Here is a 57,671-nt window from a genome sequence, read left to right on the forward strand (position 1 = left end):
CGGTAGCCACTATTATTTCATTGCTTCAGTACCCGAATATGACCGACTGGAGATACGCCGGGCCGACTCGCTGGAAGGGCTACGCACCGCCGCCCCGGTTGTCGTCTGGCACAAACCAGAAAGCGGCCCCATGAGCCAACTCATCTGGGCACCCGAAATCCATCATCTGGCAGGCAAGTGGTACATCTATTTTGCTGCCACTCACACACAGTCGCTCGACAAGCTGGGGATGTTCCAGCATCGCATGTTTGCGCTCGAATGTGCCGACGCCGATCCGCTGACCGGGCAGTGGACGGAGAAAGGTCAGATTAAAACGCAGTTTGATACCTTTGCGCTTGATGCCACCACCTTTAACCATCAGGGAAAACAGTGGTACCTCTGGGCGCAGAAGTCGCCCGATATCGCCGGAAACTCCAATATCTATCTCGCTGAGCTGGAAAATCCATGGACGATTAAAGGCGAGCCGGTCATGCTAAGTCATCCTGAGTATGACTGGGAATGCCGGGGTTTTTGGGTCAATGAAGGTCCTGCCGTCATAGTTCATGGCGATAAGCTGTTTATCAGCTATTCCGCCAGCGCCACCGATGAGAACTACTGTATGGGATTATTGTGGATTGACCTCAACGCCGATCCGCTCAACCCGCAGAACTGGCACAAATCACCGCGCCCGGTCTTTACCACCAGTTATGAAAACCGCCAGTTTGGGCCAGGACACAACAGCTTTACACAAACGCCGGAAGGTGAAGATGTACTGGTGTATCACGCGAGAAACTACACCGAAATCGAGGGCGATCCGCTGTACGACCCAAACCGCCACACTCGTCTGAAGCTCGTGCGTTGGGACGAAAACGGCATGCCAGATTTTGGCGTGCCGCCTGCTGATACGAACTAAACCGTTGCACTGCCCGGTGGCGCTAGCGCTTACCGGGCCTACACGTTTTTTCATTGTAGGCCGGATAAGCATTAGCGCCATCCGGCACAACGCTATACTAATGCCCCATAAATGGTGAGCACCGCAATAACCACCACCACCACAAACGAGGTTTTCTTCGCCAGCGAAACGGCGGCTTTTGGCGTTTCGACTTTATCGGTGTGCGGTTCACGCGCCAGCGAGAACTGCGCCAGACGCGTAAGCACCTGATATTGCGACGTGTGCAGATCCGCAAGCGAGGCAAGCCAGGCCGGCAGCGCCTTCTCGCCATGTCCCAACAGCGCATAGACCACGCCCGCCAGACGCACCGGGATCCAATCCAGCACATGCAGGATCGCATCAATACCTGATTGCAGACGCTGGTGCGGTGTCTGATAGCGCGCCAGCCAGGACTGCCAGGCACGTAAAAAAGCATAACCAACCAGCGTCACAGGTCCCCACGGACCACCGACAATCAGCCAAAATAACGGCGCCAGATAAAAACGGAAGTTGTTCCATAACAGCGCGTTCTGCAGTTCGCGCAAGAATTCACGCTCATCGCAGTCCGGCGGAACCCCATGGATAAGCGTCAGCTCGCTGGCCATCGCATCACGGGCGTGAGCATCATCGCGAGCAGCCGCGTTCAGGTAAGCGTGATAGTGAAGGCGCGCCTTGCCAGCACCGATGCACAGCAAGCCAATTAAGATCCACGCCACCAGCAACGGAACATTAAACAACAGCCCATGAAGTGCGCGCAGTAGCAGAAATGTCACTCCCATCGCAATCAGAGTCATGCCTACCGTACGCATCATCGAAAAATGCTTAATCCGGCGGAAAAAAGCTTCAATCCGGTGATCAAGCTGCCAGTGCTCACCCAGCTTAAACAGGCGTTCAACAATCAACACCAATAATGTTGTAAACAGCGTCATGTCATCTCCTTGTGCGACGAGGGGGTGACCAGGGCGCGGAACCTTGCCCAGTCAAAGGACGACCCGGGATCGGTCTTACGCTCGGGCGCAATATTGCAATGTCCTGTCATGTTGTTAGCAATGGCCGGATAACGCGTAATCAGAGTATTCGTCACGGCAGCCAGTTGCTGATACTGCGCATCGGTATAGGCCAGCGTATCCGTCCCTTCCAACTCAATACCAATTGAAAAATCATTACAGCGTTCTCGCCCTTGATAGCTCGACACACCCGCATGCCAGGCGCGTTTATCAAAAGGCACATATTGCACGATTTCACCGTCACGGCGAATCAAACAATGGGCTGAAACACGCAGATGGGCGATCCCAGCAAAATAAGGATGGGCGTTGGGATCAATCGTGCCTGTAAACAGCGCGTCTATCCACGGGCCGCCAAACTCGCCGGGCGGCAGGCTGATATTATGCACCACCAGCAGAGAAGGGTTTTCGTCATCCGGGCGGCAATCGTAATGCGGAGAGGGGACGCGTCGCGCCTCTGCCAGCCAGCCCTCGTCTAACAACATGCAGAATCTCCTTATTGGTGGTGCTCATATCAGGTTCAGGGTAGCATGTTTCCACCTTATGATTCGTTAGCAATTTGGAGTTTTATCATGCCGCCTCGCCGCTATAACCCTGACTACCGACGTGACGCGCTGTTGGAACGCATAAATCTGGATATCCCTGCCGCTGTAGCTCAGGCGCTGCGTGAAGATTTAGGCGGAGAAGTTGATGCCAATAACGATATCACCGCACAGCTTTTACCCGAAGACATGCGCTCCCATGCCACCGTAATCACCCGCGAAGATGGCGTTTTTTGTGGAAAACGTTGGGTGGAAGAGGTCTTTATTCAGCTGGCTGGCGATGATGTCAACATCACTTGGCATGTCGAAGATGGCGACAGCATAAAGGCCAATCAGCCGCTGTTTGAACTGGACGGCCCTTCCCGCGTTTTACTGACCGGTGAACGTACTGCGCTGAATTTTGTGCAGACGCTTTCAGGTGTAGCGAGCGAAGTGCGTAAATACGTCGACCTGTTAGCAGGAACCAAGACCCAACTGCTGGATACGCGTAAAACCCTGCCGGGACTGCGTACCGCGCTAAAATACGCCGTATTGTGCGGCGGCGGCGCGAATCATCGTTTGGGGCTGTCCGACGCCTTCCTGATTAAAGAAAACCACATTATTGCTTCCGGCTCGGTACGTCAGGCCGTCGAAAAAGCCTTCTGGTTGCACCCGGATGTGCCGGTTGAAGTCGAAGTAGAAAGCCTGGATGAGCTGGACGACGCGCTGAAAGCCGGGGCCGACATCATCATGCTCGATAACTTCGAAACTGACCAAATGCGCGAAGCGGTAAAACGCACCAACGGCCAGGCGCGTCTGGAAGTGTCGGGCAACGTCACCCATGAAACGCTGCGCGAATTTGCCGAAACCGGTGTGGACTTTATCTCTGTTGGCGCGCTGACCAAACATGTTCGCGCACTCGATCTCTCCATGCGATTTCGCTAATTGCTGATTGTATTGCCCGATGACGCTTCGCGTATCGGGCCTACTACACAGGTTTATTCTGTAATCCTGATACGGCATTTACACCACCATCCGGCAGTTTCTTCGAGTCTCTTCGCAAATACATTGTCTGACTCTGTAATTTCGTAAAAATCCTCTGAACCCGCTTTCCCGTTTTGTTTTTTGTCCCTCGCCGTCCTCCCGTGGGTTTGCCAAAGTAGCGCCAGCAAACTCAAGGAGCGAACGATGAACAAGCAACGAGGATTTACGCTTATCGAACTCATGGTGGTGATTGGCATTATTGCCATCCTTAGCGCCATCGGCATTCCGGCATATCAAAACTATCTGCGCAAAGCCGCGCTGACGGACATGCTGCAAACCTTTGTCCCCTATCGCACGGCGGTTGAGCTCTGTGCACTGGAGCATGGCGGAACAAATACCTGCGATGCCGGAACGAATGGTATCCCCTCTCCAACAACTACCCGTTACGTCTCAGCCATGAGCGTTGAAAAGGGAATTGTCAGTCTTAGTGGGCAGGAAAGCCTGAACGGGCTAAGCATCACCATGACGCCAGGTTGGGACAATGCCAACGGCATTACCGGCTGGAACCGAAACTGCGTCATCCAGAACGACAGCGCATTGCAGCAGGCCTGTGAAGACGTTTTCCGCTTTGATACCCACTAAGGAACAGAGATGAATACCACCCAACTTACGGCACTATGCCAACGTTATCAGGCAATATTACTGGATGCAGACAATGAAGTGGTGCATATCGCCGTCGTAGACGCCCCATCACACGAACTGCTGGATGCACTGCATTTTGCCACCACCCGACACATCGACATTGTCTGCTGGACACGTCAGCAAATGGAAGGCCACACGCATACACCACAGAAAATGCTCCCGGCAGTAGTCACGAAAAGCAGCGCCAGCGCAGCAGACTTGCTGAATCAGACGTTTCATTCCGCTCTGACGCAACGGGCTTCTGATATTCATTTTGAACCCGAGGAAAATCACTATCGAATCAGATTACGCGTAGATGGCGTGCTTCACGCTTTACCGGAAGTCACGACCGAGATGGGCATTGCCATCACCGCAAGGTTAAAAGTATTAGGCAGCCTGGATATCGCCGAGCATCGGCTTCCACAAGACGGACAATTTACCGTTGAGATTTCAGGAGAGCCGGTCTCGTTTCGCATCGCCACCCTGCCCTGTCGCTACGGCGAAAAAGTCGTGTTACGGCTACTTCATCAGGTCGATCAGTCACTGGAGATCGCGGCGCTGGGAATGCAAGACGCGCAGATGGCCGCATTTTCGCAAGCCTTGCAGCAGCCTCAGGGGCTGATTCTGGTTACCGGACCTACCGGAAGCGGCAAAACGGTCACGCTGTACAGTGCGCTGCAAACCCGAAACACCCCGGATGTGAATCTTTGTAGCGTGGAAGATCCGGTAGAGATCCCGATCGCAGGTCTCAACCAGACGCAAATTCACCCACGCGCCGGCCTGACTTTTCAGGGAGTCTTACGTGCTCTGCTGCGCCAGGATCCCGACATTATCATGGTGGGTGAAATCCGCGATGGCGAAACGGCCGAAATAGCCCTTAAAGCAGCGCAAACCGGCCATCTGGTTCTTTCTACGCTGCATACCAATTCTACCAGTGAAACGCTGGTGCGCCTGCAACAAATGGGTGTCGCACGCTGGATGATCGCCTCCGCGCTGACGCTCGTTATTGCACAGCGGTTGGTCAGAAAGTTGTGCCCCCATTGCCGACAACGTCAGAGTACGCCTATCACGCTCCCGAAAACTGTCTGGCCTACACCACTACCGAATTGGCAGGCCCCTGGCTGCAAACATTGTTATCACGGATTTTATGGCCGTACGGCATTGTTTGAAGTCCTCCCGGTTACTCCGGCATTACGTCAGAGTATTGCCAGTGGCACATCCGTAGACGAAGTGGAATCTGATGCTCAGCAATCAGGAATGAGAACGCTTTTCGAGAATGGCTGTCAGGCCGTCGAGCAAGGGTTAACGACATTTGAAGAGCTGATTCGTGTACTGGGCATGCCTCATGTCCGCTAAACAGCTTTGGCGCTGGCAAGGCATTAACAACGAAGGTAAATCTCTGGAAGGAACGCTATGGGCCGATACCCGACCGTCATTGATGCTGACTCTTGAGGAACAACAGATTACGCCGCTGCGCATTAAACGTATGCGTGTCAAAATCTCGCACTGGAGCCGTACAAGAAGTGCCGAAACCATACACCAGTTGGCGACATTGCTAAAGGCAGGGTTAACGCTCTCAACAGGGCTAGCTCTGCTTGCTGAACAGCATCCCAGCACTCAATGGCAGGCGCTACTGCGTACGCTGGCTTACGATATGGAACAGGGCATAACCCTCTCCGCCTCGTTATCACAATGGCAACACGTTTTTCCGCCCCTTTACCAGGCAATGATCCGTACCGGAGAACTTACGGGTAAGCTGGACGACTGCTGTTTTGAACTCGCCTACCAGCAAAAGAAACAACAGCAACTTGCTGATAAAGTTAAAAAAGCCCTGCGCTATCCGATCATCATCATAACAATGGCGGTGATGGTCGTATTTGCGATGCTGCAGTTTGTACTCCCTGAGTTTGCCGCTATCTACCAGACGTTCAACACCCCGCTACCGGCGCTCACTCAGTGGATTATTACCATCGCACACTGTAGCAGCCAATGGGGATGGCTGGCGGTAGCGCTTGGCCTGGTAGCAGTTGCCACACATCATTTGATAAAGCAGAAACCGTACTGGCTCATTCTGCGCCAGAAATTGCTGCTCAGCCTCCCGGTCATAGGGCCGATGGTGAGAGGGCAAAAACTCACGCAGATATTCACTGTTCTGGCGTTAACGCAAAATGCAGGCATTCCCTTTTTGCAGGGGCTTGAGAGCGTTACCGAAACGCTGGCTAACCCTTTCTGGTCTCAACGTTTAGCACTGGTTCAGCAGGACATCAGCTCAGGAAAACCGATCTGGTTAGCGCTTAAAAATAGTGGTGAATTCAGCCCATTGTGTATACAGCTGGTCAGAACTGGTGAAGCTTCCGGCTCGCTGGATGCAATGCTGCGTAATCTTGCTCATCACCATGGCGAGAAAACCCTGGCTCAGGCTGAGAATTTGGCTGCATTACTTGAGCCTGCGTTGCTGGTCATTACGGGGCTTATCATCGGTACGCTGGTCGTCGCGATGTATTTACCGATTTTCCATTTGGGAGATGCGATGAGCGGGGTGGGATAGATTCAAATGCCGGATGGCGGCGTAACGCCATCAGGCATTTCACAGAACTAGCTGTTCTTACAGGCTATTGAAAACGCGGTTTTCTTGTTCCTGTACACGAATAAACGTTGTACGTTTGGTCAGCTCTTTCAGACGGGATGCGCCCACATAGGTACAAGCAGAACGCAAACCGCCGAGGATATCGCGAGCGGTATTATCAACCGGGCCGCGCAGTGGCAGTTTGACGGTTTTACCTTCTGCAGCGCGGTACTGTGCAACACCACCTACGTGACGCGTCATGGCAGATTCAGAGCTCATACCGTAGAACAGCATGAATTTCTCACCGTTCTCTTCAACAATTTTGCCGCCACTTTCTTCATGACCAGCCAGCATGCCGCCGAGCATCACGAAGTCTGCGCCGCCACCGAACGCTTTTGCCACATCACCCGGCATTGTGCAGCCGCCGTCGCTGACAATCATGCCACCCAGACCGTGGGCTGCATCGGCGCATTCAATAACCGCAGAAAGCTGTGGATAGCCAACGCCGGTTTTTACACGCGTGGTACATACAGAACCTGGGCCAATGCCAACTTTGACAATATCAGCACCGGAGAGCACCAGCTCTTCGCACATTTCACCGGTGACCACATTGCCCGCACAGATCGTTTTTGTCGGCCATGCTTCACGCGCTTTTGACACGAACTGAACAAAATGCTCTGAGTAGCCATTGGCCACATCAATGCAGATAAAGTTCAACGCGGGGTTAAGCGCCAGAATCTGTTTAGTTTTTTCGAAATCTGCATCAGACGTACCGGTTGAAACCATTACGTGTTTAAGCACATCGGCAGAGCTCTCTGCGATGAAGGCGGCCCAGTCTTCAACAGAATAGTGTTTGTGCACAGCGGTCAGGATGTCGAAGGATGCCAGTGCCGTTGCCATGGCAAACGTCCCGACAGTGTCCATGTTCGCGGCAATAATAGGTACGCCGGACCAGGTCTGACCTGAATGCTTAAAGGTAAATTGACGTTCCAGCTCAACATCGGAACGGCTTTTGAGAGTAGAACGCTTAGGGCGGATAAGAACGTCTTTGAAACCTAACTTCAGATCTTCTTCGATACGCATGTGCGGATTCCTGGGGTTAATGGCGAAAAATCGAAACTCACAACTCCAGTGACGCTATCATACGCACTAATCAATGCCGCGCAAGACTGCGAAATTCTCTTTTTTTACGCTACAATCCCATAAATTTACCTGGCGAATAGTAGGTTAATCCTGCAGCAGCCTCGCCTTCGCACGCATAACTTTTAACTGTTTGATAATCAAACTTAAACTCCAGGATCGGCATCTATGAGGTATACGGTAGCCTTAACCGGCGGCATTGGCAGTGGTAAAAGCACCGTTGCAAATGCGTTCGCTGACCTCGGAATAAACGTCATTGATGCAGATATTATTGCGCGCCAGGTGGTTGAACCCGGCACACCTGCTCTTAAGGCGATCGAAGAACATTTTGGTTCCGACGTTATAGCCGCAGACGGATCGTTGCAGCGACGCATTTTACGCGAACGCATTTTTTCCAATCCTGAGGAGAAAAGCTGGCTGAATGCTCTGCTTCATCCGCTTATTCAGCAGGAAACCCAGCGTCAGTTTCAGCAAGCAACCTCTCCTTATCTGCTATGGGTTGTCCCTTTGCTGGTGGAAAATTCGCTGTATAAAAAAGCCGACCGCGTACTCGTGGTGGATGTCACCCCCGAAACCCAGCTCAGACGCACCATGCAGCGTGATGACGTCACGCGTGAGCATGTCGAACAAATTCTTGCTGCCCAGGCAACGCGTGAAGCGCGGCTGGCCGTGGCAGACGATGTTATTGATAATAATGGCGCACCGGAAGCCATCGCCTCGGATGTCGCCCGCCTGCACGCGCTCTATTTGCAATGCGCGTCGCAGTTTGTCTCACAGGAAAAACCGTAATGCACACCCAGGTCCTTTTTGAACACCCTCTCAATGAGAAGATGCGTACATGGCTGCGCATTGAGTTTTTAATCCAACAGCTCTCCGTTAATTTGCCCATTGCTGACCATGCCGGCGCTCTGCATTTTTTCCGCAATATCGGAGATTTACTGGATGTATTTGAACGCGGCGAAGTCCGTACCGAACTCCTCAAAGAACTGGAGCGACAGCAGCGTAAACTCCAGGCCTGGGTCGAAGTTCCCGGCGTCGATCAAAGCAGAATAGACTCTTTGCGTCAGCAGCTAAAAAGTGCAGGCAGCATTCTGATTTCTGCCCCGCGTATTGGACAGACGCTGCGCGAAGATCGTCTGATTGGTCTCGTACGTCAGCGTTTAAGTATTCCTGGCGGGTGCTGCAGTTTCGATCTGCCGACTCTGCATATCTGGTTACACCTGGCACAGTCGCATCGTGACGCGCAGGTTGAAACCTGGCTTGCCAGCCTGAATCCGCTCAATCAGGCGCTGTCGCTGGTACTGGATTTAATTCGCAACTCAGCGCCGTTTCGTAAGCAAACCAGCCTGAATGGTTTTTATCAGGACAACGGCGAAGATGCAGATCTGCTGCGCTTACAGCTGCCGCTTGATTCGCTGCTTTATCCGCAAATTTCTGGTCATAAGAGCCGTTTTGCCATCCGCTTTATGCCGCTGGATAGCGAGAATGGTCAGGTGCCTGAGCGCCTCGATTTTGAACTGGCGTGCTGTTAAGGAGTCAACATGTCTGAACAAACCATCGTCAACTGCCCAACCTGCGGCAAGCCTGTAGTATGGGCTGAGGTCAGTCCGTTTCGCCCATTCTGCAGCAAGCGCTGCCAGTTAATCGATCTGGGAGAGTGGGCCGCAGAAGAGAAACGCATCCCAAGTTCAGGTGATCTGTCAGAAAGCGACGACTGGAGTGAAGAGCAGAAGTAATTCTGCTAAAACGGTGGGTCGGATAAGGCAATGCCGCATCCGACATTTTATGTTGTTTTGCCTGATGGCGCTGCGCTTATCAGGCCTACGAACTAAAACGTAGGGCGGGCAAGCGTAGCGCCCCCGCCATAATTTGCCGGATGCGGCGTTGCCTTATCCGGCCTACAGCACCATTAGCCAGCTATCAGCTTTTCAATGACCGGTGCATTCGCGGGCGGGAAATCCTGCGCATTCAGAGCATCTTGCGCAATCCACTGCGCCGGTTGCCCCTCTTTTCCCCACGGCTCGCCTTCCCAGCTTTCAACCAGCCAGAACCACAGAGTGATATGCCTGTCCGGAAACTGATACTCCAGCTTTTCGAACAATGAGCTTTGAGTCGGCGTGATCCCCACTTCTTCCTGTAGCTCGCGAATCAGCGCCTGCTCCGGCGTTTCGCCCGCTTCAATTTTCCCGCCGGGGAACTCCAGCTTATTGGCCATGTGGGCATCAGCCGCACGCTGGGTGATAAAAATTTCATGTTGCTGATTACGAATAATCCCGACGGCGATTTGCAGTATTTTCATCTTTATCGTCCATAAAAAAGGCGCAGAATTCTGCGCCTTTTCAGTAAGTTATTTTCTTAGCTCAGACGGCCGTGGCACTGTTTGTATTTTTTGCCAGAGCCGCAAGGACACGGATCGTTACGACCCACTTTACGATCGCCGGTTTGTGCTGCCAGCTCTTCTGCCGCAGCAGAATCGTCGCCTTTATGACTCAACTGCTGCATCTGCGCTAAGCGCTCAGCTTCTTCACGACGCTGCTGCTCCATGGCTTCGACTTCTTCAGGCATACGCACCTGAACTTTGCTCAGGGTGCTGATCACTTCATATTTCAGTGATTCCAGCATTGACGCAAACATAGAGAAGGATTCACGCTTGTATTCCTGCTTCGGATCTTTTTGCGCATATCCACGCAGGTGGATACCCTGGCGCAGATAGTCCATCGCAGCAAGGTGCTCTTTCCACAGAGAGTCGAGAGTTTGCAGCATCACACCTTTTTCGAAGTGACGCATCATCTCCGCGCCCACTACTTCTTCTTTACGCTGATAAACTTCGATGGCGTTTGCCAGGATACGTTCACGCAGCGTTTCTTCGTGCAGCTCAGGCTCTTTATCCAGCCACTCTGAAATCGGCATCTCAAGATCGAAGTCGTTTTTCAGACGTTCCTGCAGACCCGGGATATCCCACATTTCTTCCAGAGACTGCGGCGGAATATAGGCATCAATAGTTGCTTTGAAGACATCTTCACGGATGCTGTTGATGGTTTCGCTAACGTCAGTTACGTCCAGCAGTTCGTTACGCTGGGTGTAGATAGCACGACGCTGATCGTTGGCAACGTCATCATATTCCAGCAGCTGCTTACGAATATCGAAGTTGCGGCTTTCCACTTTACGCTGCGCGTTAGCAATTGCTTTGGTCACCCATGGGTGTTCAATGGCTTCGCCAGGCTTCATACCCAGTTTACGCATCATGCCTGACACGCGGTCAGAGGCAAAAATACGCATCAGCGCATCTTCCATCGACAGATAGAAACGGGAAGAGCCCGCATCACCCTGACGACCCGAACGACCACGCAGCTGGTTATCGATACGGCGAGATTCGTGACGCTCGGTACCGATAATATGCAAGCCACCGGCAGCTAATACCGCGTCATGGCGAACCTGCCAATCGGCTTTAATCTGCGCGATTTGTTCCGGAGTTGGGTTTTCCAGCTCGGCAACTTCCGCCTGCCAGCTACCGCCCAGTACGATATCGGTACCACGACCGGCCATGTTCGTCGCGATAGTCACGGCTGACGGGTAACCCGCCTGGGCGACGATTGCAGCTTCGTTGGCGTGGAACTTGGCGTTCAGAACATTGTGTTTGATACCCGCTTTGCTCAGCTCGTTAGACACTACTTCCGATTTTTCAATGGAGATAGTACCTACCAGTACCGGCTGGCCATTTGCAGTACGCTCTTTAATATCTTCAATGATCGCCTGAATTTTTTCCGCTTCGGTCATGTACACCAGATCCGGTAAATCCTTACGGATCATCGGACGGTTGGTCGGCACAACCACGGTATCCAGTTTGTAGATGGAGCTAAATTCAAACGCTTCAGTGTCGGCTGTACCGGTCATACCGGCCAGTTTTTCGTACAAACGGAAGTAGTTCTGGAAGGTAATAGATGCCAGCGTCTGGTTCTCGTTCTGGATCTCTACGCCTTCTTTAGCTTCAACAGCCTGGTGCAGACCATCGGACCAGCGACGCCCCTGCATGGTACGACCGGTGTGTTCATCGACGATGATAACTTCGCCGTCTTTCACGATGTAGTCTACGTCGCGGGTAAACAGCACGTGCGCACGCAGTGCGGCAGTCACGTGGTGCATCAGCATAATGTTGCCTGGAGAGTACAGTGACTCGCCCTCGTCCATAATGCCTTCGTTAACCAGCAGCTCTTCAATCAGCACCAGACCACGTTCGGTCAGGTTAACCTGGCGCGCTTTCTCATCAACTGAGAAGTGGCCTTCGCCCTGGAACGTGTCGGAATCTTCCTTCTCCTGACGGATCAGGTGCGGGATAATTTTATTCACTTTTTTGTACATTTCCGAGCTGTCTTCAGCCGGGCCGGAAATGATCAGTGGCGTACGCGCTTCATCGATCAGGATGGAGTCGACTTCATCGACCAGCGCATAGTGCAGTTTACGTTGAACACGCTCTTCCGGACTAAACGCCATGTTGTCACGCAGGTAGTCAAAGCCGTATTCGTTGTTGGTACCGTAAGTAATATCGGCGTTGTAGGCTTCACGCTTGGCTGGCGCAGGCAGGCCAGACATGTTGATACCAACGGTCATGCCGAGGAATTCAAACAGCGGGCGGTTATTTTCGGCATCACGCTGAGCCAGATAGTCGTTCACGGTAACCACGTGTACGCCCTTCCCGCTTAATGCGTTCAGGTAGGCTGGCAGCGTCGCGGTAAGGGTTTTACCTTCACCAGTACGCATTTCCGCGATGCAGCGATCGTTAAGTACCATACCGCCCAGCAGCTGAACGTCGAAGTGACGCATACCGAACACGCGTTTACTCGCTTCACGCACTACTGCGAACGCTTCCGGGATCAGGCTCTCAACGCTGGCACCTTTTTCCAGACGGGCGCGGAATTCAGCGGTCTTCGCTTTCAGTTCATCATCGGAGAGTTTTTCCATCTCCGGTTCCATCGCGTTGATGACATTGACCACTTTACGCATACGACGCAGCGTACGCTCGTTACGGCTACCGAATACTTTCGTTAATAATTTGATTAGCATAATAAAATCTCAAACGCCCCGCGGTGCGGAGTCAAAAATTATAAGTTGGAAGGTTCTTTTTTAGCTGAGGCGTTGAGGACCAGCGCGGATACCCTGCAGCTGGCTGATCCAGACCGGAACGCTAAACGCGGCCTGAGAGGTAAAGTGTGCGTATGTCACGCGACTTACTGTCGCGGGCGGAGTGCCTTCTTGCGTCAGCATCGCGCTGAGCGTATTCAGTAACGCAAGATGGTGCGCCTGGATTGGCAATGGTTCTTCGGCAACGGGCAACGCCTGAGGTGCCATGGCAAAAGAAAGATGGCGGATAACCGTACGAATGGCATGTTGATGCCAGTAATCGACGGTAAAATTTGGGCGGCGATTAGTCGCTTCCAGCAAAGCAAGCTGGCTAAAGTTAACTTTAGCGCCTTGATCGTGATTGCTGGCGGTCGCCTTCGCGGGGGTATTAGGTTCAGCAGCATTACCGAGCGCGGGCAGGCCAAAACTAGCCGCGACCATCCCCAACAGGAGATGCGGCCAGAAGTACCGTCTGCCTAACTGTCGCCAGCGCGTCAGTATTCCACTCACGTTATTGCCACCTGATATACCCTGCGTTTGGGGTTACAAATGCAAAACCATTTTTTGCGCACAAATCTTACCATTAATGCGTTCGCACCACAGCAGTAATGACAGCAAGTCGCGGGTAAATATGCTTAAGAAAGCAGCGATCGAACGATATTTTAATCTACCTGTGGGGAAAAAGTCGCTTCAGATAAGGTGGTTTGCACTCGGAAGATAAAAAAACGACTGGCTCACCTGGCCGGAGAGAGTGCCAGATTTACCAGTCGAATTTATGCGACAGCGTATGTCGTTATGCCAGTACGGTCGATGGTGCTTTGAACGCCAACGGCAGTTCTGCATCGTCCTGGAAGGTCACATATTCCCAAGCTTCCTGTTTTGCCAGGACCGCCTGTAACAGTTTGTTATTCAATGCATGACCGGATTTATACGCGGTAAATGCACCAATAATGTTGTGACCACACATGAACAAGTCACCGATCGCGTCGAGCATTTTGTGACGAACGAATTCATCTTCAAAACGCAGGCCGTCTTCGTTCAATACGCGATAATCGTCAACAACGATGGCACAATCGAAGCTGCCGCCCAGGCACAGGCCGCGGGACTGCAGATATTCGATATCACGCATGAAGCCGAAAGTACGCGCACGGCTGATCTGACGCATGAACGCATCCGCAGAGAAGTTCATCGCGTAGCGCTGCGTGCTGGAGTCGATCGCCGGATGGTTAAAGTCGATGGTGAAATCCAACGTAAAACCATTATACGGCTTAAACTCAGCCCACTTATCGCCATCTTCGACACGAACGGTCTCTTTGATGCGAACAAATTTTTTGGCGCTGCTCAGTTCTTCAATACCTGCATCAAGCAGCAGATAAACGAACGGAGCGGCACTGCCATCCATGATCGGGATTTCCGGTGCGTTAACTTCAATAACGATGTTATCGATACCTAAACCCGCCAGAGCAGCATTAAGGTGCTCTACGGTTGAAATCCGTACATCATGCTCATTGACCAGACACGTACAGAGCATGGTATCACGCACAGATTTGGCATCGGCCGGGAAATCTACCGGAGGATTCAAGTCGGTGCGACGATAGATGACCCCGGTGTTGGCCGGCGCAGGGCGTAATGTCAGGGTGACTTTTTTGCCGGTATGCAAACCGACGCCAGTCGCCTGAACGATACGTTTAAGAGTCCTTTGTTTGATCATCGTATAATCTCGCCAAATTACCTATCCAACCGAAGTGTACTATACATTCGGTGGGCCAGTTTAGCACAAAGAGCCACAATTCCCAAATTCCAGCTAATTCTTAATCAGCTTGCTTACGCAGGAATGCTGGGATATCCAGATAATCCGGCTCTTTGGTGGTTTGCGGCGTATTGTCGTTAACCACTTTCGCTACCGGTTTCTGCTCTTGCGTCAACGGCGCCATGCCGTGCTGCTGGTAACGATCCATTACCGGCTGCTGTACCTGCTTGTTGGTCACCAGAGTGATTTCAGGACGTTTGTCCATACCAATTCCAGTTGCAACAACGGTGACGCGCAGTTCGTCGTTCATATCCGGGTCCAGGGAGGTACCGATAACCACGGTCGCATTATCCGATGCAAAGGCACGAATCGTGTTACCGACGGTTTCGAACTCATCCAGACGCAGGTCGAAGCCCGCAGTAATGTTGACCAGCACGCCGCGCGCACCAGACAGATCGATGTCTTCCAGCAGCGGAGAAGAGATAGCCATTTCAGCCGCTTCTTCTGCACGGTCTTCACCGCTTGCCACGCCTGAACCCATCATCGCGTAGCCCATTTCGGACATCACGGTGCGCACGTCTGCAAAGTCGACGTTCATCAGGCCCGGACGAGTAATCAGTTCAGCGATACCCTGGACTGCGCCTTTCAGCACGTCGTTCGCTGCGCCAAACGCATCCAGCAGGGAGATACCGCGACCCAACACTTTCAGTAGCTTGTCATTCGGAATAGTGATCAGAGAGTCCACATGTTTGGACAGCTCGGTGATACCCTGCTCCGCGAATGCCATACGCTTCTTACCTTCAAAGTTGAAAGGCTTAGTCACGACAGCAACGGTCAGAATACCTAAATCTTTTGCTACTTCAGCAACCACTGGCGCTGCACCGGTACCGGTACCGCCGCCCATGCCAGCTGCGATAAACACCATGTCTGCGCCGTCAAGCGCTGCACGCAGAGCTTCACGATCTTCGTCTGCCGCATTACGGCCTACTTCCGGGTTTGCACCCGCGCCCAGACCTTTGGTGATGCCGCTACCAATCTGAATGGTCTGTCCAACCGCCGTTTTACGCAACGCCTGAGCGTCGGTATTCACCGCGAAGAATTCAACACCTTCGATGCGCTCGCGCACCATGTGTTCAACGGCATTACCGCCGCCGCCGCCGACGCCGATGACTTTAATCACCGCGTCATTGGTAAGTTCCATAGGTTCAAACATAGTTTCTCTCTCCGTTGTGCCTGTCGCCTGAGACCGTTAATGTGCGTTGGTCTCTTTAAAAATTAAAACTCTTTTCGCAGCCAGCTATTGAGTCGTTTGATCCACGAGCCAACTGATGCCGTAACGCGTTTTTCAACTTCAGCCTCACCACTCAAATGGGATTCTTTCCCGTAGTGAAGCAGCCCCACTGCCGTTGAATAATACGGCTCCTGGGCATAATCCGTCAGACCAGTGATATTCAGCGGTGCGCCAATACGTACTTGCGTATGGAACACGCGCTGTGCGCAGGCCGCAAGACCTTCAATTTGCGCAGCGCCACCGGTTAACACAATCCCCGCCGCCAGATGATGTTTCACACCCTGCTGGCGAAGCTGTTCTTGTAATTGCAAAATTTCTTCGTTGACCAGGTTGAGCAGCTCGGTATAACGCGGCTCAATGACCTCTGCCAGGGTCTGACGTTGCAGGCTACGCGGTGGACGACCACCTACGCTTGGCACTTCAACGCTTTCGTCTTTACCCACGATGGAGCCCAGCGCGCAACCATGGCGCACTTTGATGGCTTCAGCATCGCTTGGCGGCGTACCAAAGGCATACGCGATATCGCTGGTCACTACATTCCCTGCATAAGGGATAACTTTAGTGTGGCGCAACGCCCCGCCAGTATAAACGGCGATGTCCATTGTACCACCACCAATATCCACCACGCAGACACCCAGCTCACGTTCATCTTCCGTCAACACGGAATAACTGGCTGCCAACCCGGCAAAAATCAGTTGGTCAACTTTCAGACCACAACGTTCAACGGCTTTGACAATGTTCTTCGCCATGTCGTTGTGGCAGGTAATAAGATGGACTTTTGCCTGCATACGCACGCCGGAAAGACCAACCGGATTTTTAATGCCTTCCTGGTAGTCGATGGCGTATTCCTGCGGAATAACGTGCAGAACACGATGTTCATCGCGAACGCGTACGGATTTTGCCGTATGTACCACGTTTTCCACATCTTCCTGCGTCACTTCCTCTTCGGAAATGGGCACCATACCAATTTCATTTTGACAGCTAATATGTTTACCGGAAAGTGCCAGATACACCGAGGAAATCTGGCAATCTGCCATCAGTTCAGCCTGGTCAATGGCGCGCTGTACGCACTTCACCACTGACTCAAGGTCATTCACCCCGCCTTTATCCATACCTCGCGATGGGCAACTGCCCACGCCAATGATATTGACCATACCGTCGGGCAGAACTTCCCCTACTAAAGCGGCTACCTTCGCGGTGCCAATCTCCAGTCCAACTACCAGTTTTCTGTCCGTCGCCTTGATCATTGTTGTTCTGCCTGTGCCTGATTCTGTTGCTGATTAGATTCCTCAGGAGGCAAGGGAACCCAGCCTACTGCCGCTCCTGAGTCATAACGCAAATCAACGTAGCTAATCCGTTTGCCATCGGTTTGCGCCTGCTGCTGTAAAACCGGGTAGAGTTCCACAAAGCGAGCCAAACGTTTTATCGTATCGCCCCTGCCCAGATTCAGCTTAATATCGTTATTCAGCGTCAACTGCCAGGAACGACGAGCGGTCATCGCCGCTTCCTTCAGGGTGAATCTATCCTTAGCCAGCACCTGCCCCATATCGCGGAACCCTTGCAACACTTCACTTGCGCTGCCTTCCGGCCCATACAACATGGGTAATACCTGCTTATTGGCCCGACCGGTTGGAACACTGAACGTATTTCCTTCAGCATCCACCATATGTTGGTCATTCCAACGCGCAATGGGCACATATTCAACCAGATGAATCTTCAATTCATCGGGCCATTGCTTTCTGACGCTCGCCTGTTTAATCCAGGGGAGGCGTTCAATTTGACTCTGAATGATGTTCACATCCTGAGTCATAAAGGTTCCCGGAGCGCCCAGCGCCAAAATGGACTGACGAATATCGTCATTGCGCGTGTAATGTCGTTCGCCGGTTAACACCAGTTTCGATAAAGGCAAACGTTGCGCATCTTCCATCCATCCCAACACTACCCAGCCGCTGACAAACACGGTGCACAGCACTGTCAGCAGGAACAATATTCCTGCAAGACGCGTTCCATTATTGCGGCGTGAGGAGTTTACTTCTTCTTCATCACCGTTTCGCGTGTTCAGCGCAGCCTGCGACATATCAGTCCGCCAACTCCAGAATTCTTACCACCAACTGCGAGAAGCTCAGGCCCGCCTGACGCGCCGCCATCGGCACCAGACTGTGGCTGGTCATACCCGGAGAGGTATTCGCTTCCAGCAGATAAAACTGGCCATCGCTGTCCAGCATGACGTCAATGCGACCCCAACCTTTACAGCCCAATGTGGTCCACGCTTTCAGGACTAATTCCTGTAAACGGGCCTCTTGTTCGACTTCCAGACCGGCAGGGCAGAAATATTGTGTCTCATCAGAGAGATACTTCGCCTCATAATCATAGAAGGTTCCCGCGGGTTGGATACGTATTGACGGTAAAATTTCTTCACCAAGTATCGCAACTGTAAATTCCGGGCCACTGAGCCATTTTTCGATCAGTACTTCTTCATCATGCTGAAAAGCCAATGCTAATGCACCATGCAAAGCATTTTCTTCTTCAACTTTTGACATCCCTACGCTTGAGCCTTCACGGCTTGGCTTCACAATCAGCGGCAAACCTAGCGCAGAAATCTCCGTAACCACCTCATCACTAAGGCCTTTTTCGAACTCAGCGCGGGTCAATGCGACCCAAGGCGCGACCGGTAAACCAGCCCCCTGCCACAACAGTTTGCTGCGCAGTTTGTCCATCGAAATCGCAGAAGCCATGACGCCACTACCGGTGTACGGCAGACCAACCAGCTCCAGCATGCCCTGCAACGTGCCATCTTCACCACCACGACCGTGCAGCGCAATAAACACCTTTTGAAAACCCATCGATTTCAAAAGCGTGACATCAACCTCTTTTGGGTCAATTGGATGAGCATCCACACCACCTTCGCGTAACCCTGCCAGTACGGCCGCGCCGGAATTCAGCGAAACGTCACGCTCTGCGGAGGTTCCCCCTAACAGGACCGCGATTTTATCAGCCATGTTGTTCTTCCTCCGGGTTTTGCGGCTTCAGTTTGATTTCAGCTAAGGAACGCGCGATTTTGCCGATATTTCCAGCGCCCTGCACCAAAATCAGATCGTTGCCGGTTAATACCGGCGCCAGCATATCTGCCACCTGAGCCGGATCGGATACCAGAATCGGATCGATCTTACCGCGACCACGGATCGTACGGCACAGAGAGCGGCTGTCGGCTCCTGGAATCGCGGCTTCACCCGCGGCGTACACATCCAGCATCAACAGTGCATCGACCTGAGTCAGCACGTTGGCAAAGTCGTCATACAGATCGCGAGTACGCGTAAAGCGGTGCGGCTGGAACAGCATCACCAAATTTTTGTCCGGCCAGCCCGCGCGTGCAGCTTTAATCGTCGCATCCACTTCCGTAGGGTGATGACCATAATCATCCACCAGCATCGCCGTCCCGGCTTTACCGTTTACCGGCTCAAGCGGGAATTCGCCAAGGAAGTCAAAACGTCGTCCGGTGCCCTGGAAACTTTCCAGCGCGCGCAGAATTGCGTCGTCTTCAATGCCTTCTTCTGTTGCAACTGCTACCGCCGCCGCCGCGTTCAGCGCATTGTGACGGCCCGGTGCGTTCAACGTCACGCGTAAATCGGCCATCCCCTGACGCAGCAGCGTGAAGTGCCCTTGTGGACCAATCTGCTGGTAATCTTCGACGCGCACATCAGCATCATCGCTGAAACCATAGGTTGTGGTTTGACGACCAACTCGCGGCAACAACTCGCGGATCACCGGATCGTCAACGCACATCACCGCACGACCATAAAACGGCAAGTTATGCAGGAAATTAATAAACGTCTGCTTTAAATTTTCGAAGTCGCCATGGTAGGTATCCATATGATCGGCTTCGATATTGGTAACAATCGCCACCATCGGCTGCAAATGCAGGAACGACGCATCGCTCTCATCCGCCTCCGCAATTAAATAACGGCTATGACCCAGACGCGCATGGACGCCTGCGGCCTTCACCAGACCGCCGTTGACAAACGTCGGATCCAGCCCCGCTTCCGCGTAGATACTGGAGACCATCGCTGTGGTCGTGGTTTTACCGTGCGTCCCGGCAATGGCGATACCGTGACGAAAACGCATTAACTCCGCCAGCATTTCAGCACGACGGATCACCGGAATGCGCGCTTCATGCGCCGCAACAATTTCCGGGTTATCCGCAGAAATGGCGCTGGATACCACCACCACGCTCGCATCGCGCACGTTTTCCGGGCGATGGTTGAAGAAAATCGTGGCGCCCAGATTCGTCAATTGCTGCGTCACCGGGTTCGGCGCTAAGTCAGAACCGCTGATCTGATAACCTTCGTTGGCCAAAACTTCGGCAATACCGCCCATACCAGCACCACCGATGCCGACAAAGTGAATGTGCCGAACGCGACGCATTTCGGGCACGATGGAACGCAGTTTTGCCAGTTGTTGTGTATTCATTCTTTAGCCATTAACTTCTTAGTTCATGCGATGCAAAAGGCATCACCACAATTACGCCCGGGCAGCCCGGCTCACTTCATTAGCAACACGCTCTGTAGCATCCGGAATGGAAGCGGCGCGCGCACGTTCTGCCATGGTTAATAAAGTTTCTCGCGACCACCCGGAAAGGGTGTTAGCGACGGCATCCACAGTAAACTGCGGCTGCTCAAGAATTTTGGCGGCGCCCGCTTTCTCCAGCGGCAGCGCATTCCAGTACTGCTGTCGGTCTTTATGCTGAAAAGGCACAAACAGCGCAGGCAAACCTGCGGCGGCAATTTCGCTTACCGTCAGCGCACCGGAGCGACAAACTACGACATCTGCCCACGCGTAGGCGGCTGCCATATCATCAATAAACTCAGTGACCTTGTGCTGCGGTTGTCCCGCGTCGGCATACGCCTGTTCAACGGTTTGCTGCGCGCCTTTGCCACTCTGATGCCAGATAGTCACCGCGTCACCAAGCTTTGCGGCAACCTGCGGCATCGTCTGGTTCAATACGCGTGCGCCCTGAGATCCCCCGACGACCAGCACGCGAACCGGGCCTTCACGCCCCGTCAGACGCGCTTCTGGCAACGGCAGCGCCAGAACGTCGGTGCGTACCGGGTTCCCCACCACTTCCGCATTCGGGAAAGCGCCAGGAAAAGCCTGCATCACCTTCGTTGCAATCTTCGCCAGCCACTTGTTGGTTAATCCCGCAATGCCGTTCTGCTCATGCAGGACAACCGGGATGCCTAATGACCAGGCAGCCAGACCGCCAGGGCCGGACACATAGCCGCCCATCCCCAGCACCACATCAGGCTTAAACTGCTTCATAATGGCGCGCGCCTGACGCCAGGCATTAAAAATACGCACGGGGGCGGCAAGCAGCGCGTTGACACCTTTGCCACGCAAACCGGAGATGCGAATAAAGTCAATTTCGATGCCATGCTTCGGCACTAAGTCCGCTTCCATACGATCGGCGGTGCCCAGCCAACGAACCTGCCAGCCCTGGGCCATTAAATGGTGCGCGACCGCCAGCCCCGGGAACACATGCCCGCCGGTACCGCCTGCCATCACCATTAACCGCTTCGGTTGACCACTCATCGTGCACCTCGTGTAAACGCCTGGGCTTTTTCCAGACGCGTTTCATAATCAATACGTAACAAAAACATGATGGCCGTCGACATAATCAACAAACTGGAACCACCATAACTGATCAGCGGTAACGTCAGACCTTTGGTTGGCAGCATGCCTGCTGCCGCGCCGACGTTTACCAGCGCCTGGAAGCTAAACCAAATCCCGATGGAGCAGGCTAAAAAGCCTGAAAAACGGTGGTCAATTTCCAGCGCTTTGCGGCCAATCGACATCGCGCGAAAAGCGACGAAGAATACCATTAAAAGTGCCAATACCACACCGATATAACCCAGCTCTTCCCCAATGATGGCGAAGATGAAGTCGGTGTGCGCTTCCGGTAAATACTCCAGTTTTTGCACTGAATTACCTAACCCCTGACCCCAAACCTCACCGCGACCAAAAGCCATCAGCGATTGCGTTAACTGATAGCCGCTGCCAAACGGATCTTCCCATGGGTTCCAGAAGGAGGTTACGCGGCGAATACGATACGGTTCGGCAAGGATCAGCAGCACCACCGCCGAAATCCCCATGCCGATAATGGCAATGAACTGCCACAGTTTCGCGCCAGCGAGAAACAGCATCGCCAGCGTCGTGACAAACAGCACCACCACCGTACCAAGGTCAGGCTGCGCCAGCAGTAAGACTGCCAGCACCAGAATCACACCCATCGGTTTTAAGAAGCCGCGCAGGTTATTACGCACTTCATCGACTTTACGCACCAGGTAGTTAGCGAGATAACAGAACAGCGACAGCTTGGTGAATTCCGCAGGCTGAATACGCAGTGGACCCAGCGCGATCCAGCGCGATGCCCCGTTAACTGAGCTCCCCACCACCAGCACGATCAACAACATGATGATCGAGGCGATCAGCATCGTCGTGCTGTACTTTTGCCAGAACTCCATCGGCAGACGCAGCGTCACCATCGCCAGACAGAACGCGAGGAAGATATACAGCGCGTCACGCTTAGCAAACAGGAAAGGATCGCCTGCCAGGCGTTGCCCTACGGGCATCGATGCCGATGTCACCATCACAAAACCGATCGCTGCCAGACCAAAAGTCAGCCACAGCAGCATGCGGTCATACATGATCAGGCTGTCCGCGTCTTTATCACGCGAAGCCATCACCCAGCCTTTAAGTGCCGCGAAGATCCACGCCAGGACACCCAGTCCCGGTACGCGCGGCATTTTCAGACGAGGGAGAGAGAATCGCATCAACCCAACTCCTTCGCTAAACGGGTAAAGACGTCACCGCGTTGCTCAAAGTTCTTGAACTGGTCAAGGCTGGCGCAGGCTGGCGACAGCAGCACCATATCGCCCGACTTCACACGCGGTGCGAGCAGACGCATTGCCTGCTCCATGGTTTCAGTGTGTTCCGCAACCTCAGGACGCAGAGCGGCAAGCTGCGCGCCATCGCGACCAAAGCAGTACAGACGAATGTTGTCGCCAGTCAGGTAGCGTTGCAGCGGCATAAAGTCGGCGGATTTCCCATCGCCGCCCAGCAGCAGGTGCAACGTACCGTCAACGTGCAGACCATTCAGCGCCGCTTCGGTGCTGCCAACGTTGGTGGCTTTTGAATCGTTGATCCAACGCACACCGTTATGATTCAGTACCAACTGGAAACGATGCGCCAGACCGGTAAAGGTAGTCAGCGCTTTCAGGCTGGATGCCCGCGGCAGACCCGCAGCATCCGCCAGCGCCAGCGCCGCCAGGGCGTTGGTATAGTTATGCTGGCCGGTAAGCGTCATCTCTTTCACGTTCAGGACTTTTTCGCCCTTCACCCGCAGCCAGGTTTCACCCTGCTGACGATTGAGATGATAGTCACCCATGTTGATGCCAAAGCTCACGCAGCGCTCATCCGCCCCGCGAATCGGCATGGTCAGCGCATCATCGGCATTAACCACACACACTTTCGCATTCTCATAGACGCGCAGTTTGGCTGCACGGTACTGCTGCAAGCCAAATGGATACCTGTCCATATGATCTTCAGTGACGTTCAAAATGGTGGCGGCTACGGCCTGTAAGCTGGAGGTTGTCTCCAGCTGGAAGCTCGACAGCTCCAGTACATACAGCTCACGTTCGTCATCCAGCAACATCAGCGCGGGCAGGCCGATATTTCCGCCAACACCCACGTTCACACCAGCCGCTTTCGCCATTTCTCCCACCAACGTGGTGACGGTGCTTTTCCCGTTGGAACCGGTGATCGCGACGATCGGCGCCTGCGCTTCACGACAGAACAGCTCGATGTCACCGACAATTTCGATCCCTGCATCAGCAGCGGCGCTCAGCGAAGGATGCGCCAGGGCAATACCAGGGCTGGCGACGATAAGATCGGCGGCCAGCAGCCAATCATCATTCAGGCTGCCAACATGACGCTCAACCGCTTCCGACAATTTATCCAGGCCAGGTGGCGTTGCGCGGGTATCCATCACACGCGGCGTCACGCCGCGCGCCAGAAAGAAATCCACGCAGGACAGCCCGGTCAGTCCCAGACCGATAATGACGACTTTTTTACCCTGGTAATCAGCCATGATTAACGTACCTTCAGCGTTGCCAGGCCAATCAGCACCAGCATCAGCGAAATAATCCAGAAGCGCACAATTACGCGCGGTTCCGGCCAGCCTTTCAGTTCATAGTGATGGTGAATCGGCGCCATACGGAAGATGCGCTGTCCGCGCAGCTTAAAGGAACCAACCTGCAGAATGACCGACAGCGTTTCCACAACAAATACGCCGCCCATAATTACCAGCAGGAATTCCTGACGCAGCAGCACGGCAATAATGCCCAGCGCGCCGCCCAACGCCAGCGAACCGACGTCTCCCATAAAGACCTGCGCCGGATAGGTGTTAAACCACAGGAAGCCTAACCCCGCACCAACAATCGCCGTACAGACGATCACCAGTTCGCCAGCATGGCGTAAATAGGGAATGTGCAGATAGTTGGCAAAGTTCATGTTACCGGTCGCCCACGCCACCAGCGCAAAACCTGCGGCCACGAACACGGTCGGCATAATCGCCAGACCATCCAGGCCATCGGTGAGGTTTACCGCGTTGCCAGTGCCCACAATCACGAAGTACGCCAGCAGCACGTAGAACAGCCCCAATTGCGGCATGACATCTTTAAAGAACGGCACCACCAACTCGGTAGCCGGGGTGTCTTTACCGGCGAGGTACAGCGCAAAGGCTACACCCAGCGCAATCACCGACATCCAGAAGTACTTCCAGCGGGCAATCAACCCCTTGGTATCTTTGCGCACCACTTTGCGGTAGTCATCGACAAAACCGATAATGCCGTAGCCAATCAATACCACCAGCACGCACCATACGTACGGGTTCGACGGATATGCCCACAACAGAACGGAGATAACAATCGCGGTGAGGATCATGATCCCGCCCATGGTTGGCGTACCGCGTTTACTGAAGTGCGATTCAGGACCGTCGTTACGTACAACCTGTCCAAAGGACATTTTTTGCAAGCGGGCAATCATGCGCGGGCCCATCCACAAAGAGATGAACAGCGCGGTCAGCAGGCTGACGATGGCGCGAAACGTCAGATAGGAAAAGACGTTAAAGCCGGAATAATATTTGACCAAATGTTCGGCCAGCCAAACTAACATGTCCCATTCTCCTGTAATGCGCGTACTACCTCTTCCATGGCGGCACTACGTGAACCCTTCACTAAAATCGTCATGACCTGATGTTCTGCAATCAATGCTTTAAGATGCGCGGCCAGCGCGCTTTTATCCGCAAAATGTTCGCCAACGCCACTGGCGTCGCTAATTGCCTGACTCAGTTTTCCTGTACTCAGTACACGATCGATACCTGCTGCTTTCGCAGCAACACCTACCTGTACATGGCATGCTTCACTTTCTGCGCCAAGCTCTGCCATATCGCCAACGACCAGTACGCGATAGCCCGGCATTTCAGACAGCACCTGCACCGCTGCGGTCATCGAACCGACGTTCGCGTTATAGGAGTCGTCAAGCAGCAGCTGATTTTCTGCGAGTTGAATCGGGAACAGACGTCCTGGTACCGCTTGCAGATCCTTCAAACCCGCTTTGATCGCCTCGTGCGTCGCGCCTACCGCCATAGAAAGCGCAGCCGCCGCCAGGGCGTTGGCTATGTTGTGGCGACCAGGCAACGGCAGCAGGACATCAATGCTTCCGGCCGGCGTTTGCAGAGAAAATTCCGTGCCATGCGAGGTCACATGAACGTTGGTCGCAGAAAAGTCGCTGTTGGCCGCATTCGGGGAGAAGCGCCAGACTTTGCGATCGCCGATGATGCTTTGCCAGTTCAACCAGTCGTTGTTGTCGGCATTCATAATGGCGATACCATTCGCAGACAGGCCGGTAAAAATCTCACCTTTTGCCTTCGCAACGCCCGCCAGAGAGCCGAAACCTTCCAGGTGCGCGGCGGCCAGATTGTTCACCAGCGCCGCTTCCGGACGCGTCAGGCCGACGGTCCAGGCGATTTCGCCCTGATGGTTGGCGCCAAGCTCAATCACGGCATAGTCGTAATCGTTGTTTAAGCGCAGCAGCGTCATCGGTACGCCGATGTCGTTATTCAGATTGCCCGCGGTATATAGGGTGTTACCACACTGGCTCAGAATGGCAGCCGTCATCTCTTTGACGGACGTTTTACCGGATGAGCCGGTCAGCGCGACAACGCGCGCCGGAACCTGAGCGCGAACCCACGCCGCCAGTTCACCAAACGCCAAACGCGTATCTTTAACAATCAGCTGCGGCAGGTTGGTGTCCAACGGGCGGCTGACCAGCAGCGCACCCGCCCCGCTCTCTTGCGCTTTGTCTGCAAAATCATGGGCATCAAAGCGTTCGCCTTTCAGCGCCACAAACAGGCAGCCCGGCGTCACTTTACGCGTATCGGTTGTTACGGCATCAAGGGTCAGATCGGCCCCTTTCAGTTCGCCACGGAGGATCTCCGCCAGTTGGCTGAGCGTTACGCTAATCATGCGATAACCCCCAGCAGACGCGCTGCGGTCACGCGGTCAGAATAGTCGAGACGCTGCGAGCCGACGATCTGGTAATCTTCGTGACCTTTCCCGGCCACCAGCACCACGTCGTTTTCTTTCGCCTGCATAATGGCGTTTGTCACGGCTTCTGCGCGCCCTTCCATCACCTTCGCCTGTCCGGCATCCAGCATACCCGCCAGAATGTCGTTAATAATGGCGCGCGGCTCTTCGGTACGCGGGTTGTCATCAGTCACCACGACAACATCTGCAAACTGCTCGGCGATTGCGCCCATCAACGGACGTTTGCCTTTATCGCGATCGCCACCGCAGCCAAAGACGCACCACAGTTTGCCAGTACAGTGCAGACGTGCCGCCTGCAGCGCTTTTTCCAGCGCATCTGGCGTATGAGCGTAATCAACCACCACGGTGGTTTTACCCGGCGCGCTGAACACTTCCATACGTCCGCAAACCGGCTGCAATTGTGTCGCCGTTTTCAGTAAATCAGCTAACGGATAGCCCAGTGCCAACAGCGTTGCCAGCGCCAGCAGAAGATTGCTGACGTTAAACGCCCCCATCAGGCGGCTTTCAATTTCGCCGTCGCCCCATGAGGAGGTAAAACGAATCGTTGCCCCGCTGTCGTGATACTTCACGTCAACCGCTTTTAACCAACGACCATGACAGTTCGGGTTGATGTGGTCTTCCATCGAAACGGCAACCGCATCCGGGAGTTTCGCCAGCCAGCGACGACCGACCTCATCATCCGCATTGACGATGGCCTGGCCGCAATGGTGCGTGGAATACAGCAGCCATTTCGCGGCTTCGTAATGTTCCATGTCGCCGTGGTAGTCGAGATGGTCGCGGCTTAAGTTAGTAAATACTGATGCCGCAAACTTCAGCGCCGCGACGCGATGCTGAACCAGGCCGTGTGAAGAGACTTCCATCGCGCCAACCGTTGCGCCCTGCGCAGCCAGCCCCGCCAGCACATGCTGGACATCAACGGCTGAACCGGTGGTATTTTCCGTTGGGATCACTTTGCCCAGCAGGCCATTGCCTACTGTTCCCATTACCGCGCTGGTTTCGCCAAGCAATTGGCTCCACTGGGCCAGCAATTGGGTGGTGGTGGTTTTACCGTTAGTCCCGGTTACGCCGACCAGACGCATTTTCTCAGAAGGCTCGTGGTAAAAACGGCCCGCCAGTGCAGATAAACGTTCGTTAAGCTGACTGAGATAGATGACCGGAACGCCATGCATTTCACGGATTTCACCATCAGTAGCTTCATCTTTTGCTTCTGCAATAATGGCAGCCACACCTTGCGCTATCGCCTGCGGGATATACCGACGCCCGTCCGCCTGATGACCCAATACTGCGACAAAGAGATCGCCTGATGCAGCCACACGGCTGTCAAGCGTCATCTCCCGCAGTGCTCGCTCCGGTGCACCCGGCACCCATGGAGCAAGAAGGTCGCGCAAATTACGATCTGCCACCTGTTGCCTCGCCTTGATTATTCACAAATTCATTTTTATCGCCCGTTGTCAGCGCATCCGGCTCGATGTTCATGGTGCGCAGTACGCCGCCCATGATGGCACCAAAGACCGGCGCGGAAACGGCGCCACCGTAGTATTTACCCGCCTGCGGATCGTTGATAACAACAACCAGCGCGAAGCGCGGCTGACTCGCAGGCGCAACGCCTGCGGTATAAGCAATGTATTTGTTGATGTAACGGCCATCCGGCCCTACTTTTTTCGCTGTACCGGTTTTAATAGCGATGCGATAGCCTTTAATCGCCGCCTTCACGCCGCCGCCGCCCGGCAGCGCCACGCTTTCCATCATATGCACGACGGTACGCACGGTATCTTCCGGGAAGATACGCTCACCCGGAACAGGAGGGTCAACTTTGGTAATCGACAGTGGACGATAAACGCCGTAGCTGCCGATCGTTGCATAGACTCGCGCTAACTGTAACGGCGTTACCATTAGCCCGTAGCCGAAAGAGAAGGTGGCCCTCTCTATGTCAGACCACCGTTGTTTTTGAGGATATAAGCCACTGCGTTCTCCGACCAACCCCAAATTGGTCGCTTTTCCCAGCCCAAAACGTGAGTAAGTATCTACTAACGCTGAGGACGGCATCGCTAACGCCAGCTTGGAAACACCGACGTTACTCGACTTCTGCAAAACCCCGGTGAGGGTTAATTCGCTATAACGCGCCACGTCTTTGATTTCGTGACCATTAATTCGGTAAGGGATAGTGTTGAGGACTGTATTTTCGCGTACCACGCCACGCTGCAGCGCGGTCATCACCACCATCGGTTTAACGGTAGAACCCGGTTCAAACACGTCGGTGATGGTACGGTTACGCATCGCGTCTTTTGGCGTACCGGTGAGATTGTTCGGGTTGTAGGACGGACTGTTGGCCATCGCCAGCACTTCACCGGTGTTTACATCCACCAGTACCGCACTGCCTGACTCCGCCTTGTTGAACGCCACGGCGTTATTCAGTTCACGGTAGACCAGTGCCTGTAAACGCTCATCAATGCTCAACGCGAGGTTATGCGCCGCCTGGCTGTCGGTAGAGGAGATATCTTCAATGACGCGGCCATAACGGTCTTTACGTACAATACGTTCGCCCGGTTGTCCGGTGAGCCACTTGTCGAAGCTCTTCTCAACGCCTTCAATCCCCTGGCTGTCGACGTTAGTAAAGCCGATGAGGTGAGCAGTCACTTCTCCGGAAGGATAGTAACGGCGGGATTCTTCGCGCAGGTGGATACCTGGCAGCTTCAGTTTTTTGATGTAGTCGGCCATGTCAGGGTTAACCTGACGCGCCAGATAGATGAAGCGCCCTTTCGGGTTGGCGTTAATGCGGGAAGCCAGCTGGTCGAGCGGGAGATTCAGCGCGGTTGACAGCGCTCTCCAGCGTTCGCCAACGCTCACGCCGCCTGCATCATGTACTTCTTTCGGGTCGGCCCATATAGCTTTAACCGGAACGCTCACCGCCAGCGGACGACCGGAACGGTCGGTAATCATCCCGCGCGATGTGGAGACTTCCTGGACGCGCAGGGAACGCATGTCACCCTGACGCACCAGCATATCCGGCGCAATGATTTGCAGCCAGGCAACGCGCCCCAGCAGGAAACCCAATGCCAGCAAAATACAGCCGCACAGTAACGCAAAACGCCAACTGACAAAGTTGGCTTGTTCTTCCTGGCGTTTTGGTTTGTGCGTTTTTGCCGCTGCTTTCATGCGTCGCGTTTATCCTTATTTTTGTACTACGATATTTTCTTGTGAGGGATCGACATGCTGCATTTGCAGCTTTTCCGTTGCGATCCGTTCAACACGGCTATGGTCGCCGAGCGCGTTCTCCTCAAGGATCAAGTTGCGCCATTCGATATCCAGCGCATCTCGCTCCAGAACCAGCTGCTCACGCTGCGCAGTCAGTAACCGCGTATGGTGTGCTGTTGTCACGACGGTAACCGCCGTCAAAATAATGCAAATGAACAGGCAGAGTGGCAGCTTCCCATACCGCAAAAGATCGTCACCGATCACGCCAGGCAAGGCATGGCGCTCGTTGCTTCCTATCGATCCTTTAACTTTGCTGAGGGCTTCTGTCACTCTGCTGATCATGCGTTCGTCCTCTCTGCAATACGCAGAACTGAACTACGGGCACGAGGATTCTCAGCTACCTCTTCTTCACCCGGCATCATCTTGCCTAGTGCTCTTAACTCACGGCCGCCCAGCTTTTTGATCTGCGCTTCGGTCATCGGTATTCCAGCCGGTACCTGAGGACCACGGCTTTGTTCACGCATAAAGCGTTTCACAATGCGGTCTTCAAGCGAATGGAAACTGATGATCGAAAGGCGACCACCTGGAGCCAGCACGCTGAGCGAGCTTTTTAGCGCCTGCTCTATCTCCTCCAGTTCACTGTTCACCCAAATGCGCACCGCCTGGAAGGTACGGGTCGCGGGATGTTTGAATTTGTCCTTCACCGGCATTGCCGCTGCAATAACTTCCGCCAGCTCTTTGGTGCGGGTCATCGGTTCGATGCGGTTGCGCTCCACGATGGCGCGCGCAATGCGTTTGCCGAAGCGCTCTTCGCCAAAGGTTTTAATCACCCAGGCAATGTCTGCTTCATCAGCGGTTTGCAGCCATTCGGCCGCTGACTGACCGCGTGTTGGGTCCATACGCATGTCTAACGGACCGTCACGCATAAACGAGAAACCGCGCTCTGCGTCATCGAGCTGCGGTGAAGAAACGCCGAGATCGAGAAGAATCCCGTCGATCTTACCGGTCAGTCCACGCTCGGCGACATAGTCAGCCAGCGCAGAGAAAGGTCCGTGTACGATGGAGAAACGGGGATCGGTAATCGTTTTTGCAACGGAAATAGCCTGCGGATCGCGATCGATTGCCAGTAAACGTCCCTCTTCGCCAAGCTGGGAGAGGATCAGACGTGAGTGACCGCCGCGACCAAATGTCCCGTCAATGTAGATGCCGTCTGGACGAATATTCAGGCCGTTTACGGCTTCATCCAGCAACACCGTTGTATGTTTATAATTTTCCGTCATTTTATAGAGACAAATCCTGCAATCGTTCCGACAACGCGCCAGTAACAGACTGCTCAGCGTCGATATCTTCCTTGACCTGTTGATACCAGGTCGTTTCATCCCACAGCTCAAACTTATTGAACTGCCCAACCAGCATCACTTCTTTCGTTAGCCCTGCGTGTTGCCGCAGAATGGGTGCTATCAGTAATCGACCAGCGTTATCCATCTGACATTCGCTGGCATGACCCAACAATAAGCGCTGTACGCGACGCTCAACTGGATTCATGCTCGACAGACGCGATAGCTTCTGCTCGATTATTTCCCATTCAGGCAGGGGGTACAGCAGCAGGCACGGGTGATGGATGTCAATGGTGCAAACCATTTGACCGGTAGCGCTCTCAAGCAGTTGATCCCGATAACGGGTAGGCACGGATAAGCGCCCTTTACTGTCGAGATTAACTAACGTTGCTCCCCGGAACATGCCAGTCTCACCCCCAATTACCACTTTATCCCACAAATTCCCACTTAAAGGAGTTTACGGAGCGGAGGAAAACCTTGTCAAGCAAGTCGCGGCGCTTAGCGGAGCAAAAAACCCATTGTTTACGGCTAATATCAGCGTTGAACAAATTCCGTACAGCAAACGAAGCAAATTAACGTCATGAATATTTGTAAGAAAAAAATCCAACAACTCATCATTGTTTAAAACAACTGAATATCATCCAAAGAAAATATAAAGTGTCAGTTTGCGACGCGAGCGGCATTTTAGGACAATATGCAGCGAGTTAACAGTACCAGTTAATCGCTCTGTACGCCGCGCAGAGCCGAGGTAAGCCCCAGATAGCCGCAATACGAGAGCAAAGTGTTTGTTAATTCGGCAAATCCATACAAGCATGTAACAAAATAATACAAGCGTAACGCGTCGTTACGTATCAATAACCCAAAAATGGATAGTTGCATTTTTAATTCGGGGTATTTCAAGAATGAATTTCAGATAATTCTAAAGAATATTCTTAAATATAATGCGGTTATTTCTGAGAATAGAAAAATTGAAGACGTCAGAGGCTTATCCCACCGACGTCATCAATTGAGGAAACTTAGTTACGGCTGAGAATACCGCGACGGTACAGATTACGCCGTATACGCGTTAAACCTGGTTTTGGTTTACGCGGTTCGTCCAGACTTGCCAGTACAATCTCCAGCACGCGTTCTGCGACATCACGATGGCGCTGTGCCACTGCCAGTACCGGGCACTGCAGGAAGTCGAGCAGTTCGTGATCGCCAAAAGTCGCAATCGCTAAATCAGACGGCAGTTGCCCGTCACGACGCAGGGTCACATCCATCACGCCCTGCAACAGGGCAAACGACGTGGTAAACAACGCCTGAGGCATTGGGTGCGTTTCCAGCCATTTATCAAACAGCTGCGCAGCCGCTTCCCGCTCATAGCTGTTGGCGTACAGGAAATGGACTTCACGCGGATCGTCCTTCCACGCGGTACGAAAACCCTGTTCGCGCAGGAAGCTGACGGATAATTCAGGAAGCGCGCCCAGATAGAGAACGGTTTCAGCAGGGAATTTGCGTAACTCCTCTGCCAGCATTTCCGCATCATCCTGATCCGCACCCACAACGCTGGTAAAATGTTCGCGATCCAGTGCACGGTCCAGCGCCACAATCGGGAATGAACTGTTTGCCCAGCGTTGGTAGAACGGATGCTCAGGCGGCAAAGAAGTCGACACAATAATGGCATCGACCTGGCGCTGTAAAAGATGCTCAATACAGCGCATTTCGTTATCCGGCTGATCTTCAGAGCAGGCAATCAACAGCTGATACCCACGCTGACGCGCCTGGCGTTCCAGATAGTTTGCGATCCGGGTATAGCTTGTGTTCTCAAGATCCGGGATCACCAGCCCGATAGAACGTGTGCGTCCAGCACGCAGCCCGGCCGCCACGGCATTCGGGTGGTAATTATGCTCACGCACCACCGCCATGACTTTTTCAACCGTTTTGTCGCTTACGCGATATTGCTTTGCTTTGCCATTAATAACGTAGCTTGCAGTCGTTCGCGAAACGCCGGCCAACCGAGCGATTTCATCCAGTTTCACAATTGCCCCTTGCGTAAAATGTACAAACCATAACCTTTTAGATGGCATGGGTTAAACTTCTTAACATCTAAGCGCAGAATAATGACTGCGGCAACCGCTTTTGTCTCTGGTTACTGCTGATTTCGCAAAAAAAAGCGCAGCAGGTAGCATCAGCGGAAGCGGGTTCGTTACCTGCAGGCAGGATAAGGCGTTTATGCCGCTATCCGGCATGACCTCCACGATGAGGCCTGATAGCGCTTTGCTTACCAGGCCTACGGTTGACGATTAGCGCATAATTTTATCGCCACGGGAGAGTCCCACCACACCGGAACGAGCAACTTCCACAATTTTGGCGACTTCACGTAGGGTTGCCAGAAACGCATCCAGCTTGTCGCTGGTGCCCGCCAGTTGTACGGTGTAGATAGACGGCGTCACGTCGATGATTTGCCCGCGGAAAATCTCCGTGTTGCGTTTCACCTCCTCCCGGCCATAACCGCTGGCCTGGATTTTCACCAGCATGATTTCTCGTTCAACGTGGGCACCCTGCCCCAGCTCGCTAACGCGCAGAACATCCACCAGTTTGTGGAGCTGCTTTTCGATCTGCTCAAGGACTTTCTCATCCCCTACCGTCTGAATCGTCATCCGCGATAAGGTCGGGTCATCGGTCGGCGCGACGGTCAGGCTTTCAATGTTGTATCCACGCTGGGCGAAGAGGCCAATCACCCGCGATAATGCACCCGACTCATTTTCCAGTAATACTGATAATATCCGGCGCATAATCAGGTCCTCTCCGTTTTGCTTAGCCACATTTCATCCATCCCGCCCCCACGAATCTGCATCGGGTAGACATGCTCACTGCCGTCGACGGTGACGTCGACAAACACCAGGCGATGGTTACGCACATGCTCCAGCGCTTCACCCAGCTTGCTCTCCAGTTCATCTGGATGATTAATCTGGATACCGATATGCCCATAAGCCTCAGCAAGGCGCACAAAATCGGGCAGCGACTGCATGTAAGACTGGGAGTGACGCCCGGAGTAGATCATGTCCTGCCATTGTTTGACCATGCCGAGATAACGGTTGTTAAGGTTGAGCACCAGCACCGGCAGTTCATACTGCAGCGCCGTCGACAGCTCCTGGATATTCATCTGAATGCTGCCATCCCCAGTGACGCACACTACCGTTTCATGCGGCAACGCCATTTTCACCCCTAACGCCGCGGGTAAACCGAATCCCATCGTGCCGAGGCCGCCTGAGTTAATCCAGCGACGCGGTTTATCGAACGGATAATAAAGTGCGGCAAACATCTGATGCTGGCCAACGTCAGAGGTCACATACGCTTCCCCTTTCGTCAGACGCCAGATGGTTTCAATCACCGCCTGCGGCTTAATGCTTTCGCTTTGCGTGTCGTATTTCAGACACTGACGGGCGCGCCAGTGCTCAATCTGTTGCCACCAGTCACGGTTATCATCCAGTGGCTGCTGTGATTTCTCCTGCTCCAGCAGTTCGAGCATTTGATCCAGCACCAGACGGGCATCACCCACAATCGGAATATCCGCAGTAACGGTTTTAGAAATAGAGGTCGGATCGATGTCGATATGCAGCACGGTCGCATTCGGACAATATTTTGCCAGGTTATTTGTTGTTCGATCGTCAAAGCGAACGCCGACAGCAAAGATCACATCTGAATGATGCATGGTCATATTCGCTTCGTAGGTACCGTGCATCCCTAACATGCCCAGCGCCTGACGATGCGTGGCCGGAAACGCGCCCAACCCCATTAGCGAGGAGACAACCGGCAGATTCAGCGCTTCAGCAATCTGAGCTAACTGCTCATGGCAAGCAGCATTGACCGCGCCACCGCCCACATAGACAACCGGTTTCTTCGCCGCGACCAGCGTCTGTAGCGCCCGTTTGATCTGTCCTTTATGTCCCGTCGTCGTCGGATTATACGAGCGCATACTCACCGAGTCCGGCCAGCTATAAGGCAGTTTCTTCGCCGGATTCAGAATATCCTTCGGCAAATCCACCACCACCGGCCCAGGACGACCGCTTGCTGCCAGCCAGAAGGCTTTTTTCAGCACCTGTGGAATATCTTCCGTTTGTTTGACCAGGAAGCTGTGTTTTACCACCGGGCGGGATATACCTACCATGTCGCACTCCTGGAAGGCATCGTAGCCAATCAGCGACGTTGCGACCTGTCCGGAGAGGATCACCAGCGGAATGGAATCCATGTAAGCCGTTGCGATTCCGGTAATCGCGTTGGTCGCCCCCGGTCCGGAGGTAACTAATACAACCCCCACTTCTCCCGTGGCACGCGCAAGGCCATCAGCCATATGTACCGCCGCTTGTTCATGGCGAACCAGCACATGATCAATACCGCCGACCGTATGCAGCGCATCATAAATGTCGAGAACGGCCCCCCCGGGATAACCGAATACCTGCTTCACACCCTGATCGATGAGCGATCGGACGACCATCTCGGCTCCAGACAACATCTCCATGGCTTGCCTCACTCTTATAATGAATTACGGTTTAACAACACATTAACCGCTGACGATGACGCATGGCAATTGACTCCGAAGGGGTGTCACTGGAGTAAATAAGAATAAAAAGGAGGAAAGACGCGAATAAACGGAGAATTAAACCAGCATAAGCAATCAGTATGATAAATAATCGCTTAAAAATGGGAACTTACAGCAATTACTCTATTTTTTGACACTTTTGGACAGACGTAAAAAATAGAGTTCAGCATAAAATTTCAGTTATAAAGACAAAAGCAGAATAAACAGGATGTATTGTCCGGTTTACTCTGCCAAGTGCTACTGCTTACAAACGGAGACTAACAGCTCTTCCATCCATTGATGTCCTTTATCCCGGCCCGCGGCTTCATGCCAGGAAAGATAGCATGTGCGGCTGTTCAATTTTAACGGTAAAGGTAAGATCTGTAGTTCTAAAGAATCGGCAAATTCTTCTGCTAACCAACGCGGTGCAATAGAGACCAAATGCGTTTGCGACACAATATTAAGAACGCTAATTAATGCCATGCCCTGATAAGCTACGCAGGATTGTTTATCCGGTGTGTCATACCATGGTTGGCTGAATGATGCGAAGCGATCAAGTGACACCACCGCATGCTGTTCATTATAGACATCGCTTTCCAGTAACGGACCACTAATGCGCGGATGCTTTTTACTTGCGACTAACACCATTTCGTCATTGAATAACGGAATACTGGTAAATTCAGGACGACGGAATTCTTCATAGCTAATAACGAATTCAGTTTCCTGGTAACGTAATTGATGCTCTGTATTTTGATTGAGTGAAGATTTAAATACGACATGAATGTTTGGCGCTACTTGCTCAACCCGATTATAAATCAACGACGTCAGGATATTATCCAATGGGCTGCATACGCAAAGATTGAATACGCGCTCGCTGCTGGCTGGCTCAAAACCCGATCCAGGCAGTTCATTTTGCACTAATTGCAATGCCTGGCGAACAGAACCAAATAGCTGGAAGGCTCTTGCTGTCGGCTGGATACCGCGTCCATAACGAACAAAAAGCTCATCATTAAACATCACTTTCAGGCGCGCGACCGCATTACTGACAGCGGGTTGGGACATCCCCAAAGTATGCGCGGCACGGGTAATGTTTTGTTCTTGCATCACCGCATCAAAGACGGTTAATAAATTAAGATCAACCATGCGAAGCTGTGGCTTCCCCATATCTATAATATTTGTTTTATCTATTATTTTTACTTCTGGCATATTTAACTCCACTGTCACTCTAAACTCCCTTTTCCCAGACGGAGTGAAGAAATAATCTCCGTTAATATGATTTACCATACATATAAGATGAGAAAAAGAAAAAACATTAAAATTAGGAAAACATAAAGGCACAAGCCTAAATGAACAAAAAACCAATGCGAGCGCAGTGTGGCAGGTGTCACTGCACGGTGATTCATATGTTTAAATTTCAAAAACAATATAACCATAAGCATGGCGAATATACAATCATACGTATCGTGAATACGTATTTAAGTTTTAATTAAATGTTTATATTATTAATACATTAAAAGTTAACATTAATTTATCAATTATGTGGTGTTACACTGTCCATAGCCATTCACGATTACTATAAAAACAGATAAATCATAAAGATATGAAATCCCAAGAGCGACTTTTTCTTCAGTTCGCCGTTACAATAAATGCAAATAATTATGCTCAAATATGTCAAACCATGAAAAGTATGTACAACCATCAACTGATTAATTTTATGTACTCCGAAAAATTCAGCACAATTCGCTTAAGTTTTGCAGAAACTTCTCCCCTTAAGTAAGGCATTTGCTGGGGTGAGGGTTGACATCAGTCTTCATATCCAGTACCACTAAAAGCATATCGCATTCGCCTGGAGCTTAATTGATGACTTACATTGCTCGTTTTAACGGTCTACTACTACTAAACGCATCTTCATTGCGCGGTAGACTGGTGGACGACATTCAGCATTAAGTCAGCTCCAGTTAAGACAAAAACCCGCGCCGTTGCGCGGGTTTTTTTATGCTCGAAGCAAGGCGCCCTAAGAAACCAAGGACCTAAACCATGAGCCAGCAAGTCATTATTTTCGATACCACCTTACGCGATGGTGAACAGGCGTTACAGGCAAGCCTGAGTGTGAAAGAAAAACTGCAGATTGCGCTGGCCCTTGAGCGTATGGGCGTTGACGTGATGGAAGTAGGATTCCCCGTTTCTTCACCGGGCGACTTTGAGTCAGTTCAGACCATTGCTCGTCAGGTTAAAAACAGCCGCGTTTGCGCCTTAGCCCGCTGCGTAGAAAAAGATATCGACGTCGCTGCAGAATCGCTGAAAGTCGCTGAAGCTTTCCGTATTCATACGTTTATCGCCACCTCGCCGATGCACATCGCGACGAAATTACGCAGTACGCTGGATGAAGTCATTGAGCGCGCGGTCTACATGGTTAAGCGTGCGCGTAATTATACCGATGACGTGGAGTTCTCCTGCGAAGATGCAGGCCGTACCCCTATCGCCGATCTGGCTCGCGTGGTTGAAGCTGCCATTAACGCGGGTGCTAAAACCATTAACATCCCTGATACCGTCGGTTACACCATGCCTTTCGAATTTGGGGCAATCATTTCTGGCTTGTATGAACGCGTACCAAATATCGATAAAGCCATCATCTCCGTACACACCCATGATGATTTAGGTTTGGGCGTAGGCAACGCACTGGCAGCCGTTCACGCCGGAGCGCGTCAGGTGGAAGGCGCGATGAACGGTATCGGCGAACGCGCCGGTAACTGCTCACTGGAAGAAGTGATCATGGCGATCAAGGTGCGTAAAGATATCCTGAATGTACAGACCCGCATCAATCACCAGGAGATCTGGCGTACCAGTCAGTTAGTCAGCCAAATCTGCAACATGCCAATTCCGGCAAACAAAGCCATTGTCGGTAGCGGCGCCTTTGCCCACTCCTCCGGCATCCATCAGGACGGCGTACTGAAAAACCGTGAAAACTACGAAATCATGACGCCTGAATCCATTGGTCTGAACCAGGTACAGCTGAACCTGACCTCCCGTTCCGGACGCGCCGCGGTGAAACACCGTATGGACGAGATGGGATATAAAGAAAATGAATATAGCCTGGACAACCTGTACGACGCATTCCTGAAACTGGCGGACAAAAAAGGTCAGGTATTTGATTACGACCTGGAAGCGCTGGCCTTCATTAATAAACAGCAGGAAGAACCGGAGCATTTCCGTCTGGATTACTTCAGCGTGCAGTCCGGCTCCAATGACATCGCCACCGCCTCCGTCAAGCTGGCCTGCGGTGAAGAAGTTAAAGCCGAAGCGGCGAACGGTAACGGTCCAGTCGATGCTATTTATCAGGCTATCAACCGTGTAACTGAGTACAACATCGAACTGGTGAAATACAGCCTGACCGCCAAAGGGCACGGTAAAGATGCGCTGGGTCAGGTGGATATCGTTGCCAACTATAACGGTCGTCGTTTCCACGGCGTCGGTCTGGCGACAGATATCGTCGAATCTTCTGCTAAAGCGATGGTGCATGTGCTGAACAACATCTGGCGCGCCGAAGAAGTCGAAAAAGAATTGCAACGCAAAGCTCAGAACAACGAGAACAACAAGGAAACCGTGTGATGTCGAAGAATTATCATATTGCTGTTTTGCCGGGTGACGGTATTGGCCCGGAAGTGATGGCGCAAGCCCTGAAGGTACTGGACGCAATCCGTAACCGTTTTAACATGCGCATTACCACCAGCCACTACGACGTGGGTGGTGCCGCGATCGATAACCACGGTCAGCCGCTGCCACCTGCAACAGTTGAAGGCTGTGAACAAGCTGACGCCATTCTGTTTGGCTCCGTTGGCGGCCCGAAATGGGAAAACTTACCGCCAAACCAGCAGCCAGAGCGTGGCGCACTGCTGCCATTGCGTAAGCACTTCAAATTATTCAGCAACCTGCGCCCGGCTAAGCTCTACCAGGGACTGGAAGCGTTTTGCCCTCTGCGCGCAGATATTGCCGCGAACGGTTTCGACATCCTGTGCGTACGCGAACTGACTGGCGGGATTTACTTCGGTCAACCAAAAGGCCGCGAAGGCAGCGGACAACATGAAAAAGCCTTTGATACCGAGGTTTATCACCGTTTCGAGATCGAACGTATTGCGCGTATCGCGTTTGAATCCGCTCGCAAACGTCGCCGTAAAGTTACGTCGATTGATAAAGCTAACGTACTGCAAACGTCTATTCTATGGCGCGAAATTGTCAATGAAATTGCTAATGAATACCCGGACGTTGAACTGGCGCATATGTACATCGACAACGCGACAATGCAATTAATTAAAGATCCATCCCAGTTCGACGTGTTGCTGTGCTCTAACCTGTTCGGTGACATTCTGTCTGATGAGTGCGCCATGATCACCGGTTCAATGGGCATGTTACCGTCCGCCAGCCTGAATGAGCAGGGCTTCGGTTTGTACGAGCCTGCTGGCGGCTCCGCTCCGGACATCGCCGGGAAAAATATTGCCAACCCTATCGCCCAGATCCTGTCGCTGGCGCTGCTGCTGCGCTACAGCCTGGATGCCAATGATGCGGCAACCGCAATTGAGAGCGCCATCAACCGCGCATTAGAAGAAGGCATTCGCACCGGTGACTTAGCCCGTGGCGCTGCCGCAGTCAGTACCGATGAAATGGGCGACATCATTGCCCGTTACGTCGCAGAAGGGGTGTAATCATGGCCAAAACGTTGTACGAAAAATTGTTTGATGCGCACGTCGTCTTTGAGGCGCAAAACGAAACCCCACTGTTGTACATCGACAGGCATCTGGTGCATGAAGTGACCTCTCCGCAGGCGTTTGATGGTCTGCGCGCGCATGGCCGTCAGGTGCGCCAGCCAGCTAAAACCTTTGCCACCATGGATCACAACGTCTCTACCCAGACCAAAGATATCAACGCGTCGGGTGAGATGGCGCGCATCCAGATGCAGGAGCTGATTAAGAACTGTAACGAATTTGGCGTCGAGCTGTACGACCTGAACCATCCGTATCAGGGTATCGTTCACGTGATGGGGCCAGAACAAGGCGTAACGTTGCCGGGTATGACCATCGTCTGCGGCGATTCCCACACCGCTACACACGGCGCGTTCGGCGCACTGGCATTTGGCATTGGCACCTCTGAAGTTGAACACGTTCTGGCGACGCAGACCCTGAAACAGGGGCGCGCCAAAACCATGAAGATTGAAGTCAACGGTAAAGCAGCCCCTGGCATTACCGCCAAAGATATCGTGCTGGCGATTATCGGTAAAACCGGTAGCGCAGGCGGTACCGGACACGTGGTTGAGTTTTGTGGCGAAGCCATCCGTGCATTGAGCATGGAAGGCCGGATGACCCTGTGCAACATGGCCATTGAAATGGGTGCTAAAGCGGGTCTGGTTGCACCGGATGAAACAACCTTTAACTATGTGCAGGGTCGTTTACACGCACCGAAGGGCGAGGATTTTGACCACGCGGTTACATACTGGAAAACGCTGAAAACCGACGACAACGCGACGTTTGATACCGTCGTTACCCTGCAGGCAGAAGAGATCGCACCGCAGGTCACCTGGGGAACAAACCCGGGTCAGGTCATCTCGGTGAACGATAATATTCCCGACCCGGCGTCATTTGCCGATCCCGTTGAGCGCGCATCGGCTGAAAAAGCGCTGGCGTATATGGGGCTGAAACCGGGTATTCCGTTAACGGAAGTGGCTATCGATAAAGTGTTCATCGGTTCCTGCACCAACTCGCGTATTGAAGATTTACGCGCCGCGGCAGAAATCGCCAAAGGGCGCAAAGTTGCGCCGGGTGTGCAGGCACTGGTGGTGCCGGGCTCTGGTCCGGTGAAAGCGCAGGCGGAAGCAGAAGGTCTGGATAAGATCTTTATCGAAGCCGGTTTTGAATGGCGTTTACCGGGCTGTTCCATGTGCCTGGCGATGAACAATGACCGCCTGAACCCAGGCGAACGCTGCGCATCCACCAGCAACCGTAATTTTGAAGGTCGTCAGGGCCGCGGTGGTCGCACGCATTTAGTCAGCCCGGCCATGGCCGCCGCTGCCGCCGTAACCGGTCATTTTGCCGACATTCGCAGCATCAAATAAGGAAACTACCATGGCAGAGAAATTTACCCAGCATACCGGCCTGGTTGTCCCACTGGATGCCGCCAACGTTGATACCGACGCAATTATCCCTAAACAGTTTTTGCAGAAGGTTACGCGCACCGGTTTTGGCGCCCATCTGTTTAACGACTGGCGTTTTCTGGACGAAAAGGGCCAACAGCCGAATCCTGAGTTCGTTTTAAACTTCCCGGAATATAAAGGGGCATCAATTCTGCTCGCACGGGAAAACTTTGGCTGCGGCTCTTCACGCGAACATGCGCCGTGGGCACTGACCGATTACGGCTTTAAAGTGGTGATCGCACCAAGCTTCGCCGACATCTTCTACGGCAACAGTTTCAATAACCAACTGTTGCCGGTGACCCTGAGCGACGCGCAGGTAGATGAAATGTTCGCGCTGGTGAAAGCCAATCCGGGCATTAAATTTGAAGTGGATCTGGAAGCGCAGGTGGTGAAAGCAGGCGATAAGTCCTACAGCTTTAAAATTGACGACTTCCGCCGCCACTGCATGCTGAACGGTCTGGACAGCATCGGGCTGACGCTGCAACATGAAGCGGCCATCACCGAGTACGAAGACAAGCAGCCAGCATTTATGCAGTAATCTCTTCCGCTGGTCACCGCACGGTGACCAGCCCCTTCTCTTCGCCTACAGCGTATCGCCGTAATAGATTTGGTAGCCAAGATTGACGCTGCCCGGCGCATCTTTCCCGTTCAAACGCTTAATCAGAATATCCGCCGCCGTTTTGCCAATCTCAAAGCGTGGCGTAATCACGCTGGCGATTTTTTGCAGCCGCGCACGGCCAATTTCCAGCCCATGGAAACCGGCAATCGCCATTTTTCCCGGCACATCGTACTGCTGTGCCTGACACTCCAGCAGCGCGCCAACCGCCAGGTCATCGTTGGTACAGAAAATGGCGTCAATATCCGGCTTTTCCGCCATCGCCTGCTGGAACATCTTGCGGCCCAGCGCCACCGACGAAATAGTTTTTGGCGCCAGGTGGTACGCTTCCAGTCCCTGCGCCGCCAGCGCTTTCTCGGTGCCGCGAAAACGGCTAAGGTCTCGGGGGTCATCCATCGAGCCAAAGAAAGCAATGCTGCGTTTACCGCTGTCGATAAAAGCCTGCGTCATTTCAAACGCGGCTTTTTCGTTATCAAACCCAACCTGAATATCAAGATACTGGCCGCTAATATCCATCAGTTCCGCCACCGGTACGCCGCTGGCGCGCACGTACTGGATCATCCGCTCGGTATGCAGCTTTCCCGTGAGGATCAGGCCGTCAATATTGTAAGAGAGCAGGTTCAGCACCTCGCGTTCTTCACGCTCGGCATCATATTCGTAGTTGGCGATCAGCGTCTGGTACTGGCAGGCCGAGGTGACTGATTCAATCCCTGCAAGCACGTCGGCAAAGATCTGATTACGAAACGAGGGGATCAGCACACCAATGGTTTTGCTACGTGCGTTGAGCAGAATTTCCGGGGCACGGTTGGGGATGTAGTTGTTCTCTTCCATCACTTTCGAAATCAATTCGCGGCTGCGTTGCGACACCTGATTCGGGTCACGCAGATAACGGCTGACCGTCATCTTATTCAGCCCGGCCAGATTAGCGATATCCTGTAATGTCATCCGATTGTTTTTCATGAGGTTCTCTACGACCAACAGCCCATTATGCTCGCAGAGAACCTTATCACAGCCGGTTAGCGACTGCACTCCTCGCTCAACCTTAACGCGTAGCCATCTCAGCCGACGGCGACGTGGTTTCATTTTGCGCACGAACGCAGTACATCAGCACCACCGACGCCAGCAGAGCAATCGCCATGAAGGTGTAGGAGACGCCCGGCCCGCCGGTCACACCGTTGAGATAACCCACCAGCCACGCGCCGAGGAATGCCCCTAACGCACCAAAACTGTTGATCATCCCCATCGACACGCCGGAGACGTTGCGCGGCAGCAGTTCGGGGATCAGCGCAAAGAACGGCCCGTAAGGCGCATACATACAGGCGGCGGCCACAACCAGCAGCGCGTAGGAGAGCCAGAAGGACTGGTTGCCCAACAGCCACGAGGCAAAAAACGCGATGGCGGCAATCAACAGCAGCGGCCAGATAAACAGCTTACGGTTCTGGAACTTATCGGACAGCCAGGAGACGGTCAACATCAGGCAGATCGCCGCCAGATACGGTACCGCTGCCAGCCAGCCCACCGCCACGATGTCCATCTGCGCCGCATTTTTGAGGATTGACGGCATCCACATCATGAAGCCATACACCCCGATGCTCCACAGCGCATGCACCGCGCAAAGCATAATGACGCTGCGTGAACGCATCGCTTCACCGTAGTTACGCATCGGTTTGATGTCGCGCTGCTCGCGATCCATCGCCTGCTGTAATGCCTGTTTCTCCTGCTCGCTCAACCAGCCCGCATCCGCCGGTTTGTCCCGTACCAGAATCACCCAGCAGAACGCCCAGATCACCGCCGGGATACCTTCGATAATAAACATTTCGCGCCAGCCCCAGGCTTCAATCAGGTAGCCGGAGACAATCGACATCCACAGCACTGTGACCGGGTTGCCGAGAATTAAAAAGGTGTTGGCGCGCGAGCGTTCAGTTTTGGTAAACCAGTTGCTGATATAAATCAGCATCGCGGGCATCACCGCTGCTTCGACGATGCCGAGAATAAAGCGGATCGCCATCAGCGTTGGGATATTGCTGACAAAGCCGGTCGCCGCGGCACAAAGCCCCCAAAGGATCAGGCTGTAAAAAATCATTTTGCGCACGCTACGCTTAACGGCGTACATCGCGCCCGGCACCTGGAAAAAGAAATAGCCCAGGAAGAATAACGCGCCAATTAACGATGCTGTTCCCTGAGTAATTCCTAAGTCATGTTCAATACCGGCGGCAGCGGCAAAGCCGTAATTGGCGCGGTCGAGATAAGCTAAGCTGTAGGTAATAAAAATAATCGGCATTAAATACCACCAGCGACGCGCTGGCAGTTTTGCGAGCATATTCATACTCACTCCTTGGATTATTGTTTTCGCTCAGGCCGCGCGTTGCGGCCCATTATTGATCAGACCGCGGCGAGCATGCCGCCGTCCACAAACAGAAGATGCCCATTCACAAAGTCAGAAGCGGGCGCGGCAAGATAAACCGCCGCGCCGATCAGCTCTTCCGGGTTACCCCAGCGAGCGGCAGGTGTGCGCTGGAACAGCCAGGCGGAGAATGCTTCATCGTTGACCAGCGCGGTGGTCATGTCGGTAGCGAAATAGCCGGGAGCAATGCCGTTGACCTGAATATTGTATTCCGCCAGTTCCACGCACATGCCACGGGTTAACATTTTGACCGCGCCTTTTGACGCCGCGTATGGAGTAATGGTTTTACGACCTAATTCGCTTTGCATTGAGCAGATATTAATAATCTTCCCGCGGCGGCGTTGCACCATGTAGCGGGAAACCTGCTGCGACACCAGAAAGACCGATTTCTGGTTTACATCAATCACTTTGTCCCATTCAGCCTCCGGGAATTCGGTGAAGGGATAACGACGCTGAATTCCGGCGTTGTTAATTAAAATATCAATGGCCCCAACTTCCTTTTCAATTTGCGCGATGGCGCGCGCCACCTCTTCCCCGTTGGTGACATCAAATCCATAGCCAACAGCGCGATAGCCTTCGGCCACCAGTTTGTCCGCCGCCGCCTGAGCGCGCTGCTGGGTAATATCGTTAATCACAATCTCAGCACCGTGCGCCGCCAGACCGTTGGCCAGCAGGTTACCAATGCCCTGAGCGGAACCGGTAATCAGCGCGCGTTTGCCGGTCAAGTCGAATAGGTTTTTCATAAAAAAACTCCTTTTTTAATAACTGTTACGCGTAACTGTATACGCGTAACAGTAGAAAAAAGAAGATCAAGGAAGAGGAAAATGATCGTTATGTGATCAGCATTACATTTACGTGCAAGATGAAAAAAAGAGGGATTGGCCTGATAAGCGTAACGCGATCAGGCCGTAAAGACAGGTTGCCGGATGGCGGCGTAAACGCCTTATCCGGCCTACAAAAACGACAAAAGCGAATACGAAATGTCGCCCGGCCGAGCACAGCGACGCCGGGACTGCACCGGACTAAACATCCTTCACCCGCCCGGTCATCCATAGCGTCACCACCGAAATCACCGCAATCACCCAATAGACGGCATAGTGACCGTAGCTTTGCGCAACAGCCCCCTGAATCACCCCTGCCAGAATGACTCCCGTTGAAATACTGTTGGTAAATAATGTGGTCGCTGACCCCGCACGTCCGGGCATCAGATCCTGAAACCACAGCATGCCTATCCCGGCGATAATACCGATAAATACCGCGTTAAACAGTTGCAGCACCAGCAGCGCCGTACGGCTGTGAAAGAAGATCAAACCAAGATAAAACAGCACGCCTGCCGCGACGGCCGCGATCATCATTCGCCGTTTGCCAAAGCGCTTCACGTAATAGCCCGCCAGAATCATCGCCGGAATTTCCAGCCCAGCCGCCGTCCCCATTAGAATCCCGGCCAGCTTGTCCGGCAAGCCCAGTTCGAGGCTTATCCACAGCGGCATATCGATGATGTACATGGTGTTGCAGGTCCACATCAGCGTGGAGGCAATAAACAACATACGCACATTTTTGTCCTGCCAACCACCGGTCTGTTCCAGCGGCACGTCTACAGGCTGCTCCACCCGAGCAACTGACGGCAGTATCAGCGCAATCAGCACCAGGCTAATGGCAAAAATCCCTGCGGCAATGGAAAACATCGCCGTAAAGCCGTAATTCAGCGCCAGCATAAAAGCCAGCGGTGGGCCAACTACCCAGGCCAGTGAAAGCTGCGCACGCATCACCGAGCTAAACATCACCACTTCACGCGCGGAGTTATCAGCATATTCCCGCGCCAGCGCAAACAGCTGCGGCATGGCGGTGTTCGCCAGCGAGGCCAGCAGCACACCGCAGGTGATCAGCGTAAGATAGTGACGATTAAAGGCAAACAGCAACGCATTGCCAATTGCCATCAGGCAGCAGAACATGATCAACTTACGTCGATCGCCCTGGCTGTCGGATCGTTTCGCGAGGCCAAGGCTGACGACGATCCCGACAATCGCATTGACGGTGTAAAACAGCCCGACCCAAAATGGCTGCGCCCCGACTTCACGGCTCAGGAACAGACTCAGCGTGGGTGCCTGCAATGCCCCCGCCACGCCCATCATAAAAGCGACCAGCATAAATGCCGCGTAAACGCCGTTGAGGCGCCGTCCCATGGTCATAATCCAGAGCATTGTTATCCCTATTGGCTGAGCTGATACGAAAAAAGCCAGCAGAAAAAATCTGCTGGCGGGTGATTTTACACCAATACTCAGTCACACATGATGTCTGCAATTTCCAATTCAGGAGTCAGATGTCATCTCCCACTGCATCAGCTCTTCGAGCATCTTTAAGCGCTGCGGGGCACTCAGGCAAGCCAACCAGGACGATTTTTCTGTCGCGGTAAAGTACTTCAACCAGAACTGACGCATAGATGACCCCTTCGTTGTCTCATCGCTTCATCGGAATCTATTATTGGCTTAATATAGGGATTATAAAATTGCTGAGTTTTCCGCAGGAGTTCCCCTTTTATGTCTTCTGGTCGTTTGCAACAACAGTTCATCCGTCTGTGGCAATGCTGTGACGGCAAGACGCAAGACACGACGCTCAACGAGCTGGCGGATCTGCTGAGCTGCTCGCGCCGCCATATGCGTACGCTGCTTAATACCATGCAGGATCGTGGCTGGTTAACGTGGGAAGCTGAAGTTGGACGAGGTAAACGCTCGCGACTGACATTCCTCTATACCGGGCTGGCGCTCCAGCAGCAGCGCGCGGAAGACCTACTGGAACAGGATCGCATCGATCAACTGGTGCAACTTGTTGGTGACAAAACGGCCGTCCGGCAAATGCTGGTCTCCCATCTGGGTCGCAGCTTTCGCCAGGGTCGGCATATCATGCGCGTTCTCTATTATCGCCCGATGCACAACTTGCTCCCCGGTACGGCATTACGCCGCTCCGAAACCCATATCGCCCGCCAAATCTTCAGTGCCTTAATTCGGGTAAATGAGGAAAATGGGGAACTGGAAGCGGACATTGCCCATCACTGGCAGCAAATTTCACCTTTGCATTGGCGATTCTTCCTGCGCCCGGGGATCCATTTTCATCATGGCCGCGAGCTGGAAATGGAAGATGTTATCGCCTCGCTGAGGCGCATTAACGCCCTGCCGCTGTACTCACACATCACGCAGATCGTCTCTCCCACGGCCTGGACGCTGGATATCCATCTGGCCCAGCCAGATCGCTGGCTTCCCTGGCTATTGGGGCAGGTCCCCGCCATGATCCTGCCGCGAGAATGGGAAACGCTAAACAACTTCTCCAGTCACCCGATTGGTACCGGTCCGTATGCGGTAATGCGCAACACCAATAACCAACTGAAAATTCATGCATTTGATGATTACTTTGGCTACCGGGCCTTGATCGACGAAGTTAACGTTTGGGTATTACCCGATATCGGAGAAGAGCCTGGCGGCGGGTTGACGCTAAAAGGCCCCACAGAGGATGAAAAGGCGATCGAAAGCCGCCTCGAAGAAGGCTGCTACTACCTGCTGTTTGATGCGCGTAGCCACCGTGGCGCTAATCAGGAGGTACGCGAGTGGGCAAGCCGCGTTCTCTCACCAACGAATTTAATTTGCCACGCCGACGAACAGTACCAGCGACTGTGGTTTCCCGCGTATGGTTTGCTTCCCCGCTGGCATCACGCCAAACCAGGCCATGGTGAAAAACCCGCCGGGCTGGAAACGCTGACAATCACCTACTATCGCGATCATATCGAACACCGGATTATCGCGCAGATCATGAAAACGTTGCTGGCGCAGCATCAGGTACAGTTGAATATTCAGGAGATCGACTACGATCAGTGGCATGCAGGTGAAATCGTCAGCGATATCTGGCTCAACAGCGCCAACTTTACCCTCCCGCTGGACTTCTCACTGTTCGCCCATTTGTGCGAAGTCCCTTTGCTGCAAAACTGTATCTCGCGTGACTGGGAAAACGATGCGGCTCGCTGGCGAACGGGCGTAATGAGCCTGGCGGCATGGTGCCAACAACTGCTCGCCACAAAGGCCATTGTGCCGTTGATCCACCACTGGCTGATCATTCAGGGACAGCGAAGCATGCGCGGGCTGCGCATGAATACCCTCGGCTGGTTTGATTTTAAATCGGCATGGTTTGCGCCGCCGGATCCTTAATTGCTGCTGAGCAACAAAATCATTACACTAACGCCGTTCTCAACGGGGTGCTAAATAAAAAACATACACAAGATCATTCATGATGCATCAAGGCGGCAAGCGAGTGAGTCCCCAGGAGCATAGATAACTATGTGACTGGGGTGAGCGAGCGCTGCCAACACAGAGGCAGCGTGAATGATGAAGTGTATGGGCTGAGAGATACCCGTCGAACCTGATCCGGATAATGCCGGCGAAGGGATTTGAGGCTTATCTCAAGTCCTTTGCCACCCAACTCTTGAGGTGCAAAGTGTTTAAAAAATGTCTTCCGCTTTTACTGCTGTGCGCAGCGCCTGCCTTCGCTAAACCTGTACTGACCGTCTATACCTACGACTCGTTCGCAGCTGACTGGGGCCCGGGCCCGACAATCAAAAAAGCCTTTGAAGCTGACTGCAACTGCGAGCTAAAGCTGGTGGCGCTGGAAGATGGCGTCTCGCTGCTTAACCGCTTGCGCATGGAAGGAAAAAACAGCAAAGCCGACGTCGTGCTGGGTCTGGATAACAACCTTCTGGAAGCCGCCACACAAACCAAACTGTTTGCCAAAAGCGGTGTAGCAAACGACGCCGTTAACGTACCCGGCGGCTGGAAAAATGACACCTTTGTTCCGTTTGATTACGGCTACTTCGCTTTTGTCTATGATAAAAACAAGCTGAAAAATCCGCCCAAAAGCCTGAAAGAACTGGTAGAGAGCGACCAAAAATGGCGCGTAATTTATCAGGATCCGCGCACCAGCACGCCGGGATTGGGTCTGTTGCTATGGATGCAGAAAGTCTATGGCGATAAAGCGCCAGAGGCATGGCAGAAACTGGCAGCCAAAACCGTCACCGTCACCAAGGGCTGGAGCGAAGCCTACGGCCTGTTCCTGAAAGGTGAAAGCGATCTGGTGCTCAGCTACACCACCTCTCCGGCCTATCACATCATTGCCGATAAAAAAGACAACTACGCCGCGGCCAACTTTAGCGAAGGCCACTATTTACAGGTGGAAGTCGCCGCCCGTACCGCAGCCAGCAAGCAGCCGGAACTGGCCGAGAAATTCCTGAAGTTTATGGTATCCCCGGCATTCCAGAATGCGATTCCGACCGGCAACTGGATGTATCCCGTGACGCAAGTCGCCCTACCACCAGGATTCGAGCAACTGAATAAACCGGCCACCCCGCTGGAATTTACGCCGCAGCAGGTTGCGGCTCAACGTCAGGCATGGATTAGCGAATGGCAACGCGCCGTCAGCCGTTAATCCCCGGCTGGCTGGTTCCAGGGCTTACCGCCGCCACGCTGATGGTGGCCGTTGCCCTGGCCGCATTTTTGGCACTGTGGTTTAACGCCCCACAGGGAGAGTGGCTCTCGCTGTGGCAAGATGACTACCTGTGGCACGTGGTGCGCTTTTCTTTCTGGCAGGCTTTTTTATCCGCAGTGTTGTCGGTTGTCCCGGCGATTTTCCTTGCCAGAGCGCTCTATCGTCGTCGTTTTCCAGGACGTCTGGCGCTGCTGCGTCTGTGCGCAATGACGTTAATCCTGCCAGTGCTGGTCGCGGTATTCGGTATTCTTAGCGTCTACGGCCGCCAGGGTTGGCTGGCCTCGCTCTGGCATACATTCGGGCTGGAGTGGACGTTTTCGCCATATGGTTTGCAGGGCATTCTGCTGGCGCATGTCTTTTTCAATCTGCCGATGGCCAGCCGCCTGCTGTTACAGTCGCTGGAGAATATTCCCGGCGAACAGCGGCAGTTAGCCGCTCAGCTGGGTATGCGTGGCTGGCATTTCTTCCGTTTTGTTGAATGGCCGTGGCTGCGTCGTCAGATCCTGCCCGTCGCGGCACTCATCTTTATGCTGTGCTTCGCCAGCTTCGCCACCGTTCTGTCGCTGGGCGGCGGGCCACAGGCCACCACCATCGAGCTGGCTATCTACCAGGCGCTGAATTTTGATTACGATCCTGCCCGCGCAGCCATGCTGGCGTTGATCCAGATGGTTTGTTGTTTGGCGCTGGTGCTCCTCAGTCAACGTCTGAGCCGGGCGATTGCTCCCGGTGCTACCCTGGTACAAGGCTGGCGCGATCCCGACGATCGCCTGCACAGCCGACTGGCTGACGCAATCCTGATTATTCTTGCCCTGTTGCTGTTATTGCCGCCGTTGCTGGCGGTGATTGTCGATGGCTTAAACCGCCATGTTCTGGATGTACTGATGCAGCCAGTGCTGTGGCAGGCGCTGGGAACCTCACTGCGTATCGCGCTGGCGGCAGGGGCATTGTGCGTGATACTCACCATGATGCTGTTATGGAGCAGTCGTGAACTGCGCGCCCGACAGCAGCTGCTGGCAGGTCAGATGCTGGAGTTGAGCGGCATGATGATCCTCGCCATGCCGGGCATCGTGTTAGCTACCGGCTTCTTTCTGCTGCTCAATAACACCACTGGTCTTCCTGAATCTGCCGACAGCATTGTCATTTTTACCAATGCGCTGATGGCGATCCCTTATGCACTGAAGGTACTGGAAAACCCAATGCGTGACGTCACTGCGCGCTACAGTATGTTGTGCCAGTCGTTGGGCATTGAGGGATGGTCGCGCCTGAAAGTGGTTGAACTGCGCGCCCTGAAGTGCCCGCTGGCGCAGGCGATGGCGTTTGCCTGCGTCCTGTCGATTGGCGATTTTGGCGTAGTGGCGTTATTTGGTAATGAGGATTTCCGTACCCTGCCGTTTTATTTATATCAGCAGATTGGCTCTTATCGCAGTCAGGATGGCGCAGTTACGGCGTTATTACTGCTGATCCTGTGCTTTACGCTGTTTACCGTTATTGAGAAATTGCCGGGTCGAAATGTTAAAACTGATTGATATCACATGGCTGTATCACCATTTGCCTATGCGCTTTACGCTATCGGTCACGCGCGGTGAGCAAATAGCTGTACTCGGGCCCAGCGGCGCCGGGAAAAGTACGCTGCTGAATCTGATTGCCGGCTTTCTCACGCCTGCCAGCGGTGCCATGATGATTGATGGTGAAGATCACACCACCACGCCGCCCTCACGCCGTCCTGTTTCCATGCTGTTTCAGGAAAACAACCTGTTCAGCCATCTGAGCGTACAGCAAAACATCGGCCTGGGCCTTAATCCGGGATTGAAGCTGAACACATCGCAGCGGGAGAAAATGCACCACATCGCTCAACAAATGGGACTCGACTCTCTGCTGGAACGCCTCCCCGGCGAACTTTCCGGCGGGCAGCGACAGCGCGTGGCGCTGGCGCGTTGTCTGGTGCGGGAACAACCTATTTTACTGCTTGATGAACCGTTCTCAGCGCTCGATCCCGCGCTGCGCCAGGAGATGCTAACGCTGGTCGCCGAAGTCTGTCGCGAGAAGCAGCTGACGTTGCTGATGGTTTCTCACAGCGTAGAAGATGCCGCGCGAATTGCGTCCCGCTCGATTGTGGTCGCCGACGGGCGCATCGCGTGGCAGGGCAAAACGGACGATCTGTTAAGCGGCAACGCCAGCGCCTCGGCGCTATTGGGCATTAAAGCATAATGCGTTGCCGGATGACGGCGTGAACGCCTTATCCGGCCTGTAGGTCGCACATTTTGTAGGCCGGATAAGGCGAAGCCGCCATCCCGCAAAGGTATCGTCAGTAACCTACAACCTTACGCAGAATGTCGATATACACCGGCATCAGCGGATGGCGCAGTAACGCCACCAGCGCGACCACGCCGATCCCGAGCGTTAACGGCGCCAGATACAGCAAACGGCTACGGGGGAAATACGCCGTTAAGCGATCAACAGCCGCTTTGCCACTACGCCATAGCCGCCAGCAAAACCAGCCGCCCACCCAGAGCAACACCGCCGTCGCCAGCAGCAACCATTTAAAATCCCCGCTCTGCATATCAGAAGGGATATCAATTGCCGCTCCCGCCAGGATCCCCGGCAGGAAGTAGAACGGTGGCCACAGCACGCAGCCAATAATATTCGGGACGATAAATTTAGCGACAGGCAGATCCAGCATGCCTGCTACCATCGGCACCAGCGGGCGCGTCGGTCCGACAAAACGCCCCACCAGAATAGTAAACATGCTGTGTTGATGCAGGGCGTGCTCGGTTTTATCCAGCAGCGCCTTGTTCTTTTTCATGAATGACCAACGGTGCAGCGGCTTTTTAAAGCGCCAGCCCAACCAGAAGGAGATCCAGTCCCCCAACAGGCAGCCGACAATGCCCGCAAGCCAGGCATGCCAGAAGTTCAGTTCGCCGCTGCCAATCAGCGCGCCCAACCCCGCCATCATCACGGTCCCGGGCAGAATCAGACCAACCAGCGCCAACGACTCCAAAAAAGCCACCAGAAGTACGGCGATCAGAGAGTACAGAGCGGACTGGAGAATAAAGTGTTCCAGCAATGCTTGCATAATGTGTCCGTCAAATTTACGAAGCAGGGATTTTGATAACCCCTCTCAACTTCGTCAAGCCATCAATTGTCTGAATAGATTGCGAGTTATGACAACTTTCAGGATACATCATTCACTTTTTATTCACATCCAGCGCGAAACTCGCTCGGACTGGCACCGGTACATTTTTTGAAAACACGAGAGAAATAGAGCTGGTCGTCAAAGCCAACATTGCGACCTACGGTGGCGATAGGCATACGTGTGGTACTCAGCAGCAGCTTCGCCTGGCTGATGCGCTGGTCCTCGCGCCAGCTTAATACACTGATACCCAACTGCTGACGGAACAGATGCGACAAACGGGAAGGCGACAGGCAGACATGCTGTGCGACGCTGGCGATATCAAAATTGCTGTCCGCCAGGTGATCGCTGATGTACTGGCAGGCATCGCGAACGCGGTTGTCCATGGGCGGGTGTAGCGATTCATTGATGGCTTCCATACGTCGGAGCAACAACTGCTCCAGTAAATTAATCGCCAGCAGTTCAGAATAACGACCTTCTCCCTGCCCGGCGTTAATTATTTGCCCAAACAGCTCGTTAAAATGCGGCTGATGTGCTTCATCCGGGCGGAAAAAACCGGTCTGGCCAAAAATGGCCGGCCAGGTCAGCCACTCCTGCCAGTAGGCGCGCGGGCGAAAGTAAACCCACTGGTGATACCACTCGCTGGCATCAGGATGGCGCCCGTAGTGGTGAATTTCTCCGGGTGGAAACAACAGAATATCGCCAGGCCGGCAGACAAACTGCTTGCCCTGATTATTGATAACCCCTTCGCCACGGATGGTGAGATTGAGGATATAACCCTTCATACCCAGCGGCCTGTCGATAAAAAAATCCAGGTATCCGTTCGCCTCAATGGGGGTTAATCCGGCCACCAAATGCGCGTTAAACGAATAACCTGGCAACAGGGGATCGTTTTGCGTTTCAGCCATAATTTCAATACTCCCTATGTCCTGCCAAGAAACAATTTGTCCATATTACGCCAGACATCATCGCTGTCGCCCCTGCGGGCCGCTGTATTTGCGGCAATGGACCACCAACCCCGCTTGTGAAAAGCTCTTTGTAAAAAACATGTACTACGCCAACGTCAAAATCGGCTAACAAAAGTGTCTATAACTACGGCAGAAATGTCCACATTGATTATTTGCACAGCGTCACACTTTGTGATGTCACAGCATTTTAGTCCATAAGATTAGCGGATCCTGCCTGACGGTTTTTATCGCTACTCACTACTGTTTATCCATACCCGTATTTTTGGATGGAGTAAGACGATGGCGATTGCAATTGGCCTCGATTTTGGTAGTGATTCAGTACGCGCTTTGGCGGTGGAATGTGCCACCGGCGAAGAGATCGCCACCAGCGTTGAGTGGTACCCACGTTGGCAGGAAGGGCAGTATTGCGATGGCCCAAACAACCAGTTTCGCCATCATCCGCGCGACTACATTGAGTCCATGGAAGCGGCGCTGAAAACCGTACTGGCCGAACTGAGCGCTGAGCAACGCGCGGAAGTGGTCGGGATTGGCGTTGACAGTACCGGCTCAACCCCGGCACCCATCGATGCAGACGGTAATGTACTGGCGCTGCGTCCGGAGTTCGCGGAAAACCCGAATGCGATGTTTGTCCTGTGGAAAGATCACACCTCAGTAGAAGAAGCCGAAGAAATCACCCGCCTGTGCCATACACCGGGCAAGATCGATTACTCCCGCTATATCGGCGGCATTTATTCCAGCGAATGGTTCTGGGCCAAAATCCTGCATGTCACTCGTCAGGACCACGCAGTTGCCGAGGCTGCGGTTTCGTGGATTGAGCTATGCGACTGGGTTCCGGCCCTGCTCTCCAACACCGTACGCCCACAGGATATTCGTCGCGGTCGCTGCAGCGCCGGGCATAAATCTCTATGGCATGAAAGCTGGGGTGGTCTGCCGCCAGCCATTTTCTTTGACGAACTCGACCCCATCCTCAACCGCCATCTGCAATACCCAATGTTTACCGATACCTTCACCGCAGATCTGCCGGTTGGCACCCTGTGCACCGAGTGGGCACAGCGCCTGGGACTACCGGAAAGTGTGGTAATTGCAGGCGGTGCTTTTGACTGCCATATGGGCGCGGTCGGCGCAGGTGCACAGCCTAACACGCTGGTGAAAGTCATCGGCACGTCAACCTGCGACATTCTGATTGCCGACAAGCAAAGCGTTGGCGAGCGTGCGGTGAAAGGCATTTGCGGCCAGGTTGATGGCAGCGTGGTACCTAATTTTATTGGTCTCGAAGCTGGTCAGTCTGCATTCGGCGATATCTATGCCTGGTTTAGCCGCGTGCTGAGCTGGCCGCTGGAACAGCTTGCCGTACAGCATCCGGAACTGCAGACCCAGATTAAAGCCAGTCAAAAACAGCTGCTGCCTGCGCTCACCGAAGCCTGGGCGAAAAATCCGTCGCTGGATCACCTGCCGGTGGTGCTCGACTGGTTCAATGGTCGTCGTACGCCGAATGCCAACCAGCGTCTGAAAGGCGTCATTACCGACCTGAATCTGGCAACCGATGCACCAGCGCTGTTCGGTGGTCTGATTGCCGCCACGGCCTTTGGCGCACGCGCCATCATGGAATGCTTCACCGAACAAGGCATTGCGGTTAACAACGTGATGGCGCTTGGCGGTATCGCGCGCAAGAACCCGGTCATCATGCAGGCCTGCTGTGACGTGCTGAACCGTCCGCTACAGATTGTCGCTTCAGACCAGTGCTGCGCACTCGGTGCAGCTATCTTCGCCGCCGTTGCCGCGAAAGTACACGCCGATATCCCTGCCGCTCAGCAGCAGATGGCAAGCGCCGTGGAAAACACGCTGCAACCTCGCCCAGAGCAGGCTCAACGTTTTGAACAGCTTTACCGCCGCTATCAGCAGTGGGCAGTAAGCGCTGAACAGCAATACCTTCCGACTGCCGCTCCGGCGCAACAAGCCCCGGTAGACCTGGCAACCCTGACACATTAAGGACACGACAATGACGATTTTTGATAACTATGAAGTGTGGTTTGTGATTGGTAGCCAGCATCTGTATGGCCCTGAAACCCTGCGTCAGGTAACCCAACATGCCGAGCACGTCGTTAACGCACTGAATACTGAAGCCAAACTGCCCTGCAAGCTGGTATTAAAACCGCTGGGCACTTCCCCTGATGAGATTACCGCTATCTGTCGTGACGCGAACTACGACGATCGCTGTGCAGGGATGGTGGTCTGGCTGCATACCTTCTCCCCGGCCAAAATGTGGATTAACGGCCTGACTATCCTCAACAAGCCGCTGATGCAGTTCCACACCCAGTTCAACGCCGCCCTGCCGTGGGAGAGCATTGATATGGACTTTATGAACCTGAATCAGACCGCGCACGGCGGTCGTGAGTTCGGCTTCATCGGCGCGCGTATGCGTCAGCAGCATGCTGTGGTCACCGGTCACTGGCAGGATAAACAAGCGCACGAACGCATTGGCTCCTGGATGCGCCAGGCCGTGTCCAAACAGGATACCCGCCACCTGAAAGTCTGCCGTTTTGGCGACAACATGCGTGAAGTTGCGGTCACCGATGGCGATAAAGTCGCTGCGCAGATCAAGTTCGGCTTCTCGGTAAACACCTGGGCCGTGGGCGATCTGGTGCAGGTAGTGAACGCAATTAGCGACGGCGAAATCAACGCGCTAATCGATGAGTACGAAAGCACCTACACCATGACGGCGGCGACGCAAGTCCACGGTGAAAAACGTCAGAACGTCCTGGAAGCGGCCCGTATTGAACTGGGGATGAAGCGCTTCCTGGAACAGGGCGGATTCCACGCCTTCACCACCACATTTGAAGATTTACACGGCCTGAAACAGCTCCCTGGTCTGGCCGTACAGCGTCTGATGCAGCAAGGCTACGGCTTTGCGGGCGAAGGCGACTGGAAAACCGCCGCTCTGCTTCGCATCATGAAGGTGATGTCAACCGGTCTGCAGGGCGGCACCTCATTTATGGAGGATTACACCTACCACTTCGAGAAAGGCAACGATCTGGTGCTCGGCTCGCACATGCTGGAAGTGTGCCCGTCCATCGCGGTGGAAGAGAAACCGATCCTCGACGTACAGCACCTCGGCATTGGTGGTAAA

Annotated in this window: 52 protein-coding genes (2 of these 52 cut by a window edge); 19 read left to right on the forward strand and 33 right to left on the reverse strand. The window is 53.4% G+C overall.

Annotated elements, in window-relative coordinates; all coding sequences use genetic code 11:
* On the forward strand, window positions 1-892 hold the 3' portion of the coding sequence (locus tag OGY33_RS22595) for a glycoside hydrolase family 43 protein (protein WP_191238858.1). It extends 59 nt beyond the left edge of the window; the window shows 892 of its 951 coding nt (coding positions 60-951); the start codon falls outside the window, past its left edge; the stop codon is at window positions 890-892.
* A gap of 92 nt (window positions 893-984) precedes the next feature.
* Here the strand turns inward: OGY33_RS22595 and ampE are convergent, their stop codons facing one another.
* Together ampE and ampD are read right to left on the reverse strand one after the other, a co-directional pair.
* Window positions 985-1,839 carry a beta-lactamase regulator AmpE gene (gene ampE, locus OGY33_RS22600; protein ID WP_032942372.1) on the reverse strand — a complete coding sequence of 285 codons (855 nt, stop codon included), beginning with the start codon at window positions 1,837-1,839 and terminating at the stop codon, window positions 985-987.
* Window positions 1,836-2,399 (reverse strand): 1,6-anhydro-N-acetylmuramyl-L-alanine amidase AmpD, encoded by a 564-nt coding sequence (ampD, locus tag OGY33_RS22605; RefSeq protein ID WP_032942371.1) that lies wholly within the window; start codon window positions 2,397-2,399, stop codon window positions 1,836-1,838. Before ampD ends, ampE begins: the two co-directional genes overlap by 4 nt.
* An 87-nt stretch (window positions 2,400-2,486) precedes the next feature.
* Between ampD and nadC the strand changes: the two genes are divergently transcribed.
* The 4 genes from nadC (at window position 2,487) to hofC (ending at window position 6,648) form a co-directional block, all read left to right on the forward strand.
* A complete protein-coding gene (nadC, locus tag OGY33_RS22610; protein WP_003837454.1) occupies window positions 2,487-3,380 on the forward strand; it encodes a carboxylating nicotinate-nucleotide diphosphorylase in 894 nt (297 codons plus the stop codon).
* A 243-nt stretch (window positions 3,381-3,623) separates the two neighbouring features.
* Window positions 3,624-4,061, forward strand: coding sequence for a prepilin peptidase-dependent pilin (gene ppdD, locus OGY33_RS22615; protein WP_048214935.1), 438 nt, complete (start codon window positions 3,624-3,626; stop codon window positions 4,059-4,061).
* 9 nt (window positions 4,062-4,070) lie between these two features.
* Entirely contained in the window at window positions 4,071-5,456 is a 1,386-nt protein-coding gene (gspE, locus tag OGY33_RS22620) for a type II secretion system protein GspE (RefSeq protein WP_191238859.1), read from the forward strand.
* On the forward strand, window positions 5,446-6,648 hold the full coding sequence (hofC, locus tag OGY33_RS22625; RefSeq protein ID WP_103014387.1) for a protein transport protein HofC: 1,203 nt from the start codon (window positions 5,446-5,448) through the stop codon (window positions 6,646-6,648). Before gspE ends, hofC begins: the two co-directional genes overlap by 11 nt.
* 57 nt (window positions 6,649-6,705) lie before the next feature.
* Here the strand turns inward: hofC and OGY33_RS22630 are convergent, their stop codons facing one another.
* Complete coding sequence (locus OGY33_RS22630) at window positions 6,706-7,749, reverse strand: GMP reductase (RefSeq protein WP_003829510.1); 1,044 nt, start codon at window positions 7,747-7,749, stop codon at window positions 6,706-6,708.
* Between the two features lie 225 nt (window positions 7,750-7,974).
* Here OGY33_RS22630 and coaE point away from each other — a divergent pair, with 225 nt between their 5' ends.
* The 3 genes from coaE to yacG are packed head-to-tail and all read left to right on the forward strand — an operon-like array spanning window position 7,975 to window position 9,542.
* A complete protein-coding gene (coaE, locus tag OGY33_RS22635; protein WP_003829511.1) occupies window positions 7,975-8,595 on the forward strand; it encodes a dephospho-CoA kinase in 621 nt (206 codons plus the stop codon).
* Window positions 8,595-9,338 (forward strand): cell division protein ZapD, encoded by a 744-nt coding sequence (zapD, locus tag OGY33_RS22640; RefSeq protein ID WP_003829513.1) that lies wholly within the window; start codon window positions 8,595-8,597, stop codon window positions 9,336-9,338. Before coaE ends, zapD begins: the two co-directional genes overlap by 1 nt.
* Window positions 9,339-9,347: 9 nt before the next feature.
* A complete protein-coding gene (gene yacG, locus OGY33_RS22645; protein ID WP_003018740.1) occupies window positions 9,348-9,542 on the forward strand; it encodes a DNA gyrase inhibitor YacG in 195 nt (64 codons plus the stop codon).
* 173 nt (window positions 9,543-9,715) lie between these two features.
* Here yacG and mutT read toward each other — a convergent pair whose 3' ends face one another.
* From mutT to leuO, 23 genes are all read right to left on the reverse strand, one after another.
* A complete protein-coding gene (gene mutT / locus OGY33_RS22650; protein WP_008786200.1) occupies window positions 9,716-10,105 on the reverse strand; it encodes an 8-oxo-dGTP diphosphatase MutT in 390 nt (129 codons plus the stop codon).
* A 56-nt stretch (window positions 10,106-10,161) separates the two neighbouring features.
* On the reverse strand, window positions 10,162-12,867 hold the full coding sequence (gene secA, locus OGY33_RS22655) for a preprotein translocase subunit SecA (RefSeq protein ID WP_008786199.1): 2,706 nt from the start codon (window positions 12,865-12,867) through the stop codon (window positions 10,162-10,164).
* A gap of 60 nt (window positions 12,868-12,927) precedes the next feature.
* Window positions 12,928-13,434 carry a secA translation cis-regulator SecM gene (gene secM / locus OGY33_RS22660; RefSeq protein ID WP_003829520.1) on the reverse strand — a complete coding sequence of 169 codons (507 nt, stop codon included), beginning with the start codon at window positions 13,432-13,434 and terminating at the stop codon, window positions 12,928-12,930.
* A 283-nt stretch (window positions 13,435-13,717) separates the two neighbouring features.
* Window positions 13,718-14,635 carry a UDP-3-O-acyl-N-acetylglucosamine deacetylase gene (gene lpxC, locus OGY33_RS22665; protein ID WP_006686706.1) on the reverse strand — a complete coding sequence of 306 codons (918 nt, stop codon included), beginning with the start codon at window positions 14,633-14,635 and terminating at the stop codon, window positions 13,718-13,720.
* Between the two features lie 100 nt (window positions 14,636-14,735).
* Window positions 14,736-15,887 (reverse strand): cell division protein FtsZ, encoded by a 1,152-nt coding sequence (gene ftsZ / locus OGY33_RS22670; RefSeq protein ID WP_003018753.1) that lies wholly within the window; start codon window positions 15,885-15,887, stop codon window positions 14,736-14,738.
* 62 nt (window positions 15,888-15,949) lie between these two features.
* A complete protein-coding gene (ftsA, locus tag OGY33_RS22675) occupies window positions 15,950-17,212 on the reverse strand; it encodes a cell division protein FtsA (RefSeq protein ID WP_003018755.1) in 1,263 nt (420 codons plus the stop codon).
* On the reverse strand, window positions 17,209-18,042 hold the full coding sequence (gene ftsQ, locus OGY33_RS22680) for a cell division protein FtsQ (RefSeq protein WP_003018758.1): 834 nt from the start codon (window positions 18,040-18,042) through the stop codon (window positions 17,209-17,211). Before ftsQ ends, ftsA begins: the two co-directional genes overlap by 4 nt.
* 1 nt (window position 18,043) lies before the next feature.
* Window positions 18,044-18,964, reverse strand: coding sequence for a D-alanine--D-alanine ligase (locus tag OGY33_RS22685; protein ID WP_048214939.1), 921 nt, complete (start codon window positions 18,962-18,964; stop codon window positions 18,044-18,046).
* Complete coding sequence (gene murC / locus OGY33_RS22690; protein WP_003018763.1) at window positions 18,957-20,432, reverse strand: UDP-N-acetylmuramate--L-alanine ligase; 1,476 nt, start codon at window positions 20,430-20,432, stop codon at window positions 18,957-18,959. The genes OGY33_RS22685 and murC overlap by 8 nt, the downstream gene beginning before the upstream one ends.
* Before the next feature lie 51 nt (window positions 20,433-20,483).
* Window positions 20,484-21,551 carry an undecaprenyldiphospho-muramoylpentapeptide beta-N-acetylglucosaminyltransferase gene (murG, locus tag OGY33_RS22695; RefSeq protein ID WP_048214940.1) on the reverse strand — a complete coding sequence of 356 codons (1,068 nt, stop codon included), beginning with the start codon at window positions 21,549-21,551 and terminating at the stop codon, window positions 20,484-20,486.
* The gene (gene ftsW, locus OGY33_RS22700) at window positions 21,548-22,792 is read right to left on the reverse strand and encodes a cell division protein FtsW (protein ID WP_003829529.1); all 1,245 of its coding nucleotides are present in this window, start codon (window positions 22,790-22,792) and stop codon (window positions 21,548-21,550) included. Before ftsW ends, murG begins: the two co-directional genes overlap by 4 nt.
* A complete protein-coding gene (gene murD / locus OGY33_RS22705) occupies window positions 22,792-24,108 on the reverse strand; it encodes a UDP-N-acetylmuramoyl-L-alanine--D-glutamate ligase (RefSeq protein WP_103014389.1) in 1,317 nt (438 codons plus the stop codon). The genes ftsW and murD overlap by 1 nt, the downstream gene beginning before the upstream one ends.
* A 2-nt stretch (window positions 24,109-24,110) precedes the next feature.
* On the reverse strand, window positions 24,111-25,193 hold the full coding sequence (gene mraY / locus OGY33_RS22710) for a phospho-N-acetylmuramoyl-pentapeptide-transferase (protein WP_003018774.1): 1,083 nt from the start codon (window positions 25,191-25,193) through the stop codon (window positions 24,111-24,113).
* On the reverse strand, window positions 25,187-26,545 hold the full coding sequence (murF, locus tag OGY33_RS22715) for a UDP-N-acetylmuramoyl-tripeptide--D-alanyl-D-alanine ligase (protein ID WP_103014390.1): 1,359 nt from the start codon (window positions 26,543-26,545) through the stop codon (window positions 25,187-25,189). The genes mraY and murF overlap by 7 nt, the downstream gene beginning before the upstream one ends.
* Window positions 26,542-28,029 carry a UDP-N-acetylmuramoyl-L-alanyl-D-glutamate--2,6-diaminopimelate ligase gene (murE, locus tag OGY33_RS22720; RefSeq protein WP_008786196.1) on the reverse strand — a complete coding sequence of 496 codons (1,488 nt, stop codon included), beginning with the start codon at window positions 28,027-28,029 and terminating at the stop codon, window positions 26,542-26,544. Before murE ends, murF begins: the two co-directional genes overlap by 4 nt.
* Entirely contained in the window at window positions 28,016-29,782 is a 1,767-nt protein-coding gene (ftsI, locus tag OGY33_RS22725) for a peptidoglycan glycosyltransferase FtsI (protein ID WP_103014391.1), read from the reverse strand. The genes murE and ftsI overlap by 14 nt, the downstream gene beginning before the upstream one ends.
* Window positions 29,783-29,797: 15 nt before the next feature.
* Window positions 29,798-30,163 carry a cell division protein FtsL gene (ftsL, locus tag OGY33_RS22730; protein ID WP_006686695.1) on the reverse strand — a complete coding sequence of 122 codons (366 nt, stop codon included), beginning with the start codon at window positions 30,161-30,163 and terminating at the stop codon, window positions 29,798-29,800.
* Window positions 30,160-31,101 carry a 16S rRNA (cytosine(1402)-N(4))-methyltransferase RsmH gene (gene rsmH, locus OGY33_RS22735; RefSeq protein ID WP_191238860.1) on the reverse strand — a complete coding sequence of 314 codons (942 nt, stop codon included), beginning with the start codon at window positions 31,099-31,101 and terminating at the stop codon, window positions 30,160-30,162. The genes ftsL and rsmH overlap by 4 nt, the downstream gene beginning before the upstream one ends.
* A 1-nt stretch (window position 31,102) precedes the next feature.
* The gene (gene mraZ / locus OGY33_RS22740) at window positions 31,103-31,561 is read right to left on the reverse strand and encodes a division/cell wall cluster transcriptional repressor MraZ (RefSeq protein WP_003018792.1); all 459 of its coding nucleotides are present in this window, start codon (window positions 31,559-31,561) and stop codon (window positions 31,103-31,105) included.
* A gap of 613 nt (window positions 31,562-32,174) precedes the next feature.
* Window positions 32,175-33,179 carry a catabolite repressor/activator gene (gene cra, locus OGY33_RS22745; protein ID WP_003018794.1) on the reverse strand — a complete coding sequence of 335 codons (1,005 nt, stop codon included), beginning with the start codon at window positions 33,177-33,179 and terminating at the stop codon, window positions 32,175-32,177.
* 264 nt (window positions 33,180-33,443) lie between these two features.
* Window positions 33,444-33,935, reverse strand: a complete 492-nt coding sequence (gene ilvN / locus OGY33_RS22750) for an acetolactate synthase small subunit (protein WP_003829566.1) — start codon at window positions 33,933-33,935, stop codon at window positions 33,444-33,446.
* 2 nt (window positions 33,936-33,937) lie between these two features.
* The gene (gene ilvI / locus OGY33_RS22755; RefSeq protein WP_103014392.1) at window positions 33,938-35,662 is read right to left on the reverse strand and encodes an acetolactate synthase 3 large subunit; all 1,725 of its coding nucleotides are present in this window, start codon (window positions 35,660-35,662) and stop codon (window positions 33,938-33,940) included.
* A gap of 318 nt (window positions 35,663-35,980) precedes the next feature.
* Window positions 35,981-36,928 carry a transcriptional regulator LeuO gene (leuO, locus tag OGY33_RS22760; RefSeq protein WP_020996231.1) on the reverse strand — a complete coding sequence of 316 codons (948 nt, stop codon included), beginning with the start codon at window positions 36,926-36,928 and terminating at the stop codon, window positions 35,981-35,983.
* Window positions 36,929-37,582: 654 nt separating this feature from the next.
* Between leuO and leuL the strand changes: the two genes are divergently transcribed.
* The 5 genes from leuL to leuD all read left to right on the forward strand — a co-directional run bounded on the left by leuL (window position 37,583) and on the right by leuD (window position 42,441).
* Complete coding sequence (gene leuL / locus OGY33_RS22765; protein WP_048998978.1) at window positions 37,583-37,669, forward strand: leu operon leader peptide; 87 nt, start codon at window positions 37,583-37,585, stop codon at window positions 37,667-37,669.
* 90 nt (window positions 37,670-37,759) lie between these two features.
* A complete protein-coding gene (gene leuA, locus OGY33_RS22770) occupies window positions 37,760-39,331 on the forward strand; it encodes a 2-isopropylmalate synthase (RefSeq protein ID WP_003829569.1) in 1,572 nt (523 codons plus the stop codon).
* A complete protein-coding gene (gene leuB, locus OGY33_RS22775) occupies window positions 39,331-40,422 on the forward strand; it encodes a 3-isopropylmalate dehydrogenase (protein ID WP_003829570.1) in 1,092 nt (363 codons plus the stop codon). The genes leuA and leuB overlap by 1 nt, the downstream gene beginning before the upstream one ends.
* 2 nt (window positions 40,423-40,424) lie before the next feature.
* On the forward strand, window positions 40,425-41,825 hold the full coding sequence (gene leuC, locus OGY33_RS22780) for a 3-isopropylmalate dehydratase large subunit (RefSeq protein WP_191238861.1): 1,401 nt from the start codon (window positions 40,425-40,427) through the stop codon (window positions 41,823-41,825).
* Window positions 41,826-41,835: 10 nt separating this feature from the next.
* Entirely contained in the window at window positions 41,836-42,441 is a 606-nt protein-coding gene (gene leuD, locus OGY33_RS22785; RefSeq protein WP_003829572.1) for a 3-isopropylmalate dehydratase small subunit, read from the forward strand.
* 45 nt (window positions 42,442-42,486) lie between these two features.
* Here the strand turns inward: leuD and idnR are convergent, their stop codons facing one another.
* From idnR to sgrT, 5 genes are all read right to left on the reverse strand, one after another.
* A complete protein-coding gene (gene idnR / locus OGY33_RS22790) occupies window positions 42,487-43,479 on the reverse strand; it encodes a DNA-binding transcriptional regulator IdnR (RefSeq protein ID WP_032944294.1) in 993 nt (330 codons plus the stop codon).
* Window positions 43,480-43,561: 82 nt separating this feature from the next.
* Window positions 43,562-44,845 (reverse strand): MFS transporter, encoded by a 1,284-nt coding sequence (locus tag OGY33_RS22795; protein ID WP_048227099.1) that lies wholly within the window; start codon window positions 44,843-44,845, stop codon window positions 43,562-43,564.
* A gap of 56 nt (window positions 44,846-44,901) precedes the next feature.
* Complete coding sequence (gene idnO, locus OGY33_RS22800; RefSeq protein ID WP_003829575.1) at window positions 44,902-45,666, reverse strand: gluconate 5-dehydrogenase; 765 nt, start codon at window positions 45,664-45,666, stop codon at window positions 44,902-44,904.
* A gap of 279 nt (window positions 45,667-45,945) precedes the next feature.
* Window positions 45,946-47,124 carry a sugar efflux transporter gene (locus OGY33_RS22805; protein ID WP_048214949.1) on the reverse strand — a complete coding sequence of 393 codons (1,179 nt, stop codon included), beginning with the start codon at window positions 47,122-47,124 and terminating at the stop codon, window positions 45,946-45,948.
* A gap of 108 nt (window positions 47,125-47,232) precedes the next feature.
* Window positions 47,233-47,361, reverse strand: a complete 129-nt coding sequence (gene sgrT, locus OGY33_RS22810; protein WP_020996233.1) for a glucose uptake inhibitor SgrT — start codon at window positions 47,359-47,361, stop codon at window positions 47,233-47,235.
* A gap of 99 nt (window positions 47,362-47,460) precedes the next feature.
* Here sgrT and sgrR point away from each other — a divergent pair, with 99 nt between their 5' ends.
* The 4 genes from sgrR to thiQ all read left to right on the forward strand — a co-directional run bounded on the left by sgrR (window position 47,461) and on the right by thiQ (window position 52,654).
* Complete coding sequence (gene sgrR, locus OGY33_RS22815; protein WP_191238862.1) at window positions 47,461-49,116, forward strand: HTH-type transcriptional regulator SgrR; 1,656 nt, start codon at window positions 47,461-47,463, stop codon at window positions 49,114-49,116.
* Window positions 49,117-49,402: 286 nt separating this feature from the next.
* A complete protein-coding gene (gene thiB / locus OGY33_RS22820; RefSeq protein WP_057067389.1) occupies window positions 49,403-50,386 on the forward strand; it encodes a thiamine ABC transporter substrate binding subunit in 984 nt (327 codons plus the stop codon).
* Entirely contained in the window at window positions 50,362-51,972 is a 1,611-nt protein-coding gene (gene thiP, locus OGY33_RS22825; protein WP_191238863.1) for a thiamine/thiamine pyrophosphate ABC transporter permease ThiP, read from the forward strand. Before thiB ends, thiP begins: the two co-directional genes overlap by 25 nt.
* Window positions 51,956-52,654 carry a thiamine ABC transporter ATP-binding protein ThiQ gene (gene thiQ / locus OGY33_RS22830; protein ID WP_191238864.1) on the forward strand — a complete coding sequence of 233 codons (699 nt, stop codon included), beginning with the start codon at window positions 51,956-51,958 and terminating at the stop codon, window positions 52,652-52,654. The genes thiP and thiQ overlap by 17 nt, the downstream gene beginning before the upstream one ends.
* Window positions 52,655-52,751: 97 nt before the next feature.
* Here thiQ and OGY33_RS22835 read toward each other — a convergent pair whose 3' ends face one another.
* Both OGY33_RS22835 and araC read right to left on the reverse strand, forming a co-directional pair.
* Window positions 52,752-53,519, reverse strand: coding sequence for a DedA family protein (locus OGY33_RS22835; protein WP_003829584.1), 768 nt, complete (start codon window positions 53,517-53,519; stop codon window positions 52,752-52,754).
* A gap of 119 nt (window positions 53,520-53,638) precedes the next feature.
* The gene (gene araC / locus OGY33_RS22840) at window positions 53,639-54,484 is read right to left on the reverse strand and encodes an arabinose operon transcriptional regulator AraC (RefSeq protein ID WP_003829586.1); all 846 of its coding nucleotides are present in this window, start codon (window positions 54,482-54,484) and stop codon (window positions 53,639-53,641) included.
* Window positions 54,485-54,823: 339 nt separating this feature from the next.
* On the opposite strand from araC, the gene araB reads away from it, so the two are divergent.
* Window positions 54,824-56,533, forward strand: coding sequence for a ribulokinase (gene araB, locus OGY33_RS22845; RefSeq protein WP_191238865.1), 1,710 nt, complete (start codon window positions 54,824-54,826; stop codon window positions 56,531-56,533).
* 10 nt (window positions 56,534-56,543) lie between these two features.
* Window positions 56,544-57,671 carry the 5' portion of an L-arabinose isomerase gene (gene araA / locus OGY33_RS22850; RefSeq protein WP_168978648.1) on the forward strand. The gene runs 375 nt beyond the window's last position, so the window shows 1,128 of its 1,503 coding nt (coding positions 1-1,128); it begins with the start codon at window positions 56,544-56,546; its stop codon lies beyond the right edge, outside the window.

This window comes from Citrobacter sp. Cpo032 (assembly GCF_030332975.1).
Lineage (GTDB): Bacteria > Pseudomonadota > Gammaproteobacteria > Enterobacterales > Enterobacteriaceae > Citrobacter > Citrobacter portucalensis.

What these genes read in the sequence shown, in the direction of transcription:
- ampE (WP_032942372.1), bottom strand. Translation starts at nt 1,839, where the DNA reads ATGACGCTGTTTACAACATTATTGGTGTTGATTGTTGAACGCCTGTTT.
- ampD (WP_032942371.1), bottom strand. Translation starts at nt 2,399, where the DNA reads ATGTTGTTAGACGAGGGCTGGCTGGCAGAGGCGCGACGCGTCCCCTCT.
- nadC (WP_003837454.1), top strand. Translation starts at nt 2,487, where the DNA reads ATGCCGCCTCGCCGCTATAACCCTGACTACCGACGTGACGCGCTGTTG.
- ppdD (WP_048214935.1), top strand. Translation starts at nt 3,624, where the DNA reads ATGAACAAGCAACGAGGATTTACGCTTATCGAACTCATGGTGGTGATT.
- gspE (WP_191238859.1), top strand. Translation starts at nt 4,071, where the DNA reads ATGAATACCACCCAACTTACGGCACTATGCCAACGTTATCAGGCAATA.
- hofC (WP_103014387.1), top strand. Translation starts at nt 5,446, where the DNA reads ATGTCCGCTAAACAGCTTTGGCGCTGGCAAGGCATTAACAACGAAGGT.
- OGY33_RS22630 (WP_003829510.1), bottom strand. Translation starts at nt 7,749, where the DNA reads ATGCGTATCGAAGAAGATCTGAAGTTAGGTTTCAAAGACGTTCTTATC.
- coaE (WP_003829511.1), top strand. Translation starts at nt 7,975, where the DNA reads ATGAGGTATACGGTAGCCTTAACCGGCGGCATTGGCAGTGGTAAAAGC.
- zapD (WP_003829513.1), top strand. Translation starts at nt 8,595, where the DNA reads ATGCACACCCAGGTCCTTTTTGAACACCCTCTCAATGAGAAGATGCGT.
- yacG (WP_003018740.1), top strand. Translation starts at nt 9,348, where the DNA reads ATGTCTGAACAAACCATCGTCAACTGCCCAACCTGCGGCAAGCCTGTA.
- mutT (WP_008786200.1), bottom strand. Translation starts at nt 10,105, where the DNA reads ATGAAAATACTGCAAATCGCCGTCGGGATTATTCGTAATCAGCAACAT.
- secA (WP_008786199.1), bottom strand. Translation starts at nt 12,867, where the DNA reads ATGCTAATCAAATTATTAACGAAAGTATTCGGTAGCCGTAACGAGCGT.
- lpxC (WP_006686706.1), bottom strand. Translation starts at nt 14,635, where the DNA reads ATGATCAAACAAAGGACTCTTAAACGTATCGTTCAGGCGACTGGCGTC.
- ftsZ (WP_003018753.1), bottom strand. Translation starts at nt 15,887, where the DNA reads ATGTTTGAACCTATGGAACTTACCAATGACGCGGTGATTAAAGTCATC.
- ftsA (WP_003018755.1), bottom strand. Translation starts at nt 17,212, where the DNA reads ATGATCAAGGCGACGGACAGAAAACTGGTAGTTGGACTGGAGATTGGC.
- ftsQ (WP_003018758.1), bottom strand. Translation starts at nt 18,042, where the DNA reads ATGTCGCAGGCTGCGCTGAACACGCGAAACGGTGATGAAGAAGAAGTA.
- OGY33_RS22685 (WP_048214939.1), bottom strand. Translation starts at nt 18,964, where the DNA reads ATGGCTGATAAAATCGCGGTCCTGTTAGGGGGAACCTCCGCAGAGCGT.
- murC (WP_003018763.1), bottom strand. Translation starts at nt 20,432, where the DNA reads ATGAATACACAACAACTGGCAAAACTGCGTTCCATCGTGCCCGAAATG.
- murG (WP_048214940.1), bottom strand. Translation starts at nt 21,551, where the DNA reads ATGAGTGGTCAACCGAAGCGGTTAATGGTGATGGCAGGCGGTACCGGC.
- ftsW (WP_003829529.1), bottom strand. Translation starts at nt 22,792, where the DNA reads ATGCGATTCTCTCTCCCTCGTCTGAAAATGCCGCGCGTACCGGGACTG.
- murD (WP_103014389.1), bottom strand. Translation starts at nt 24,108, where the DNA reads ATGGCTGATTACCAGGGTAAAAAAGTCGTCATTATCGGTCTGGGACTG.
- mraY (WP_003018774.1), bottom strand. Translation starts at nt 25,193, where the DNA reads ATGTTAGTTTGGCTGGCCGAACATTTGGTCAAATATTATTCCGGCTTT.
- murF (WP_103014390.1), bottom strand. Translation starts at nt 26,545, where the DNA reads ATGATTAGCGTAACGCTCAGCCAACTGGCGGAGATCCTCCGTGGCGAA.
- ftsI (WP_103014391.1), bottom strand. Translation starts at nt 29,782, where the DNA reads ATGAAAGCAGCGGCAAAAACGCACAAACCAAAACGCCAGGAAGAACAA.
- ftsL (WP_006686695.1), bottom strand. Translation starts at nt 30,163, where the DNA reads ATGATCAGCAGAGTGACAGAAGCCCTCAGCAAAGTTAAAGGATCGATA.
- rsmH (WP_191238860.1), bottom strand. Translation starts at nt 31,101, where the DNA reads ATGACGGAAAATTATAAACATACAACGGTGTTGCTGGATGAAGCCGTA.
- mraZ (WP_003018792.1), bottom strand. Translation starts at nt 31,561, where the DNA reads ATGTTCCGGGGAGCAACGTTAGTTAATCTCGACAGTAAAGGGCGCTTA.
- ilvN (WP_003829566.1), bottom strand. Translation starts at nt 33,935, where the DNA reads ATGCGCCGGATATTATCAGTATTACTGGAAAATGAGTCGGGTGCATTA.
- ilvI (WP_103014392.1), bottom strand. Translation starts at nt 35,662, where the DNA reads ATGGAGATGTTGTCTGGAGCCGAGATGGTCGTCCGATCGCTCATCGAT.
- leuO (WP_020996231.1), bottom strand. Translation starts at nt 36,928, where the DNA reads ATGCCAGAAGTAAAAATAATAGATAAAACAAATATTATAGATATGGGG.
- leuL (WP_048998978.1), top strand. Translation starts at nt 37,583, where the DNA reads ATGACTTACATTGCTCGTTTTAACGGTCTACTACTACTAAACGCATCT.
- leuA (WP_003829569.1), top strand. Translation starts at nt 37,760, where the DNA reads ATGAGCCAGCAAGTCATTATTTTCGATACCACCTTACGCGATGGTGAA.
- leuB (WP_003829570.1), top strand. Translation starts at nt 39,331, where the DNA reads ATGTCGAAGAATTATCATATTGCTGTTTTGCCGGGTGACGGTATTGGC.
- leuC (WP_191238861.1), top strand. Translation starts at nt 40,425, where the DNA reads ATGGCCAAAACGTTGTACGAAAAATTGTTTGATGCGCACGTCGTCTTT.
- leuD (WP_003829572.1), top strand. Translation starts at nt 41,836, where the DNA reads ATGGCAGAGAAATTTACCCAGCATACCGGCCTGGTTGTCCCACTGGAT.
- idnR (WP_032944294.1), bottom strand. Translation starts at nt 43,479, where the DNA reads ATGAAAAACAATCGGATGACATTACAGGATATCGCTAATCTGGCCGGG.
- OGY33_RS22795 (WP_048227099.1), bottom strand. Translation starts at nt 44,845, where the DNA reads ATGAATATGCTCGCAAAACTGCCAGCGCGTCGCTGGTGGTATTTAATG.
- idnO (WP_003829575.1), bottom strand. Translation starts at nt 45,666, where the DNA reads ATGAAAAACCTATTCGACTTGACCGGCAAACGCGCGCTGATTACCGGT.
- OGY33_RS22805 (WP_048214949.1), bottom strand. Translation starts at nt 47,124, where the DNA reads ATGCTCTGGATTATGACCATGGGACGGCGCCTCAACGGCGTTTACGCG.
- sgrT (WP_020996233.1), bottom strand. Translation starts at nt 47,361, where the DNA reads ATGCGTCAGTTCTGGTTGAAGTACTTTACCGCGACAGAAAAATCGTCC.
- sgrR (WP_191238862.1), top strand. Translation starts at nt 47,461, where the DNA reads ATGTCTTCTGGTCGTTTGCAACAACAGTTCATCCGTCTGTGGCAATGC.
- thiP (WP_191238863.1), top strand. Translation starts at nt 50,362, where the DNA reads ATGGCAACGCGCCGTCAGCCGTTAATCCCCGGCTGGCTGGTTCCAGGG.
- thiQ (WP_191238864.1), top strand. Translation starts at nt 51,956, where the DNA reads ATGTTAAAACTGATTGATATCACATGGCTGTATCACCATTTGCCTATG.
- OGY33_RS22835 (WP_003829584.1), bottom strand. Translation starts at nt 53,519, where the DNA reads ATGCAAGCATTGCTGGAACACTTTATTCTCCAGTCCGCTCTGTACTCT.
- araC (WP_003829586.1), bottom strand. Translation starts at nt 54,484, where the DNA reads ATGGCTGAAACGCAAAACGATCCCCTGTTGCCAGGTTATTCGTTTAAC.
- araB (WP_191238865.1), top strand. Translation starts at nt 54,824, where the DNA reads ATGGCGATTGCAATTGGCCTCGATTTTGGTAGTGATTCAGTACGCGCT.